Origin of the sequence: Mesorhizobium sp. B2-1-1, from assembly GCF_006442975.2 — a bacterium.
GTDB lineage: Bacteria > Pseudomonadota > Alphaproteobacteria > Rhizobiales > Rhizobiaceae > Mesorhizobium.
The window spans coordinates 1-56,747 of sequence record NZ_CP083955.1; the positions used below are offsets into that span (position 1 = coordinate 1).

51 protein-coding genes and 3 pseudogenes are annotated in these 56,747 nt (G+C 59.9%); 28 read left to right on the plus strand and 26 right to left on the minus strand.

The window, feature by feature from the left end:
• The 3 genes and pseudogenes from FJ972_RS27715 to FJ972_RS30390 form a co-directional block, all read left to right on the plus strand.
• Complete coding sequence (locus FJ972_RS27715) at positions 1–936, plus strand: choline/ethanolamine kinase family protein (protein ID WP_140523188.1); 936 nt, start codon at positions 1–3, stop codon at positions 934–936.
• A gap of 221 nt (positions 937–1,157) precedes the next feature.
• Positions 1,158–1,416 (plus strand): annotated as a pseudogene (locus tag FJ972_RS27720) (IS110 family transposase); the annotation flags it as partial.
• A gap of 23 nt (positions 1,417–1,439) precedes the next feature.
• A pseudogene (locus tag FJ972_RS30390) lies at positions 1,440–1,729 on the plus strand (transposase); the annotation flags it as partial.
• Positions 1,730–1,889: 160 nt separating this feature from the next.
• Here FJ972_RS30390 and FJ972_RS27730 read toward each other — a convergent pair.
• Positions 1,890–2,486, minus strand: a complete 597-nt coding sequence (locus FJ972_RS27730; RefSeq protein WP_140499631.1) for a TetR/AcrR family transcriptional regulator — start codon at positions 2,484–2,486, stop codon at positions 1,890–1,892.
• 123 nt (positions 2,487–2,609) lie between these two features.
• Between FJ972_RS27730 and FJ972_RS27735 the strand changes: the two genes are divergently transcribed.
• Together FJ972_RS27735 and FJ972_RS27740 are read left to right on the plus strand one after the other, a co-directional pair.
• Positions 2,610–3,809: a RidA family protein gene (locus FJ972_RS27735; RefSeq protein WP_140523185.1), complete on the plus strand. Its 1,200-nt coding sequence runs from the start codon at positions 2,610–2,612 to the stop codon at positions 3,807–3,809.
• Positions 3,809–4,966, plus strand: a complete 1,158-nt coding sequence (locus FJ972_RS27740) for a M24 family metallopeptidase (protein WP_140523182.1) — start codon at positions 3,809–3,811, stop codon at positions 4,964–4,966. Before FJ972_RS27735 ends, FJ972_RS27740 begins: the two co-directional genes overlap by 1 nt.
• 6 nt (positions 4,967–4,972) lie before the next feature.
• Here FJ972_RS27740 and FJ972_RS27745 read toward each other — a convergent pair whose 3' ends face one another.
• Positions 4,973–5,734: an IclR family transcriptional regulator gene (locus FJ972_RS27745; protein WP_181165404.1), complete on the minus strand. Its 762-nt coding sequence runs from the start codon at positions 5,732–5,734 to the stop codon at positions 4,973–4,975.
• Positions 5,735–5,856: 122 nt separating this feature from the next.
• Between FJ972_RS27745 and FJ972_RS27750 the strand changes: the two genes are divergently transcribed.
• The 6 genes from FJ972_RS27750 (at position 5,857) to FJ972_RS27775 (ending at position 10,754) form a co-directional block, all read left to right on the plus strand.
• A complete protein-coding gene (locus FJ972_RS27750) occupies positions 5,857–6,528 on the plus strand; it encodes an amino acid ABC transporter permease (protein ID WP_140499639.1) in 672 nt (223 codons plus the stop codon).
• Entirely contained in the window at positions 6,525–7,175 is a 651-nt protein-coding gene (locus FJ972_RS27755; protein ID WP_140499641.1) for an amino acid ABC transporter permease, read from the plus strand. The genes FJ972_RS27750 and FJ972_RS27755 overlap by 4 nt, the downstream gene beginning before the upstream one ends.
• Entirely contained in the window at positions 7,162–7,893 is a 732-nt protein-coding gene (locus tag FJ972_RS27760) for an amino acid ABC transporter ATP-binding protein (protein ID WP_140499643.1), read from the plus strand. The genes FJ972_RS27755 and FJ972_RS27760 overlap by 14 nt, the downstream gene beginning before the upstream one ends.
• 35 nt (positions 7,894–7,928) lie before the next feature.
• Entirely contained in the window at positions 7,929–8,717 is a 789-nt protein-coding gene (locus FJ972_RS27765) for a transporter substrate-binding domain-containing protein (RefSeq protein ID WP_056570895.1), read from the plus strand.
• A gap of 79 nt (positions 8,718–8,796) precedes the next feature.
• Positions 8,797–9,813 (plus strand): succinylglutamate desuccinylase/aspartoacylase family protein, encoded by a 1,017-nt coding sequence (locus FJ972_RS27770; protein ID WP_140499644.1) that lies wholly within the window; start codon positions 8,797–8,799, stop codon positions 9,811–9,813.
• A complete protein-coding gene (locus tag FJ972_RS27775) occupies positions 9,810–10,754 on the plus strand; it encodes a threonine/serine dehydratase (RefSeq protein WP_140499646.1) in 945 nt (314 codons plus the stop codon). Before FJ972_RS27770 ends, FJ972_RS27775 begins: the two co-directional genes overlap by 4 nt.
• A gap of 199 nt (positions 10,755–10,953) precedes the next feature.
• On the opposite strand, the gene FJ972_RS27780 is transcribed toward FJ972_RS27775, so the two are convergent.
• The 3 genes from FJ972_RS27780 to FJ972_RS27790 form a co-directional block, all read right to left on the minus strand.
• Positions 10,954–11,934 carry a Dyp-type peroxidase gene (locus FJ972_RS27780; RefSeq protein WP_210239471.1) on the minus strand — a complete coding sequence of 327 codons (981 nt, stop codon included), beginning with the start codon at positions 11,932–11,934 and terminating at the stop codon, positions 10,954–10,956.
• A gap of 123 nt (positions 11,935–12,057) precedes the next feature.
• The gene (locus FJ972_RS27785; protein WP_140523455.1) at positions 12,058–13,119 is read right to left on the minus strand and encodes an alpha/beta fold hydrolase; all 1,062 of its coding nucleotides are present in this window, start codon (positions 13,117–13,119) and stop codon (positions 12,058–12,060) included.
• Positions 13,120–13,479: 360 nt separating this feature from the next.
• Positions 13,480–14,064, minus strand: a complete 585-nt coding sequence (locus FJ972_RS27790; RefSeq protein ID WP_140523180.1) for a glutathione binding-like protein — start codon at positions 14,062–14,064, stop codon at positions 13,480–13,482.
• Positions 14,065–14,534: 470 nt separating this feature from the next.
• Between FJ972_RS27790 and petA the strand changes: the two genes are divergently transcribed.
• The 4 genes from petA (at position 14,535) to FJ972_RS27810 (ending at position 18,952) form a co-directional block, all read left to right on the plus strand.
• Positions 14,535–15,011 carry a ubiquinol-cytochrome c reductase iron-sulfur subunit gene (gene petA, locus FJ972_RS27795; protein WP_023767325.1) on the plus strand — a complete coding sequence of 159 codons (477 nt, stop codon included), beginning with the start codon at positions 14,535–14,537 and terminating at the stop codon, positions 15,009–15,011.
• Between the two features lie 15 nt (positions 15,012–15,026).
• Positions 15,027–16,322, plus strand: a complete 1,296-nt coding sequence (locus FJ972_RS27800; protein WP_140523177.1) for a cytochrome b — start codon at positions 15,027–15,029, stop codon at positions 16,320–16,322.
• Between the two features lie 157 nt (positions 16,323–16,479).
• Positions 16,480–18,039, plus strand: a complete 1,560-nt coding sequence (locus FJ972_RS27805; RefSeq protein WP_140523174.1) for a mechanosensitive ion channel family protein — start codon at positions 16,480–16,482, stop codon at positions 18,037–18,039.
• Positions 18,040–18,043: 4 nt separating this feature from the next.
• Entirely contained in the window at positions 18,044–18,952 is a 909-nt protein-coding gene (locus tag FJ972_RS27810; RefSeq protein ID WP_140523171.1) for a pirin family protein, read from the plus strand.
• Between the two features lie 48 nt (positions 18,953–19,000).
• On the opposite strand, the gene FJ972_RS27815 is transcribed toward FJ972_RS27810, so the two are convergent.
• From FJ972_RS27815 to FJ972_RS27850, 8 genes are all read right to left on the minus strand, one after another.
• Complete coding sequence (locus FJ972_RS27815) at positions 19,001–19,432, minus strand: DUF1810 domain-containing protein (RefSeq protein WP_140523168.1); 432 nt, start codon at positions 19,430–19,432, stop codon at positions 19,001–19,003.
• A gap of 45 nt (positions 19,433–19,477) precedes the next feature.
• On the minus strand, positions 19,478–19,759 hold the full coding sequence (locus FJ972_RS27820; protein ID WP_140523165.1) for a GNAT family N-acetyltransferase: 282 nt from the start codon (positions 19,757–19,759) through the stop codon (positions 19,478–19,480).
• Between the two features lie 51 nt (positions 19,760–19,810).
• Entirely contained in the window at positions 19,811–20,545 is a 735-nt protein-coding gene (locus tag FJ972_RS27825; protein ID WP_140523162.1) for a sensor histidine kinase, read from the minus strand.
• A gap of 209 nt (positions 20,546–20,754) precedes the next feature.
• The gene (locus FJ972_RS27830; RefSeq protein WP_140523159.1) at positions 20,755–21,192 is read right to left on the minus strand and encodes a CBS domain-containing protein; all 438 of its coding nucleotides are present in this window, start codon (positions 21,190–21,192) and stop codon (positions 20,755–20,757) included.
• Positions 21,193–21,250: 58 nt separating this feature from the next.
• Positions 21,251–21,898: a hypothetical protein gene (locus FJ972_RS27835; protein WP_140523156.1), complete on the minus strand. Its 648-nt coding sequence runs from the start codon at positions 21,896–21,898 to the stop codon at positions 21,251–21,253.
• 68 nt (positions 21,899–21,966) lie between these two features.
• On the minus strand, positions 21,967–22,368 hold the full coding sequence (locus FJ972_RS27840; protein ID WP_140523153.1) for a cupin domain-containing protein: 402 nt from the start codon (positions 22,366–22,368) through the stop codon (positions 21,967–21,969).
• Positions 22,369–22,439: 71 nt separating this feature from the next.
• Positions 22,440–23,198, minus strand: a complete 759-nt coding sequence (locus FJ972_RS27845; protein ID WP_140523151.1) for an SDR family oxidoreductase — start codon at positions 23,196–23,198, stop codon at positions 22,440–22,442.
• 66 nt (positions 23,199–23,264) lie between these two features.
• Entirely contained in the window at positions 23,265–24,053 is a 789-nt protein-coding gene (locus FJ972_RS27850) for an alpha/beta fold hydrolase (protein WP_013896613.1), read from the minus strand.
• Positions 24,054–24,453: 400 nt separating this feature from the next.
• Between FJ972_RS27850 and FJ972_RS27855 the strand changes: the two genes are divergently transcribed.
• Positions 24,454–24,681, plus strand: coding sequence for a DUF680 domain-containing protein (locus FJ972_RS27855; RefSeq protein WP_013896614.1), 228 nt, complete (start codon positions 24,454–24,456; stop codon positions 24,679–24,681).
• A gap of 204 nt (positions 24,682–24,885) precedes the next feature.
• Here the strand turns inward: FJ972_RS27855 and FJ972_RS27860 are convergent, their stop codons facing one another.
• Entirely contained in the window at positions 24,886–25,635 is a 750-nt protein-coding gene (locus FJ972_RS27860; RefSeq protein WP_140523148.1) for a glucose 1-dehydrogenase, read from the minus strand.
• A 177-nt stretch (positions 25,636–25,812) separates the two neighbouring features.
• Positions 25,813–26,634 (minus strand): alpha/beta fold hydrolase, encoded by an 822-nt coding sequence (locus tag FJ972_RS27865; RefSeq protein WP_181165403.1) that lies wholly within the window; start codon positions 26,632–26,634, stop codon positions 25,813–25,815.
• Positions 26,635–27,356: 722 nt separating this feature from the next.
• Between FJ972_RS27865 and FJ972_RS27870 the strand changes: the two genes are divergently transcribed.
• The gene (locus tag FJ972_RS27870) at positions 27,357–28,322 is read left to right on the plus strand and encodes an alpha/beta fold hydrolase (protein ID WP_140523142.1); all 966 of its coding nucleotides are present in this window, start codon (positions 27,357–27,359) and stop codon (positions 28,320–28,322) included.
• A 239-nt stretch (positions 28,323–28,561) separates the two neighbouring features.
• Here the strand turns inward: FJ972_RS27870 and FJ972_RS27875 are convergent, their stop codons facing one another.
• From FJ972_RS27875 to FJ972_RS27890, 4 genes are read right to left on the minus strand one after another with little or no spacing between them, the layout of a single operon-like run.
• Positions 28,562–29,290, minus strand: coding sequence for a response regulator transcription factor (locus FJ972_RS27875; protein ID WP_140523140.1), 729 nt, complete (start codon positions 29,288–29,290; stop codon positions 28,562–28,564).
• On the minus strand, positions 29,280–29,669 hold the full coding sequence (locus FJ972_RS27880; protein WP_013896619.1) for a response regulator: 390 nt from the start codon (positions 29,667–29,669) through the stop codon (positions 29,280–29,282). The genes FJ972_RS27875 and FJ972_RS27880 overlap by 11 nt, the downstream gene beginning before the upstream one ends.
• A complete protein-coding gene (locus FJ972_RS27885) occupies positions 29,666–30,313 on the minus strand; it encodes a response regulator transcription factor (protein ID WP_023767341.1) in 648 nt (215 codons plus the stop codon). The genes FJ972_RS27880 and FJ972_RS27885 overlap by 4 nt, the downstream gene beginning before the upstream one ends.
• A complete protein-coding gene (locus tag FJ972_RS27890) occupies positions 30,310–34,104 on the minus strand; it encodes a PAS domain-containing protein (protein WP_140523137.1) in 3,795 nt (1,264 codons plus the stop codon). The genes FJ972_RS27885 and FJ972_RS27890 overlap by 4 nt, the downstream gene beginning before the upstream one ends.
• 483 nt (positions 34,105–34,587) lie before the next feature.
• Here FJ972_RS27890 and FJ972_RS27895 point away from each other — a divergent pair.
• From FJ972_RS27895 to FJ972_RS27915, 5 genes and pseudogenes are all read left to right on the plus strand, one after another.
• Positions 34,588–35,012: pseudogene (locus FJ972_RS27895) on the plus strand (alpha/beta fold hydrolase); the annotation flags it as partial.
• 352 nt (positions 35,013–35,364) lie between these two features.
• The gene (locus tag FJ972_RS27900; protein ID WP_140523132.1) at positions 35,365–36,603 is read left to right on the plus strand and encodes an HlyD family secretion protein; all 1,239 of its coding nucleotides are present in this window, start codon (positions 35,365–35,367) and stop codon (positions 36,601–36,603) included.
• 44 nt (positions 36,604–36,647) lie between these two features.
• Positions 36,648–38,261, plus strand: a complete 1,614-nt coding sequence (locus tag FJ972_RS27905) for an MDR family MFS transporter (RefSeq protein WP_140523129.1) — start codon at positions 36,648–36,650, stop codon at positions 38,259–38,261.
• A gap of 758 nt (positions 38,262–39,019) precedes the next feature.
• Positions 39,020–39,250, plus strand: coding sequence for a hypothetical protein (locus FJ972_RS27910; protein ID WP_140523124.1), 231 nt, complete (start codon positions 39,020–39,022; stop codon positions 39,248–39,250).
• Positions 39,247–39,519: an SDR family oxidoreductase gene (locus FJ972_RS27915; RefSeq protein ID WP_140523121.1), complete on the plus strand. Its 273-nt coding sequence runs from the start codon at positions 39,247–39,249 to the stop codon at positions 39,517–39,519. Before FJ972_RS27910 ends, FJ972_RS27915 begins: the two co-directional genes overlap by 4 nt.
• Positions 39,520–39,621: 102 nt before the next feature.
• Here the strand turns inward: FJ972_RS27915 and FJ972_RS30395 are convergent, their stop codons facing one another.
• The gene (locus FJ972_RS30395) at positions 39,622–39,861 is read right to left on the minus strand and encodes a type IV toxin-antitoxin system AbiEi family antitoxin domain-containing protein (RefSeq protein ID WP_347439601.1); all 240 of its coding nucleotides are present in this window, start codon (positions 39,859–39,861) and stop codon (positions 39,622–39,624) included.
• Between the two features lie 854 nt (positions 39,862–40,715).
• Here FJ972_RS30395 and FJ972_RS27920 point away from each other — a divergent pair.
• Both FJ972_RS27920 and FJ972_RS27925 read left to right on the plus strand, forming a co-directional pair.
• On the plus strand, positions 40,716–41,621 hold the full coding sequence (locus tag FJ972_RS27920) for a restriction endonuclease (protein ID WP_140523118.1): 906 nt from the start codon (positions 40,716–40,718) through the stop codon (positions 41,619–41,621).
• 170 nt (positions 41,622–41,791) lie between these two features.
• The gene (locus FJ972_RS27925) at positions 41,792–42,709 is read left to right on the plus strand and encodes a TIR domain-containing protein (protein WP_140523116.1); all 918 of its coding nucleotides are present in this window, start codon (positions 41,792–41,794) and stop codon (positions 42,707–42,709) included.
• On the opposite strand, the gene FJ972_RS27930 is transcribed toward FJ972_RS27925, so the two are convergent.
• The 3 genes from FJ972_RS27930 to FJ972_RS27940 are packed head-to-tail and all read right to left on the minus strand — an operon-like array spanning position 42,690 to position 46,460.
• Positions 42,690–43,223 (minus strand): Mov34/MPN/PAD-1 family protein, encoded by a 534-nt coding sequence (locus tag FJ972_RS27930; RefSeq protein ID WP_181165402.1) that lies wholly within the window; start codon positions 43,221–43,223, stop codon positions 42,690–42,692. The two genes, FJ972_RS27925 and FJ972_RS27930, sit on opposite strands and share 20 nt — an antisense overlap.
• Positions 43,198–44,910: a ThiF family adenylyltransferase gene (locus FJ972_RS27935; protein WP_140523110.1), complete on the minus strand. Its 1,713-nt coding sequence runs from the start codon at positions 44,908–44,910 to the stop codon at positions 43,198–43,200. The genes FJ972_RS27930 and FJ972_RS27935 overlap by 26 nt, the downstream gene beginning before the upstream one ends.
• On the minus strand, positions 44,907–46,460 hold the full coding sequence (locus FJ972_RS27940; RefSeq protein WP_224656322.1) for an adenylate/guanylate cyclase domain-containing protein: 1,554 nt from the start codon (positions 46,458–46,460) through the stop codon (positions 44,907–44,909). Before FJ972_RS27940 ends, FJ972_RS27935 begins: the two co-directional genes overlap by 4 nt.
• A 625-nt stretch (positions 46,461–47,085) precedes the next feature.
• Between FJ972_RS27940 and FJ972_RS27945 the strand changes: the two genes are divergently transcribed.
• The 4 genes from FJ972_RS27945 (at position 47,086) to FJ972_RS27960 (ending at position 53,545) form a co-directional block, all read left to right on the plus strand.
• The gene (locus tag FJ972_RS27945) at positions 47,086–47,865 is read left to right on the plus strand and encodes a hypothetical protein (RefSeq protein WP_224656323.1); all 780 of its coding nucleotides are present in this window, start codon (positions 47,086–47,088) and stop codon (positions 47,863–47,865) included.
• Positions 47,858–48,544 (plus strand): RES family NAD+ phosphorylase, encoded by a 687-nt coding sequence (locus FJ972_RS27950; protein ID WP_140523108.1) that lies wholly within the window; start codon positions 47,858–47,860, stop codon positions 48,542–48,544. Before FJ972_RS27945 ends, FJ972_RS27950 begins: the two co-directional genes overlap by 8 nt.
• Entirely contained in the window at positions 48,544–52,536 is a 3,993-nt protein-coding gene (locus tag FJ972_RS27955) for a PIN domain-containing protein (protein ID WP_140523105.1), read from the plus strand. The genes FJ972_RS27950 and FJ972_RS27955 overlap by 1 nt, the downstream gene beginning before the upstream one ends.
• Positions 52,537–52,705: 169 nt before the next feature.
• The gene (locus FJ972_RS27960; protein ID WP_140523103.1) at positions 52,706–53,545 is read left to right on the plus strand and encodes a hypothetical protein; all 840 of its coding nucleotides are present in this window, start codon (positions 52,706–52,708) and stop codon (positions 53,543–53,545) included.
• A 371-nt stretch (positions 53,546–53,916) separates the two neighbouring features.
• Here the strand turns inward: FJ972_RS27960 and FJ972_RS27965 are convergent, their stop codons facing one another.
• The 3 genes from FJ972_RS27965 to FJ972_RS27975 form a co-directional block, all read right to left on the minus strand.
• Positions 53,917–54,693 carry a hypothetical protein gene (locus tag FJ972_RS27965; protein WP_140523100.1) on the minus strand — a complete coding sequence of 259 codons (777 nt, stop codon included), beginning with the start codon at positions 54,691–54,693 and terminating at the stop codon, positions 53,917–53,919.
• 116 nt (positions 54,694–54,809) lie between these two features.
• Entirely contained in the window at positions 54,810–55,514 is a 705-nt protein-coding gene (gene scpB / locus FJ972_RS27970) for an SMC-Scp complex subunit ScpB (protein WP_181165401.1), read from the minus strand.
• A gap of 5 nt (positions 55,515–55,519) precedes the next feature.
• A complete protein-coding gene (locus FJ972_RS27975; protein WP_140523097.1) occupies positions 55,520–56,539 on the minus strand; it encodes a DUF1403 family protein in 1,020 nt (339 codons plus the stop codon).
• Positions 56,540–56,747: the final 208 nt, after the last annotated feature.

The following is a 56,747-nucleotide window of genomic DNA, read 5'->3' on the forward strand; positions in this document are numbered from 1 at the left end:
ATGGAACGGAAGTGCGGAGAAGGCCAATCGGCCTCCGAACTGGCATTGGAAACAATGCTTTCCTTGGTACCCCCATGGCAGGGCAAAGACATCTTTTACCGGCCAATCTTCGGGGGCTTTAGCAATTCTAACTGGCACGTCAGGATCGGAGGTGAGCGTCAGACGTTTTTCCTTAAGATGCCAGGCCCCGGGACCGAGAAGTTTATCGATCGGAGCGCTTCGCTCGAGGCCGGCAGGCGCGCGCACGAACTTGGCATCGGGCCTCGGATCTATAGTGATCTCAGCGACCGCGGCGTGGAAATCAGCGACTTTGTAGAGCGGTCTCGTCCCTGCACCACCCGCGACTTCCACTCCGCCGAGATTAGGGCGCCCACTATTAACTTGTTCCGCACCTTCAACAATTCTGCCCCGCTTCGCTTAACCAAGACCCTGTTTGACATGATCGATGAACATATCGTTCAATTGCGTGAGCTCGGGGCGGCATTCCCGCACGATTTTCCTACCATTCACATGAAGTACCGCACCGCTCGCGCCGCGCTGGAAGCGTCAGGACTGGACATCGTTCCTTGCTGCAACGATCCGGCACCAGCTAACTTCCTGCTGACTGAAGACAGGATCCTGATCGTCGACCTCGAATACGCGTCGAACAACGACCGCTGCTGCGATCTCGCCACCTGGTGTGGGGAAATGGTCCTGAGCGACGTGATGCAGGATGAGGCGATCGAATGTTATTTCGGTCGCGTCGAAGCCAGCACCAAGGCGCGCATGTTTGTCTACCAGATGCTGGGCGACTTGAAATGGTCGCTGTGGTGCATGGTCCAGAACATTACCTCGAGCATCGACTTCGACTTCTACAAATACGGCGTGTGGAAGCAGATGCGCCTGCGCTCGACCCTTCAGAATCCATATTGGGACCGCGCCCTCACGTCCCTGTAGGAGCCCGCCAGCTTCTGGCTCGAGGCTTCCCTTGCCATTCGAGGATTGTTGCTACATCTGGGCAGTGGAGGCCACCGGTGGAATGACTGCTTTCTGCGCTGAAAGCAGACCGTCAGCTTCGTTGTTGGCCACAACCGCGGGAGCCTCGGGTTTGCGCAATGTTGCGAGTGCCAACGCCGGAGGAGGAAGACCGTGGCCGGTTGAGCAGAGTGGGCAGATTAATTAATTGCGAGCAGGGAGTCTCGAAGTCCGGCAATCCTAGGCTCCGGCCGACGCTTGTCTAGGTTGCGTGGGTCTGGGTGCCCCATCAACCCAATTCGCACTGAGCCAGTGGTTCAGGGCGCGAGTCATCCCGAATGGTGGCCGGTGCAAGAAGGCGGCATGGTCGCCCTCGCTCGGAAACTGTTTGTTGCGCTGTGGAAATACGTGAATTCCGGAGTCGTTATAGAAGGAGCTCTCCTGACGAAACCATCAGCATAGAGTAACCGCCCGATTGTCACCGCCTATTCCTAGAGCGCCTCCGAGACGCCTTCGACGCCGGCCAGCTTCGCTTCTTCAGCGATCTCGCTAGCCTGGCCGACCCTGCTACTTTCTGCGCCCAACTGGCTGGACTGAAGCGGATCGAGTGGTCGTTTACGCCAAGCCCCCGTTCGGCGGTCCAAAACAGGTCCTCGCCTACCTTGGTCGCTACACCTACCGCGTCGCCATCGCCAACAGCCGCCTCGTGAGCCTGGATCATGGAGTTCTGGTCAGCTTCCGCTGGAAGGACTATCGCCACCACGACAAGTCCAAGCACAAGCTCATGACCAAGATCACACTTGCGGGGCTGATTAAGCCAGCAACCGAGAATGTCTCAAGGTAAGCCGAGCAGACGACCAATTCTTCAGACAGAATGTCAGAGGAAGCGAGGCTCACTGCTATAACATGGGGTTTCACATTGTCGTTTCGGTGAGTCAGATTTGGATCATCCGTATCAGGCTGCGATAGGTCTTCTCCAACGCGTCAAAGCCACCTTCGCCCAGTGTAATTGGCGCGGCGTTGTCGGCGATCGCCGCGAACAGCAGCGCGGCGTCGCCGGGCACGACATTCGGCGACAACTCGCCGCGCCGGCCCGCCGCCGACAGCGCGCCGGCAAACAACGCCGAGAGCTCCGCGCTGAAATGGCCGAGCATCTTCTGGCCGTCGGCATCAAGGAGGTCGGCATCCTGCCGCAGCCTCGAAATCAGGCTCCAGTTTTGCCCTTCTGTGCCGGCTGGGTTGAAATGCCGGAAGCGGGCGCGGCTGTAGGCGATCATCGCCTCGACCTGCTCCTCGAGGCTTGACCCCTCATGCGACCAGACAGCCCGCAAGCCGCTCAGCGTCGCCTGCATGTAGTCGTCAAGCACCTCGTCGACGAGCGCCTGTTTGTTGCCGAAATGATAGTGGATGTTGGCGCGCGTCGTGCCGAGCGCCGCCGAAATATCCCCGAAGCTGGTGCCGCGATAGCCGTGGCGCACCAGAAGCTCCAGCGCCGTATCCTTGATCGCCTGTCTGGTGTCGGTCTCGTCCATGCTTCCATCATAGCCAAATGCGTTGGCCGTGGACGCCGAAGCTTTGCTGCATCCCCAGCATTTGACGGAACACTGACTTGCAGGTAAGTAAGTAGAAAATCAGCGGGAGGATACGTGGTGCGGATGCGGACATTCAGCGATATCGAAGGATCGGCGCCGCAGGCCGTCCGCGCCGGTGACCTGGTCTTCATCGGCGGGCTGATGGCGACGGACGTCAGCGGCAATATCGTCGCAACCGGCATAACGGGTCAGGCGCGCGTCATTTTCGATCGGCTGGCGGCCCTTCTCGCCCAGGCCGGCGCCGGCATGACCGATGTGGTCAAGCACAACATCTATTTCAGTTGCAAGGCCGATGCCGTGGGCGCCTTGCTCGACGAACTCGATGCCGTGCGCGCCGGCTGTTTCACCGCTCCCGGCCCGACCACCACCGAAATCCGCTGCGGCCTCGACCGCGAGGGCGCGCTGCTGATGGTCGACGCCTGGGTGGTGATCGGCGGCAAGCGCGAACTGCTCGACCCCCCGGGTCACTGGCGCTGGCGCAGGGAGCTGCCCTTCGTCCATGGCTGGAAGGTCGGCGACATGCTGTTTGTCGGCGGCCAGCGCTCGCTCGATGCCGAAGGCAATGTGCTCGGGCTCGGCGACATCGAGGTGCAGACCGACGAGGCCTTCCGCAACCTCGACACCATGCTGCGGTCGGGCGGCGGCGACCGCCACAGCCTGATGCGCCAGAACACCTATTTCCGCTTTTTCGGCGAAGGCCGCGAGGTCACCGACTACTGGGAGAAGATGACCAATGTGCGCCGCCGCTACATGTCGGTGCCTTCGGCGGCCGGTGCCGGACTGCGCATCCAGGGCATGGGCAATGCCGGCGAACTGATCCAGGTCGAGGGCATCGGCATGCTCGGCGACGACAAGCAGCGCCTGCAGCCGGCCAACCATTGGGACTGGAGCATTCCCAACACCCAGTTCACGCAAGGTTGGAAGATTGGCGGGCTCGCCTTGATCGGCGGCCAGATCTCGGCCGACAACAAGGCGCAGGCCGTCGGCGACGACATGGAGACGCAGACCCGCAACGTCTTCGAGTTCATCCGCCGCACGCTGGCCGAAGGCGGGCTCGACGAAAGCGACGTCGCCAAGCTCTATATCTACTATCACGCCGAAGGCAGCTGGGCCGGGATCGAGGCGACGCGCGCGGTGATTGCCCGCGTGCAGCGCGAATTCTTCCCCGAGCCCGGTCCGGCGGTGACTGCGATCCGCGTCGCCGGCTTTGCCTTCGAGAACCTGCTGATCGAGATCGAGGCGATGGCGGTGACGCGAGGCTAATGTCGAAACACGATTTCACCGCCGCCGAATTCGCCGATCGTCTGGCGCGTGTCCGCGCCGCCATGGCCGCACGCGACCTCGACTGGCTGATTGCCGTTCACCCCGCCTCCATCCATTGGCTGACCGGCAGCGACGCCAAGAGCTACCAGGAATTCCAATGCCTGCTGGTCGGCGCGCGCAACGAGCCGCTCGTCGTGCTGACACGCCAGGGCGAAGTGCACGAATTCGAAACGGATTCAGCTGCCGACGAGGTGCATGGCTTCGGCGGCGGCGAGAACGAGGATCCGGTCGCGGCCTTCGCCGACGTGGCGCGGCGCCACGACGTGCTAGGCAGGCGCGTCGGCCTCGAAGTGCCGGCCTACTATCTTCACCCACATCATTGTCTCGGCCTTCGCGCCGTCATCGGCGATACCTTGCTTGCCGAGGCGACGGAACTGATCGCCGGCCTGAAGCTGGTGAAGTCGCCGGCCGAGATCGCTTATATCAGGCGCGCGGCGGCCCTTGCCGACCTTGGCATGGAGCGTTTTGCCGGCGAGTTCGCGGCGGGCCTGTCGGAACTGGCGCTGGCCGGCACCATCCACGAGACCTTGCTGCGCAACGGCAGCGGCATCGCCGCCAGCCCGATCAACCTCGTCTCCGGCCCGCGCTCCGCCTACAGCCACGGCGCGCCGACCGCGCGCCGGCTTGAACATGGCGATTTCGGCAATCTCGAATTCGGCGCCACCTTCAACCGCTACACAGCCACCATCGGCCGCAATTTCGCGCTGGGCAAGCCGACGCCGCGCATGGCCGAACTGCACGACATCGTGCTGCGCGCCGGCGACGCCATGATCGCGGCGATTCGCGACGGCGTGCCGGCAACCGTGCCGCACCAGGCGGCCCGCGCCGTCATCGGCGAGGCCGGGCTCGAAGCCTGCCGTGTCCACACGTCCGGCTATGCGCTGGGGCCAGGCTTTCCGCCGAGCTGGGCCGAGCCGCTGCACATGATCGGCGACAGCCCGCACATGCTGAAGGCCGGCATGGTGGTCACCATCGAGCCGCCGGTCTATATCGGCGCCGAAGGCCTTGGCGCCCGCATCATCGACAATGTGCTTGTCACCACGGCCGGTGCGGAGGTGCTGTCCCGCACGCCGCGCGACATCATCGTCGCGGGCTGAGCCTCCCTACCCTCCAAGCTCATGCGCGATCTCGGCACAAGCGAGCTTCAGCCGCGCCAGCATGGCCTCGAAATTGGGCGCGGCGCTGCGTCGGCTGACCGCCGCCACCGTCACGCAGGCCACGGCGCGCCCGTCGCCGGCGATGATCGGACAGACGACGTCGGTCACGCCGATGATGTCGCGGCTCTCGTGGATGATGGCGCCGCGCTCGCGCACCGCGTCGAGTTCGGCGGCGAGCGTCGTCGGGTCCGGCGGCTCACGCATCAGCATCAGGCATTCGGCGATCATCCGGTCACGCACGGGCTTGGGCTGGAACGCCATCAGCACCAGGCCGGAATGGGCATCCGCCAGCGGCCGGCGATAGCCGAGCTTGAGCGAGAAGTTCATGTCCGCCCCGCCCGATGCCGCCGCGATGATGACGGTTTCACCGCGATGCGCGACGACCAGATGCGCCGCCTGGTGCACCTCCTCGGCGAAGCGCTCGACGATGGGGGCCGCCGTGCTGACCAGGTCGCGGGCGCGCGCCGTCTGCATGCCAAGCCCGAACAGCTTGTTCGACAGCATCAGCCCCTCGCCGCCCTCATCGCGCTGGAGGTAGCCGCGCGCAAGCAGCACATGGACCATGCGGAAGATCTCGTTCTTCGATCGCCCCAGTTCCTCGGCGATCTGGCGCGTGCCCATGCGCTGGCCGGCATTGGCCAGCAATTCGAGGATATCCAACCCCTTTTCCAGGGCCGGCGCGCTGTAATTCAGCTTGTCGTCCGTCATTTGCATCCGCTTCATAGATGACGCTTGACGTCACATATGAAGCGACGATAGCGTGGTGTCCAGCAAATCCGAGCGGAAAATAGCGATCTGCCTGGAGTTGCATAGGGGGACGCTCTACTTCCATGAGCTATAATTTCAAATTTGATGTCCTGCTGCGCTATATCCCCGAGATTGTGCAAGGCGTGCTGCTGACCTTGCAGTTCTCGGTCGTCACCATGCTCTGCGGCCTTGCCATCGGCTTGATCGTCGCCATGGCCTCGATCAGCCCGCTGATGCCGCTGCGCGCCTGCGCTCGCGTCTATGTCGAGGCGCTGCGCAACACGCCGCTGCTGGTGCAGCTGTTCATCGTCTTCTTCGGCCTGCCTTCGATCGGCATCAAGCTTGGCGCCAACACCGCTGCGCTGATCGCGCTGTCGATCAACATGGGCGCCTATGGCGCGGAGATCCTGCGCGCCGGTTTCCAGTCGGTGCGCCAGAGCCAGGTCGAGGCTGGCCGCTCGCTCGGCCTCACCGCCGGCCAGACCTTCCGCCATGTCGTGCTGTTCCAGGCGGTCAAGACCATCTACCCGGCGCTGGCCAGCCAGTTCGTGCTGATCATGCTGACCACCAGCGTCGTCTCCTCCATCGGCGCCACCGAGCTGTTCCACCAGGCCGCCTTCATCGACTCGCGCACCTACCGCTCCTTCGAGACCTACACGCTGATCACCATTTCCTATCTCGTGCTGACCCTGGGCTTCCGGGCCTTCTTCGCCGGCGTCTACTGGATGGTCTTCGTCAGGAGGCCGCGCCGATGATCCGCGAATTTGGCGGCACCGATATCGTCTACCTGATCGAGGCCGCGCGCTGGACGATGCTGCTGGCGCTCACCGCCACGGTGGGCGGCGGGCTGCTCGGCATCGTCGTCGCCGTCCTGCGCGTCATCCCATTCAAGCCGCTCAACTGGCTGGCCATCGCCTGGATCAACCTGATCCAGGGCACGCCGCTACTCGGCCAGCTCTTCGTCTTCTTCTTCGGCCTGCCGCTGATCGGCCTCTCGGTCGACGCCTGGACGGCGGCGGCACTTTCCCTGTCGATCTACGCTTCGGCCTTCTTCGGCGAGATCTGGCGCGGCAGCCTGCAATCGGTGTCGCAGCGGCAATGGGAGGCGGGTGCCGCGCTCGGCCTCACCTACGCGCAGCGCCTCGGCCATGTCGTGCTGCCGCAGGCGATCCGCATCTCCGTCGCGCCGACCGTCGGCTTCCTCGTCCAGTTGGTGAAGAACACCTCGCTCACCGCGCTGATCGGCTTCGTCGAACTGACCCGCGCCAGCCAGATCATCAGCGGCGCGACCTTTGCCCCGCTGCCGGTCTACCTCACCGCCGCCGCCATCTATTTCGTCATCTGCTTTTCCCTCTCCCAGCTCGCCCGCATGCTGGAAAGGAGACTTCATGTCGCTCGTTGAAATCGCCGATATCCGCAAGCGCTTCGGCGCCATCGAGGTGCTGAAGGGCATCTCGCTCAACGTGGAAAAAGGCGAGATCGTCGCCGTCATCGGCCGCTCCGGCTCGGGCAAGTCGACCATGCTTCGCTGCATCAACGGGCTGGAGAAGGTGCAGGCCGGCCGCATCGTCGTCGACGGCATCGACGTCACCGCGCCCAGGGCCGACCTCAACCTTCTGCGCCAGCGCGCCGGCATGGTATTCCAGAGCTACAATCTGTTCCCGCATCTCAATGTCGAGCGCAACGTCACGCTGGCGCTGAAGCTGGTGCGCAAGCTCGACACGCCGGCCGCCCGCGAAGTCGCCCGCGCCGTGGTCGCCAAGGTCGGCCTCGCCGACAAGCTGCTTGCCTATCCCGACGAATTGTCCGGCGGCCAGCAGCAGCGCGTCGCCATCGCGCGCTCGCTGGCCATGCAGCCGACCCTGATGCTGTTCGACGAGATCACCTCGGCGCTCGACCCCGAACTGGTCGGCGAAGTGCTGCGCGTGCTCGAAAGCGTCGCCAGCGAAGGCATGACCATGATGCTCGTCACCCATGAGATGAACTTTGCCAAGAACGTCGCCGACCGCGTGATCTTCATGCATGAGGGCCGCATCCACGAGGATGGGCCAGCGCGTGAGACCTTGCTCGAGCCTCGTACGGCCGAACTCAGGAGCTTCCTGAGCGCCGTCCTTCACTAGGAAAAGAAAGTCCAACCAGAAAAAGGGGAAGTTCCATGTTCAAGCATCTCACCAGGATCGTCACAGCCGTGCTCCTGGCCGGCGCCGTCTCGGCAATGCCGGCGCGAGCGGCCGACCTGCAGAAAATCCTGTCCGCTGGCACGGTGCGCATCGGCGTGCCGATCGACGTGCCGCCCTTCGGTTCGGTCGACGCCAAGAACGAGCCGGTCGGCCTCGATGTCGACATGGCCAGGAAGATCGCCGAGGCGCTGGGCGTCAAGCTCGAACTGCAGCAGATCACCGGCGCCAACCGCGTGCCCTATCTGGTCACCGACCGCCTCGACATCGTCATCGCCGCCATGGGCGCGACGCCGGAACGCGCGCTGCAGATCGCCTTCACCTCGCCCTATGCGGCGCTTTCGATCGGCGTCTTCGGCCCCGACAGCATCACGGTGAAGAGCCCGGCCGAGCTCAAGGACGAGACCATCGCGGTGGCGCGCGGCACGACGCAGGATCTCGAACTGACCAAGGCCGCGCCCAACGCCAAGATCGTGCGCTTCGACGACGACGCCACCGCCGCAGCCGCTTTCACCTCCGGCCAGGCGCAACTGCTGGCCACCGCCGATGTCGTGGCCAAGGATTTGATGGACAAGGACGCCAAGGTGCAGCTGAAACCCAAATTCATCCTGCAATTCTCGCCCTGCTACATCGGCATCCAGCAGGGCAGCCCGGAGCTGCTTCGCTGGCTCGACACCTACATCCATCTCGGCATGCTCGACGGCTCGCTCTCGGCGCTGTCGCAGAAGTGGATCGGCACCACGCTGCCGACCCTGCCGCCGATCTGACTTCTTCGGCGGCGGGGGCCTTTCCGCCCTCGCCGCCTCTCCCTCGCCACCTCCATCCCCTAGAGTTTCAAAGAGAAACATGGCCCGCATGTCCACCGCCCGCACCACCATCGATTTCGACCGTTCCGGCAAGCAGATCGGCTTCGTCGACATTCCGCATTCGCCGCATGACGACGCCTGGGGCGCGACCCGCATTCCGCTCGCGGTGATCCGGAACGGCAGCGGGCCGACCGTCATCCTGCAGGCCGGTAACCATGGCGACGAGTATGAGGGGCCGATCACGCTCGGCGAACTCATCCGCGATCTCGACCCGGGCATGGTCAGCGGCCGCATCATCTTCCTGCCGGCGATCAACCTGCCGGCCGTGCTGGCCGGCCGCCGCACCTCGCCCGTCGACGGGCTGAACCTCAACCGCACGTTCCCAGGCGATCCAACCGGCACCATCACCCAGCAGATCTCGGCCTATGTCAGCGACGTCGTCATGCCGCTTGGGCATGCCTATATGGATCTTCACTCCGGCGGTTCCTCGCTCAACATCCTGCCCAGCGCCATCATCGAGCCGGCGCCCGACGCCGCCCACCGCAAGCGCAACACGGAGGCGGTGCTCGCCTTCGATGCTCCGCTCACCGTCGTCATCGACAATCTCGGCGAGCCGCGCACCTCCACGGCCACATCGGTGAGGGCCGGGCTGACCACGGTCGGCACCGAGATGGCCGGCGCCGGCACGGTCTCGCTCGACGCGCTCGGCATCTGCCGCAAGGGCGTGCGCAATGTGCTGAGCCACCTCGGCGTGCTGCCGCCGACAGGCAGGCCGCCTGCCGCGAGGCCCGAAAACATCCTGCGCATTCCCGGCCATGACGGCTATGTGCTGGCCACCACCAATGGCGTGTTCGAACCGTTCCACGCGCTGGGCGCCGAGGTCCATGCTGGCCAGGACGCCGGCCGCATCCACGACCTGGCCGACCCCGGCCGCGCGCCCGAGACCGTGCGCTACCTCTCGGACGGCATCGTCTATGGCCGCCGCCAGCCCGGCCGTGTCGTTGTCGGCAATTGCTGCGTCACCGTCGCTACGCGCTATGAAGGAGAGCTGGCGTGATCGCGCTGGAAGACATCCGTACTGCCGCCGCGCGCATCGAAGGCAATGTCAGGCGTACGCCGATGATTGCCGCCGGCAACCTCAAGACGCCGCTGGCCGGCGGCGTCGACCTGCTGCTGAAGCTGGAACTGCTGCAGGTCACCGGATCGTTCAAGGCACGCGGCGCCACCAACAGGCTGCTCTCGCTCGACCCCGCCGCGCTGGAGCATGGCATCGTCACCGCGTCGGGTGGCAACCATGGCATAGCCACCGCCCGCGCGGGCCTCATGGCCGGTGTGCCGGCCACCATCTTCCTGCCGACCAACGCCTCGCCGGCCAAGATCGAGAAGCTGCGCGCCTGGGGAGCGGCCACCCACATTGTCGGCTCGGCCTGGCACGAATCCAACGAGGCCGCGCAAGCCTTCGTCCGCGAAACCGGCGCCGTCTATTTCCATCCCTTCGCCGACCCGGCTGTGGTCGCCGGGCAAGGCACGGTCGGCCTCGAAATCCTCGACCAGATGCCGGATGTGACGACAGTGTTGGTCGCCATGGGCGGCGGTGGGCTGGTCAGCGGCGTGGCGACAGCGATCAAGGCGCTGGCGCCGCATGTGCGCGTTATTGGAATTGAGGCCACAGGCTCGCCGGTGCTGCTGCGCGCCCTCGAAGCCGGACACAATGTGGCCCTGGACAAGATCACGACATCTGTCGCGACGATGGCCTGCGCCAAAACCGACGATCGCATCTTCGACATTGTGCGCGATAGCGTCGATGAGATCGTGCTTGTCGACGATTCCGAGATGCTGTGCGCCGCCAAAAGCTTGTGGTTCGAGATGGGCCTTGCGGCTGATCTAAGCGGTGCTGCCGCGGTTGCCGCAATTGCGGAGGGTCGGGTGCGGTTCAGCTCAGGCGAGTGCGTCTGTGCCATCATCTGCGGCGCCGGACCAGATGGAATTCAAGGATAGAGCTGACCGAATGTCAGCAGCGAAAAATACCAGACCAAGTTCCAGACTGCGTTTTATGCGACTTTCGAGCACAGACCGGAAACATCGACCGTTTCCGTTCATCGCCCAAGGCCAGTGTAGCGTTGGAAAGCCAAAGTGGGGGTGTCGTTCGTGCGTTTCATATTCGGTGGGGAACCTGTTGACGGTTACTCCAAACAGGTCAACCCGACAGGCCCGGACCAGTGGTCGAGATGACTTCCCCCGTTGCAAGGTTCTCCAGGAATGTCGTCGACGGGACGAAGAACAATGTGCCAGTGACTGCGCGGCTGAAGTCCAGTAACCGATCGTAGTTGCCTGGCGGCCGGCCGATGAACATGTTTTCCAGCATCTGCTCGATTCTGCGCGGAGAACGGGCGTAGCCGATGAAATAGGTACCGAACTCACCCTTGCCGACGTCGCCGAACGGCATGTTGTCGCGTACGATTTCCAACTGCTCTCCGTCCTCGACGATCGTGGTCAGCGCATTGTGCGCCGAGGTCGGTTTCACGTCATCGTCCAGTTCGATATCTGAGAGCTTTTTTCTGCCAACAATTCCCTCTTGATCCTCGATTGGAAGCGCGTTCCATGCTTTCAGATCATGCAGGTACTTCTGCACGATCACATAGCTGCCTCCGGCAAATGAGGGGTCCTCCTCGCTGATGATCGCGGCCTTGACGGCGCGCTCATCCACCGGGTTCTCTGTGCCATCGACGAAGCCGATCAGGTCGCGGTCATCGAAATAGTTGAAGCCGTGCACCTCATCCGCCGTGGAGACTGCGCCGTCGAGCTGCGACATGATCTGTGTCGCCAGTTCGAAGCAAAGGTCCATACGCGATGCACGAATGTGAAAGAGGATGTCGCCCGGCGTCGAGACGGCATGATGCTGACCTTGGATTTCGCGAAATGCATGCAGGTCCTTCGGTCTGGGGGCTCCAAACAAGCGGTCCCAGACATCGGAACCAAACGCCATGACACACGAGAGCCGGCCCTCGAGGTCACGGGAGCCGACCGCGCGCAGAAGTGTGGAAAGATCGCAACATAAGGCGCGCACGGTCGCTTCGTGTTCTGGTCCGGAAATGACCGTCACAACAAGAAATATCGCGGCCCGCGTCAGTTGCGCGACGACCGGTTGAGCAACAGCGGATGGCAATGTCGAATCCACAACAGATCCCTTTCAATCTTGATCGAAACGCCACTGGTCGACCGGCATAGGGCCGGAGGGGCGGAGTTGGATTTACCCAATTCGCGGATCATCTCCGCATCAGTTGGTCACGAGTTCGCCCGATCAGTATTCGCCGACGTCTATGACTGCCTGGGCGAAAGCCTGTGGGGCTTCCTGCGGCAAGTTGTGGCCAATTCCGCCCGTGATGGTCCGATGCGCGTATCTGCCCGAAAATTTCTTGGCATAGGAACTGCTGTCGGGGTGGGGTGCGCCATTGGCATCCCCCTCAAGGGTGATGGTCGGCACCGTGATCAACGGGCTCTCGGCCAGCCGTTTTTCCAGGCCGTCATATTCCGGTTCGCCTTCGGCAAGCCCGAGCCGCCAGCGGTAATTGTGAATGACGATGCTGACGTGATCCGGGTTGCCGAGGCTCGCCGCGCTGCGCTCAAAGGTGGCGTCATCAAAATCCCATTTCGGCGAGGCGATCCGCCAGATAAGGTTTGCAAAATCGCGCCGGTATTGTTCGTAGCCGGCCCGGCCGCGTTCCGTCGCAAAATAGTACTGATACCACCATTGGAGCTCGGCCTTCGGCGGCAGCGGCATTCTGTTTGCCGCGAGACTGCCGATCAGATAGCCACTGACCGAAACGAGAGCTTTGCAACGCTCCGGCCAGAGCGCCGCTATGATGCAGGCTGTGCGCGCGCCCCAATCATAGCCGGCGACGATTGCCTCGCCGATGTTCAGCGCGTCCATCAATTCGATGACATCGACAGCCAGCACAGACTGCTGGCCGTTGCGGACAGTCTGACTTGAAAGAAAGCGCGTGGTGCCACAGCCACGCGAATAGGGAACGATCACGCGATATCCCGCCATCGCCAACAGGGGAGCGACATCGACAAAGCTGTGGATGTCGTAGGGCCAGCCATGAAGGAGGATAATAACGGGACCATTGGACGGACCAGCTTCAGCGTAGCCGACGTTCAGCAGGCCGGCGTCGATTTGCCTGAGCGCTGCGAACGAGGCAGCCGGCAATGGTCCTGCCGTTGCTCCGTCCAGCCCTGAAACGCGTTGCGCCTCGGCTGAGCGAACTGTCGCGAACTGAGCAGCAGCCAGACCCATTGCAGCAACGCCGACGAACGCCCTGCGATAGGGATCAATTTGTCCCGGCCGTCTTGTATTTTCCATTCTTGCAACCTCTTTCACGGCACCGTCCGGATGCCACCTGTTATGGCGCGGCACCGGCATCAGCTTCATTCATCGGCTTGGCGTTCCCGGCCGGCATGCCTTGGCAACCCCCTTGGACAGCCGAGGCGTCGGTGGCTCCGCCGAGCGCTGTTCAGACATACATTGAGCTGGAATGACGCGATCACATGGGAAGGTCATGCCGAGTCCCGCCTCGCCTTCCATGCTTAGAAATTCGGGGCGTAGCCCGTCGCCGCGCTTGGTAGCGATCAGGTGGAGGTTCTGCAGGAACAGAAGCATGGACAAACTCCTTCGTAATGTGTCGTGGCTGAAGGTTGACACGACACGCGGCCGGTCTCGCACTTAGACAAGGCCCTCGCGCTTCATTGCGATGCGAACGGCCGGACGGGCCGCTATTCGGGCGCGCAACGCTTCCAAAGGAGCTGGAACAGGGACTTGGAAGCGGACTGCCCAAAGAAGCATCACGAAAAGGTAGAAGTCCGCTACGCTGGGTTTCTCGCCGAACAGAAAATCCGTCTTGAGACCGTCCGCGAAGAGATCAAGTTGCGATGTAATCGTGGTCCGCGCCTTGGCCTTTTCAGCATCGCTGCCTTGGTGCCACATGGGTTTGAAGCTTCGGTGTATTTCGGTCGAGACGTAGGTCAGCGCTTCGAGAACGCGGGTACGGCCCATTGGCCCTTCCACTCCCAGTGCCGGGTACTGCGACGCAATCCAATCGAGGACGGCGATATTTTCTGTCAGCGTTTCCCCGCTATCCAGCACGAGGGCAGGAACATACCCCTTGCGCGTGACCGTGGTGAAATCATCACCGGAGCCCGTTCGTTTGGTTTTGAGATTGACCGTTTCGCGCTCGAAGGCGGCACCCGCCTCCTCCAGTGCTATGTGGTCGGCCAGGCTGCAGGCGAGAGGGCTATAGTAAAGTTTCACGGGTTTTCCCTTTTTGAATCCTGACGAAGCTTCGCAATTGTCCGGCGGCGGCGCCCGCCTAGCTGGGCACTTGCCAGCGGCGTCCATCAGGTTCCAGAAGATCTCACTTGCCGGGGAGGAAGGCTACGACACCGACAGGTAGGCGTGCCTATGCCGAGGTATGATCAAGCCAAGCAATCGTTCTGCGATTGCCCGTGCAATGCCGGAATCCCGCTCAAGTGGGGAACGGCAACAACCAAGGATTCGCATCCACTACGCCTGGCGTCCTCGAAAGTCCCGCAGTCCTTCGCTCAGGGCTCATAAACGAAAGTATTGGACACATGGGCCCTTGGCACGATGGCCCACATCCCGCTGCGGCCGGCATAGTTCAACTCGAAATGAGCAAACGCGAACGGCGAAAGGCCGCGGCCGGGTTTTCCGACTGCACGCCGACGCACTGAAGCAGCTTTCCAATCAGAGGAGTCGTCGTCATGGCCGAGCTATCCCAGACCGAAACCGGCACTGCCGCATTGCCCGCCGAGGCTGTGGCCGCGGTGGAAGTCGACGTCTCCTCGCTGATGCCGGGAATGTCGCTGGTCGTGCAATGGCGCGGCAAGCCCGTCGTCGTGCGCAACCGCACGGAGAAGGAAATCAAGGACGGCAGAGCTGTCAGCTTGGCCGAGCTCAAGGATTCGGTCGCCCGTAACGCCAATCTGCCGGCCGATGCGCCTGCAATCGACGCCAACCGCACAGCGCCGGGCAAGGAAGCCTGGATCGTGATGGTCCAGGTCTGCACGCATAGCGGCTGCATCCCGGTTGGTCAGCAAGGCGAGTTCGGAGGCTGGCTCTGCCCGTGCCACGGCTCGCAATACGATACTGCCGGCCGCATCCGCAAAGGCCCAGCGCCCGAGAACATGGCGGTGCCGGTGTTCCAATTCATTTCCGACACCAGAATCCGTATCGGCTGAGATGGGGCAATTTCGATGAGCGACAAAAATTCGACCTATACGCCCAAGACCGGTATCGAACGCTGGTTCGACGCCCGCCTGCCGCTGCCGAGGTTGGTGCACGATAGCTTCATCGTCTATCCCGTCCCGCGCAACTTGAACTACGCCTATACGTTCGGCGGCATTCTCACGGTCATGCTGGTTTCGCAGATCCTGACCGGGATCGTGCTTGCCATGCATTACGATCCAGATACCGGGTTGGCCTTCAATTCAGTCGAGAAGATCATGCGCGACGTGAATTCGGGATGGCTGCTGCGCTCTCTCCACGCGAACGGCGCCTCCTTCTTCTTCATTGCCGCCTACATCCATATCTGCCGCGGGCTCTACTACGGCTCTTACAAGGCGCCGCGTGAGCTGCTGTGGGTGCTCGGATGCACCAACCTCTTGCTTATGATGGCGATCGCCTTCATGGGCTATGTGCTGCCCTGGGGACAGATGTCGTTCTGGGGAGCCACCGTCATTACCAACTTTTTCACGGCCATCCCACTGGCCGGCGACTGGTTCCAGCGGCTCCTGCTCGGCGGTTTCGCGGTCGGCAATCCGACGCTGAATCGCTTCTTTGCGTTGCATTACCTGTTGCCGTTTGTGCTTGCAGGTGTGGTGACCTTGCATGTCTGGGCGCTTCACGTCGTCGGGCAGAACAATCCAGCCGGCATTGATGTGAAATCAAAAACCGATGTCGTGGACTTCACACCCTATGCGACCGTCAAGGACGCGTTCGGCATCATCGTGTTCCTGTTCTTCTTCGCCTATTTCGTCTTCTACCTGCCGAACTATCTCGGCCATCCTGACAACAACACCGTCGCAAATCCGCTCAAGACGCCTGCGCACATGGTGCCGGAATGGTACTTCCTGCCCTTCTATGCGATCCTGCGCGCCATCACCTTCAATGTCGGGCCGATCGATTCCAAACTTGGTGGCGTGCTCGCCATGTTCGGCTCGATCGTGGTGCTTTTCGTCGTGCCGTGGCTCGACCGGTCCAAGGTTCGCTCGGCCGTTTACAGGCCATGGTACAGGGTGTTCTTTTGGCTCTTCGTCGCCAACGGACTGTTTCTCGGCTGGCTTGGTTCGCGGCCGGCCGAAGGGAATTACGTCGTCATGTCTCAGTTGGCGACGCTTTACTACTTCGCCTTCTTCCTGATCGCACTGCCGGTGCTAGGCTTAATCGAGAAGCCACGGCGGCTGCCCAACTCGATCACTGAAGCGGTGCTCGAGAAGAACAAGGGGGCCGGCGGCAAAGGCGCGATCGCCGTGGCCGGCGACCAAACGTAGATGGGAAGAGGCGATGATCGTGTCTCGCCAGCCCGTCTCAAAGGCGCCGATAGCAACACGCTTTGGACCGAACCGTTGCGTCGAGGCGACGAGACAACTTTATGTCGAGCGCCAGCAACCGCTCTGCTCCGAATGATGAAAAACAGGGATTGCGATCATGGTCGATCTGGGTCCGGTGATGAACTGGTGGAACTCACCTCTGATCTACATCGTGTCGCTCGGCCTCGCCGGAATCGTCGTTTGGAACCTCGTTCCGGGACGCTTCGCCAATGCGAGGTTGATCGTCCAGCTCGTCTTTTTCCTCGCAATGTCGATCATGGTTCTCGAACTGCGGGTCGTCCCATACGAGCCCGCACGAAGCGATGGGACGACCAGTGGAGCGATCCTCATCGGATCGGTCAAGCTGCTGTGGTGGGTCCATCTTGCCTGGGCGCTAATTGGGTTTGTCCGTATCTATATCGTGTTCGAGCGGCAGCCGCGCGAGGCACGCCTCCTGCAGGATGTCGTGGTCGGCATCATCTATACGGGAATGCTCCTTTCAATCCTGGCGTTCGTCTTTGCCGTGCCGGTCGGAACGCTCATCGCCACGTCGGGCGTCTTTGCCGTCATGCTAGGTTTGGCGCTCCAGAATACGCTTGGCGACGTATTTTCGGGAATCGCGCTTAACCTCGGCCGCCCTTATGTGCTTGGAAACTGGATCATTCTGAACGACGGAACCGAGGGCCGCGTCGTAGAGACCAATTGGCGCTCGACCCAACTCCTCACCCCGGCCCACAACGTCATCGCACTTCCGAACAGCCTTGTCGCCAAAATCGGGGTAACAAACCTTAGCGGCCCAGACGAGAGCCATGGACTTACCGTGACGGTAAAGATGACTCTGACCAAGACGCCGGCTATCATCGTAGACACGATGCGCATGGTCCTCCTGAGCTGCAACTCGATCCTCCAAGACCCTTCGCCCGTGGTAGCCATCACAAGCCTGGATGCGGCGGCAATCGGGATCGAGCTGTCATTTCGCGTCGCCAGCCTTGACCAGCGGATTACAGCTCGGAACGAAATTTTCGATCTGGTCTATCGCCATTCAAGGTCGGTCGGGGTGCTGCTGGCAGCGCCACTTTCGGCTTCGATTGCCATGACCTCCCAGCCAATCGACGGGACGGCGACCTCCCAAGGCTTCGCCGCGATCGACCTGATCAAGGCCATACCGATCTTCTCGACGCTAACGGATGCCGAGCAGGAGGCGCTTGCCGCGACGATCCTGGTTCGCAGCTACCGCAAGGGCGACGTCATTGCAGAACAAGGAGAGATGCTGCCATCCCTCATGATTGTCCGGAAGGGCGTCATCGTCCGGCAACATGTCCAAAGCAATGCTAACGTGCAGGAGGTTGGCCGGCTTGCACCTGGCGACTTCTTCGGCGAGACCGGCCTGCTCGCAGGTATTGGCGAGACGTCGACATTGCGGGCGATGACCCACGTCTTGGTCTACGAGATAGACCAGCAGAGGTTCGCGCCGCTCCTGCACGACAGGCCCGAGATGGCCGAAGATCTTGCGGCAACCCTGTCGAGGGGGACGTTGGCCTATGGCGAAACCGGCATCCCCGGCCAGCAGCACAAGAGCTCCAAATTTGCGCTCCTGAAAGCCATTCAGGCTGTCTTCCACACCGCCCCATTGGAGCACGCTCGAGCACGTGGTCGACCAGGCATTCGAAAGGACTAGATTCATGACCATCCGCCAAAGCGACATCGTCGGCATCGACCCACTTAGGCAGCCGAGTATGCGTGATTTTGCCGACGGTTTGAAGGTACGGCGCGTACTGCCCTCCTCGAACCGCCTGATGATCGGTCCCTACATATTGTTCGACCATTTCGGCCCCGCGGTATTCGACGCAGGTCGCGGTTTCGACATGGGGCCGCATCCGCATATCGGGATTGCGGCCGTGACCTATCTGTTCGACGGGGAGATTATCCATCACGACAATCTCGGTGAAGTGCAGACCATCCGCCCCGGCGAGGTCAACTGGATGACGGCCGGGTCCGGCATCGTCCATTCCGAACGCACGTCGCCAGAAGCCCGAGCACCAGGAAGCAATCTCTTCGGCGTTCAGGCCTGGGTGGCCCTCCCCACCAAGCACGAAGAAGTTGCCGCCCACTTTTCACATTATGGCGCTCCCGAAATCCCACGGATCTGTGGCGACGGGGTCGAGTTCACTTTAATCGCCGGGGTTTCCGACGGGTTGGTGTCTCCGGCAAGGACGTACTCCGACCTGGTCTGCGCCGAAATCGTGCTCACCAGCAGTGCGCGATATCAGGTGAAACCCGGATATCTCGAGCGTGCGATCTATGTTGTCGCCGGCGAGATCGAAGTCATGGGCCAACTTGGCACGTTCGGTGAAGGCGAATTGATCATGCTGGAGCCGGACGCTGAGATCGTGCTCCAGGCGCCTGCCTTCCATGCCGCGCGGCTGATGCTGATCGGCGGCGAGCCTCTTTCCGAACCACGTTATGTTCATTGGAACTTCGTCTCCTCCTCAGCCGAACGGATTGAGCAGGCAAAGGCGGACTGGCGCGAAGGCCGCTTCCCCGACGTACCAGGCGAACACGGGTTGATGCCTCTGCCACAGGAAGAATAGGGCGGTGACGGTTTCGGCGGTGGCCACATCCGCCGGTCGCCGGCGGCGTTATGACATCGAGTAGAGTTTGCGCATCGTGCCCTCGTCGATTTGACCGTCGAACCAGACGTCGAAGATGGTCTTGAGCAGGAACTCGTCGTTACTTGCTTCGGAAAACAGCGTTAGGGACGCGTGCAATTTCTTTGTATCTTCATCACCGAAGACCGCGCGAGCACTTAGATTGGAAAGTCGTTGCAGTGTGCCGACGCATTCCCGATAACGACCGCCCAGTATCGGCGATTGGAGGTAAGCGCCTGCCTCGTCGAGTGATGTGATCGCGTACGGATCGGCGTCAGTGTCGCTTAGCCCGGCAGCCAACCTCGGGAAGATCAACTCCATGTATGGAGTACACATCACGCCTCGACGCAGTATAGCCAGGGCGTCGCCGTAGACCGGATCCTGAGCGTTGACGAACCTCTGCAAATTATATTGGTCGTCCATCTCGACTCAGACCTTTTTTTGCAAACAGCTGTATTCGGGGCCTGATCACCCTGCAACGACATCGGTGTATTCCGGATACCTGGCGACGAAGCCGCTCATGAAGGGACACTTCAAGACCGCTTTGCGGCCCGTTTTGCGGAGCAATTCGAAGGTGCCTTGCGCCAACCGCGACGCGATCCCCTGTCCGGAAAATTCCAAAGGCACTTCGGTATGTATCAACACTACCTTGCCGTCTTGGAGCGAATAGTAGGCCACTGCGAAGGCTTGACCGGTGATCGGGAGCTCGAACCGATGCTGCTGAATGTTTTCTGTGACCTTTGCGTGCATCTCTATCTCTCGATGTGCGTTGCGTGAGGCTGGATGTAGCTTGCCCGGTCGCTATCGCATCGCGGGCAGACGTAGCGTGACAGTTGTGCCTGCCCCGGGCGCGCTCTGAATATCGATGCTTCCGCCTGACTCTTCGGCAAAGCGCTTGACCATTGGCAGGCCGACGCCGCCGAGGCCCTCCGTTTTTGTGGTGAAGAAGGGATCGAATGCGAAGGCAATCGTCTCGGCGGTCATTCCCACACCGTGGTCGGCGGTGGTGATATCCACCTGAGCGGCTGAGGAGCCATCAAAGACCACTGCGGTATTTATCGAGATCAGGCCTCCGTTGGGAGATGCATCGCGCGCGTTGAATACCAGGTTCAGAATCGCGTTCTGCAAATCCAGGCGATTGCACCTCACTGAAGGCAAGTCCGGCGTCACTCGAACCTCGAGGCGGATCTTGGGATCCGACGCACTTCGAATGAGGGTCTCGATTTCAGCCAGACAGGCGCCGACATTTGCATATTCGCTTTCTCTGCGGCTCTCTCGGGCGGAACTGATAGTCTGGCGGACAAGCGCGCCGGCTCGTTCCAGGGCAGTTCTGGCGCCCGAAATTACATGCCCAAGCGCTGGAGCCGCCGAGACGCTCGGGTCACGGGCCAGGTGATTCAATGCCGACGAGGCGACCTGGATGAGATTGCCAAGGTCATGAACGATGCCGGCGGTCGCTAGCTGAATGGGCAGGCCATCTCGTGGAATCTCGGGCGGGCTGTCGAAGACATCCACTTTCACTTCCGGACGAGACATTGTAACCCTCATGTTTGCTCACGCAGAATTCAGTTGCTTGAAGACGGTACAATAGAGGACGGGAGTGGTCGATTAGATCGAGTAAGAAGCCAAACCATATTGCAGTATATGTCCCGCGATCTGCGGACCATCGCCAGTGGGGGACCAAACATCTCGCGAGACAGATCTCCCGCTCTTTCGTGCTCATCGCACCGTCGCGAGATTCTCCTCTATTGGTAGCCAACGCCCCCGATATAGTTGGCGAGCAGCCGCTCCTGGAGCTCTTCCTGTTGGAAGAGCGCCTTCATCGCGTCGCGGATATCGAGGACGCCTATCGGCTTGGCGCCGCCGCCGAGCACCGGTAGGTTCTGGAGCCGCTGTGTTGTCATGGTCTGCCAGACCGAATGCAGGTCGTCATCGGGCCCACAGGATACGAAAGACCGGCTCATCAGTGTCGATACCGGCGCTTCCGCCGGCCCCGAATTCGCCAGATGACGGACAAGGTCGGACTTGCTCAGCACGCCTGCCGCCTCGCCACTGCCATGGCATACGACAACCAGGCCTATGGCCGGCTTGGACAGCCATAGCGCGGCTGCCCGCAGCGACGTGTCGAGGTCGACCGCCGCAAGGCGCGCCGATGTTTCTGGATGTAGACTGTCAATTCGCATGATGCCCTCTTGAGGCGTCTCGCGGCCGCAGCCGGAGAGATCAGGTTCGAGGTTTCGCTTACTCTTCGAAGGGAGTGTTCATCACAAAATCGACGGAAGACGGCGCCTTGTAGCCGGCCACAAAGCGCTCACCGAAATCCCGGGCAAAGTTGTCGTAGGTCGTTTCCGGGTTCACCTTGGCGATGTGACAAAAGCATCGCGTCATCCGCCGCTTCATTTGAAGACGCGGAAATTCGCCGACGATCCTGGCTATCTCGGCGGAAGAGATGAAACTGTATTGCAGGCCCACGACATCAAGGCAGATGCCGGCTGTGCACAGCGCCACCTCGGCCTCCTTGTAGAGGCCGATCGACGGCGTCGAGTTGAGTGCGACGCTGTCCCATATCAACTGAGCACGACGCTCGTCGAAGCCGCCTTGCCGGACGAAGGCGCGAGCCAGATCGGCGCCTTCCACCTCGAAACGGCGCGGCCCGGCGAAGGTCTCGTTGAGCGTGACGTCGTGCAACAGGGTTCCGACGGCAACAACTTCACCGTCGTGCTCGATGTTCTGGACCTGTGCGATGCGGACGGCGAAAAGCCATGATCGAACCACGTGGTTGAACAAATACGGTTCACATAGCTGGCGGGCATGTTCGATCGCCCGGCCGACAAGCGGCGTATCGGGGACCGAAACCCCTGCAAGCGTGCGCCTGGCGATCGCATCCATGTCAGTGCCTTTCCTTCGCCGATTGTGTGTCGGTTTGACGCCCTTACCTTGGCAAGGGCGTCACCAGTTCATTTCGCGTAGGTCGTCAGGTTGGTCTCGTTGGTATCGACGACGAAGATCGCAAGCAGGCGAGCGCGTTCCGTCTTGCTGGCGTTTTCACTGACGGCGTGATGGTCGCCCGGAAATTCCGAGAAGCTTTCGCCTGCACGGTACGTCTTCACGGGCCCACCGTTGACCTGGCTTCGGATCGCCCCCTCCAGCACCGTGGCATAGATGAACGCGGAACTGGGATGGGTATGCGCCGGCGATGTCCCGCCCGGCCCGTACTCGACGAGCACGGCTTTCAAGCTCTTGCCGGGCACATTTGGAAGGGCGTGGTCGTAGACGAGCTTCACGCTGTCCGCGTCTTTGGCCATTGCTGCGGTGACGGATGCGGCGGCGAGCGCTGCACAGAGGAGTTTCCTGATCATGTCCGATATCCTTGTTGGAATGAGAGCTAGGGAATGCTGGTCTGATGGGTCGCGAAACCGGCGTTCAGTACTTACGCCGGTGGCGTGTATCGGCTGAGCCAGTCGTCGAAGTGGACGGCGCCGATACGCGCGTTCTCGCCGGGGACAAGCGTTTGATCGTCGATTGCCACTTGACCGTAGTAGAGAGCGCCAGGATCCGAGACGATTTTGCGCGGATCGTTGGTGGCCTTTAGAAAGCGACCGACGAGCTCGCTCATACGAACGCGATCGGGGCCGGCAATTTCGATCGTGCCGTTCACTGGCGCTGCTAGGGCGACGTCCGCCATCGCATCGGCAACGTCGTCGGCTGCCATTGGTTGGAAGTACGCCGGTGACATGTGGACGGTATCCCCTACGGCGCCGGTGTTTGCGATGGCGGCGGTGAACTCGAAGAACTGTGTGGCGTGCACGATCGTGTAGGGGATAGCGGACTCCTTGATCAGCTTTTCCTGAAGCAGTTTGCCGCGGAAATACCCCATGTCCTGCAGCCGGTCGGTGCCGACCACAGACAGCGCGACGTGATGGCGGACGCCGGCGGCCGCTTCGGCTGCAAGAAGATTACGCCCGGATGCCGCGAAAAATTCGAGCGCGGCCTTTTCCTCGAATGACGGTGAGTTCGCGAGATCGACGACGACCTGTGCCCCGGCAAGAGCGACGGCCAGCCCTTCTCCGGTGACGGTGTTCACTCCCGAATTCGGTGAGGCCGCAAGCACGTCGTGTCCCTTCCTGCGCAGTCTTTCCACAGTCTTGGAACCGATCAGCCCGGTTCCGCCGATGACGACGATCTTCATTTCCAATCTCCTTTGTTGAGGGTGTTGATTTGCGGGGTGTTGGTCGAATGTCGGCTTTCCGGCGAGCTACTCGCTGGCCGATGCGGCGTCCTCGATAAGTGAGGTGACCTCGTCGGGGTGCGAGACCATGAGCGCGTGGGACGCACCCTCGATGACGACCGTCTTCACGGCGTGCGCGCGCTTGGCCATGAAGCTCATGACGGCTGCCGGGATATTTCGGTCATCGGTGCCGTAGATCATGTAGGACGGCAGCGTTTTCCATGAAGCTACGCCCGAGGGCTCGGCCAGGGCTGCCTGCGCGATCGGGCGTTGGGTGGCGGCCATCAGCGACGACTGCTCTTCGGGAACGTCAGCCGCGAACTGGGCTCGGAATTTGTCCGGCTGGATGAAGAGATCCTGGCCGCCGTTCGGCGACGCGACTGGAGCAAGCGCGCTTGCCAAAGTGCTGCCGGGAAACATGCTGGACAAGGTGGCGCTCGATTCGCCGTTATCCGGCGCGAATCCGGCCACGTATACCAAGGCCTTCACATTGGGATTGCCGTTGGCGGCTTCGGTGATCACGGGTCCGCCGTAGGAATGCCCCACCAGCACGATCGGTCCGGGAACCGACCGGATGATGGCCGAGACCGCCGCGGCATCGCTGGCGACGCTGCGGAGGGGATTGGCTGCCGCCTTCGCCACATAGCCGTCCCTGCCGAGTTTGGTTATGACCGCGTCCCAACTCGACGATTCGGCGAAGGCCCCGTGCACCAGCACGATCGTCGGCTTGGGCTTCGCTCCGGCCGCCTGCGCCGTTGCGCCACCCGCGACGGCAAGCGCGGCGGCCAGCGCCAGGATTCCAGTGACATTTCGCATTTGCTTTCTCCTTTGTCGGCCTTCCGTTTGACCAATGTGGAGAAGGATGCGCCGATCCGGGGCGCCGACCTATTGTGCGGAATGGTCGGTCATACGATGCCAAGGTGCAGGGTGGGTCATCGCTGCGATCAGGTGACCTGGGTATTCCGCACGCGGATCGCCGGCAGCGCAGGGGTTCGTGACCAATACAAATCCATGGAGCTGCTGCCTCCAAACACCACTGCCGCCCCGGCGTAACGGCAAGACTCCCACCGCGAACGACATTGCCCCTGACCTTAGGCCTTCACAGCCCATGCTTTCGTATGGATCAAACAGCCACATCGTCTGATCGTTCCGCAATGACGCAGCATTTATATTGTTATTGTGAATACGATCCAAAATTAACCATGGAGTTACCAAAATGAAGAACACATCTCTTGCTGCCGCAATCCTTCTTGTTGCAGCAGGAAACGCCGTCGCCGGAAGCGATCACTACGGATCAAACTCGGTCCAGCAACCCGCAACTTCTTCCGAGAGCATGCACACCTCCTCGATCAGGAAGACGGGCAACGATGCCGGCGTGCAGGAGACCGTGCGCAAGCCGATTGCTCCCAGCAAGGACCCGGGCCAGGGCATCTGGGGTCACTAGCACCCGAAAATTGTAGAACCTGGAAGGACCGGGGCGTCGCCCCGGTCCTCTTCACGCTTTCCAAAGGACCTTGAAAGTGCGTGGGGGCCCTGACACAGGTTCTGAGACCGGGGAGCTATAAAACCACCTTTCACCTTGGATCTGGCCGAGTGGGATGGCGATCGACGCTCGACCGTCAAACGGCAGCGACTTGGCTACCCCAGCTCAAAGCAATGCCATTCCGCCGTCGACCCGCAGATTGACACCGGTGACAAAACTGCTTGCGTCCGATGCCAGGAACAGAGCGGCTTTTGCCAGTTCTTCCGGCTGGCCCATTCGACCAAGGGGAATTGCTTCGGCCATGGACTTCTCGAAGGATGCTCGCATTTCGGCCGGGACACCCAGTTTGTCGAGAATAGCCGTATCCACGGGGCCGGGGCTGAGCACGTTGACGCGTATGCGACGCGATTTCAGTTCTATCGCCCAACTGCGCGCGAAGGCGCCGATGGCTGCCTTGGAGCCTGCATAAACGGCATGGCCTTCCAAGACCTTCTCGCTGGCGATTGATCCCGTCAGTATGACTGCGCCGCCATCGCGCATCAGCGGGATCAGTTTCTGCACACCAAAGAAGACGCCGCGCGCATTGATAGAGAACTGCGCATCGTACTCGGCTTCGGAAACTGCCGACGAATGCGTGATGGTGTTCACGCCGGCGTTCGCCATATAGATATCGAACGCCCCAAACCTCTGATGGATCTGTCGCGCGACATCCTCGTGGTGCGCCACGTCGGCTACATCACCCTGAATGCCCAGTGCGCCGGCTCCGATCTCGGAGACTGCCTCCTCGACCGCACGCTGTCTCCGGCCGGTGATTACGACCTGCGCCCCCTCCGACGCGAAAGCTTTCGCGGCGAATAGCCCAATCCCACTGTTTCCCCCGGTGATCAACGCGGTCTTTCCTGAAAGTATACCCATTTGCATTGCCTCTGATGATTTTCACGAGAGCCGCCGCAGTTGCCAACCGCAGTTCTCAGCGTGAACTCGGACGGCTGAGACCAGAAAGCATCTCCAGGAGCCATCGATGCTGAGTTTTCATAGTCAGGCTGGCCGCACCGGTGTTGTGCGGCCAGCCATGACCGCCGCTTGAGAGCACTAGCCCTTGATGAAGGCGAGCAGATCGGCGTTCACCTGGTCCTGGTGTGTGGCCGTGATCCCGTGGGGCGCGCCGGGGTAATATATGGCCTTTGCGCCCTTGATCAGCCGCTCCGACTTGACTGACGAATCCTTGACCGGGACGATCTGGTCGTCCTCGCCATGCAGGATCAAGGTCGGTATATCGAATTTCTTGAGGTCCTCGGTGAAGTCGGTTTCGGAGAACGCTTTGACGCATTCATATGCATTCACGAGACCGACCTGCATGCTCCAGAGCCAGAACTGATTCAGAACCCCCTGGGAGACCGTGGCGCCTGGCCTGTTTGCACCATAAAACGGCTGTGCGAGGTCCAGATAGTGCTGCGAGCGATCCTTGAGGAGGCCGGCCCTTATGCCGTCGAACACTTCGATCGGCAGACCTTCCGGATTGGCCGGCGTTTTCACCATGATCGGCGGAACAGCGGCGATAAGAACAGCCTTGGCCACGCGTTCCGTCCCGTGCCGCCCGATATAGCGAGCGACCTCGCCTCCCCCGGTTGAATGCCCGACCAGCGTGGCGTCCCGGAGATCCAGCGCCTCGATCACGGCTGCAAGATCGTCCGCGTAGCCATCCATGTCGTTGCCGGAGGTGGCCTGGCTGGAGCGGCCATGGCCCCGCCGGTCATGAGCAACCACGCGGAAGCCATTATGGGCCAGAAAGAGCATCTGTGCATCCCAGGCGTCGGAATTCAGCGGCCAGCCGTGTGAGAAGGTTATTGGCGGACCCCTACCCCAGTCCTTGTAATAGATTTCCGTACCGTCCTTGGTTGTGATGGTGCTCATTGTTTTGCGTCCTGATTGAGGGGTGGGAACATGTGGGTTTTGCTGGGCGCCGGATGACGAAGCGACTGGCAGTCCGGCTATGACCGCTGCTGAAAAACTGGCCAACAAGACGTCGCGGCGGGTTGCACCGAGGGTGAAAAGTCCATCCATACTCATCGTGTCCATCCTTGGTGAGCGGCTTCTCGGGTCGGCTCACCATCACGATCACCGGGTCGACCTGCACCGTCGCTTTCGGGGGGAGGAGCGGGCGAAGGAGCGGCGACGCCCGATGATCGTGATGGCTTGCGAGGGAGAAGATGCGCCGATCCGCCCCGCGAACCTATTCTACGCAAGCATCTGTCGTACGATGCCAAGGTGCAGGGTAGGTACGCCGAGGTGCTGGAACTGTCGCTGAGATGGGGCAAATGATGCGATGACGTTGGTTCGTGCGCGACGTGCCGCGTGCGGCTGTCACAAACACGACCTATCAAGCCGTATGAGGATTCTTCTCAAAACGAGGAGCGGCTGATCGCGAGCAAGTCACCGCCCGAACGGACCGCGATAGGTTTCGCCTACGTGGTCCTCATGTTGAGTAATCAACTCACCGCCGGCCAGAGCGCAATATGCTTAGGTGTACAACGCGTTATTATAACGACAAAGGCTTTAAAGCTTTCGCCTTATAGAAATTGCACGGCATTTGCCGCTCTTGGAGCACTTTGTACCTCACAACCCCGGAGTGCTTTATGCGCCTTAGCTTTCTTTCTGGTTTCCTCATTGCGGTTCTTGCTGCCGGGCCATCGACTTCTGCCAGCGCACCGCACTCCGGCGTGCCGCTCGGGCAATCGACCGACCTGTCGGCACGTATCGTCGACGGCAAGGCCGACGTTAACGGTGTGGCCTATCACTATTTGCTGGCAGCAGGCGGCCCGAAAACCGTGGTGTTGTTGCATGGTTGGGGCACGACCTCATACATGTGGCGCTTTGTAATGCCGCAACTGGTGGCGCGCGGTTACACGGTACTTGCGCCCGATTTGCGCGGTTTGGGGGACACCGCCAAGCCTGCGGCCGGCTACGAAAAGGCGGCGATTGCCGAGGATATTCGAGCACTTGTCAATCAGCTGAACCTTGGTCCGGTCCTCAATCTCGTCGGTCACGATATGGGTGGCATGGTCGCTTATTCCTATGCGGCGCAGCACCCGGGGGAAGTCACCACACTGGCAATCGTTGACGTCCCGCTGCCAGGCATCGAACCGTGGAACGAATTGATCCAAGGCCCTCGCACTTGGCATTTTCGCTTCCACTCCGTACGCGACGTGCCGGAAATGCTCATTGCCGGTCGCGAGCTTGAGTATTTAAAGTGGTTTCACAATGCAGAGGGGGTAAATACTCGCGCGTTCGACACCGAAGCCGACGAAGTCTACGGCCGTTCTTATGCCCAGCCTGGCGCATTGCGCGCAGGCTTCGAGTACTACCGGGCTTTCCCGCGTGACGAAGAACAGAACAAAGCCTTTGCAAAACACAAGCTGACGATGCCGGTACTCGGTATAAGCGGTTCGGGTGGCCTGGCATCGATGTACGAAGGCCATCTCCGCCACGTCGCCGAAAACGTACGGGCCGTAGTAGTCGAAGGCTCAGGCCATTGGGTTCCGGAGGAGCAGCCGGCCGCCGTCACAAGGGCCCTGATCGAATTCCTGCCACCAGCATACTAAGCTTCGCGGCTGGCTGAAGCACAACATTAGCGATAGTCGCCGTGATGGAGATACTCCGCTCCAAAGCTTTCCCAATGCGCCGCCGTTAGCTGGCGATGCGCGGCAAGAGCTTGGTAGTGTAGCCTCAACACCAGGTTACACGCGGCGATCATCGCTCTAAACTTCATGAAAATTTGTCTGAGTCCGGATCGTCCTGGGCAGGCTACTCTTAACGGAGAAGCGCCAGCCGCTGGGCGATCCTATCGGACGGAGGCGAGGTTCACCCTTTCGAAAGTCCTGGCCGCGCCGGCCTCGCGCATCGGCGGGGGCAGCGTTTCCCAGGCCCGGATCAGCTCTCCGATGGAAGCTGCTTCCATCTTGCGCATGACATTGCCGCGGTGAAGCTTGACGGTCACTTCACTGATGCCGAGGTCGAAAGCGATCTGTTTGTTGAGGCGCCCACGCGCCACTTCATGCAGCACCTCGCGCTCGCGCGGGGTCAGCGTCTCGACACGCTCGATGTTGCGCTTGACGACCACCGCATCTGCCCGCCGCTTGGCATCCACCGCAATGCCCGCGATCACGGCGTCAAGGAGTGTTTGGTCGCGCACCGGTTTGGTGAGAAAATCCACCGCGCCCGCCTTCATCGCCTGGACAGTCATCGGTATGTCGCCATGCCCAGTCAGGAAGATGATGGGCTTGGGATTGCCGTTTGACGCAAGATGGTGCTGTAGATCCAGGCCGCTTGCCCCTGGCATGCGGACGTCGAGGATCAAGCAACCGGGGCTGTCCAAGACGTCAGCGTCGAGCAATTCTCGGGTCGAAGCGAAGCAGACCGGTTCAAAGCCCATCGACAGTATCAACTCCGACAGTGCCTCCCGAACAGACGCATCGTCATCGACAATGATGACGAGCGGCTGCTGCGGCTCGGCGTTCCGCTGCCGTGACACCGGCGTCGATCTCTGCAAGAGCGGTTGGTCAACTCTCATGTTCATCCCTCGGTTCTTGGTTGCGTAAAGCGTCGCTCACAGCCGCAAGCAGGGCCTGGCCATCGAAGGGCTTTCGGAAAAACCCGCTGATGCCTTTGGCGCGGTGCTGATCGGCTATCTCGTGACGACCGGTGATCAGGAACACCGGCAGGTCCGCACGCGTCTTCTTGACCAAGTCACGAAGTTCAAAGCCGTCCGTACCAGGCATCCCGATATCGGTAATGAGCAAGTCCACGTCAGACAGCCCGCTGACGAGCAGTGATCCCGCCGACGAGAAGATGCGGGCAGCATAGCCCGCAGACTCCAAAAGGTTCTCGAGCGACTCGAGCAATCTTGGGTCGTCATCGACAATCGCCACGACAGGTCGCACCTTGCTCACACTCCGTTCCCTCCCGTTCGTCGAGAGTGGCTGATCGGTATCTCCAACCGCTCCGCCATGCGCACGAGATCAGCGAGTGATGCCGCAACCATTTTCTGCATCACGTTCCGTCTATGGATTTGCAGCGTGACCTCGCTGATCCCCAACTCAGCCGCGGCCTGTTTGTTGAGCAGGCCACTCACAACGAGCGGCAGCACCTCGCGTTCTCGCTGCGTGAGCTCTTGATAGCGTTGCCTCAACACGGTGAGTTCGGCGCGCTCTGATCGCCTTTCCCGGTCCTGGGCGATCGCTGCCCGGATCGCGACCATGAGGTCCGTATCGCTGAAAGGCTTTGTCAGGAAGTCCACAGCGCCGTGCTTGATCGCACGCACAGAGGACGGGATGTCGCCATGCCCCGTTATGAAGACGATCGGCGGATGATCGCCCTCGGCGATCTGCTTCTGCAGATCTAGACCGTTGATGTCAGGCAATTCCACATCGAGGATCAGGCAGGCGGGGACGTCCGGCTTGTCGGCAAGGACATAGTCGCCGGCCGATCCGAACGCTACGGCGCGCATGCCATGGGACTCCAGAAGCTCACCAAGCGCTTCCCGAATACGCACGTCGTCATCGACGATGAAGACCATTTGATCGTGGGGCGTCATGCTGCCGCTTTCATTTCAACTGGCATCGTGAAGACGAACGCCGTTCCGTGCGGGTCGTTCTTCTCCACCCACAACCGTCCGCCATGGGACTCGACGATCGAACGGCAGATCGCGAGTCCCATGCCCATGCCATGCTCTTTCGTCGTAAAGAACGGCTCGAATATTCGGTCAGGAAACTCAATGCCCGGGCCACAATCGCTGATCTCGATCTGGATCGCGTCCCCTATACGGCCCACGCGAAGTCCAAGAACCTTGTCACCGGTAACAGAGTCCATCGCCTCGATCCCATTGCGGATGAGGTTCACCAGAACCTGCTGGATCTGCACCCGATCGAGCGCGACAATAGGAAGGTCGCTTTCGACATCGATATCCAGACGAACACGGCGCCGCACCGCCTCCTCGGCGATGAGGTCGCGCGCCTCCGCGATGACGCTGTCGAGTGCTGTGTAAGCCATCGCGTCTGCCGATTGCTTGAATAAGGCGCGGATACGGCTGACGACATCCGCAGCTGAGTTGGCATCACGGATAATACGCTCCACAGTCTTCTGCGCCCGCTCGATATTTGGCGGATCGGCCGTGAGCCAACGCTGGCAGGCATATGAATTGGCGACAACAGCCGCCAGAGGCTGGTTCACCTCATGCGCTATAGAGGCTGAAAGCTCGGCGAGACTCGCCGCCTGGCTCGCGCGTGCAAGTCTCTCTTGCGCCAGGCGCAGCTCTTCTTGCGTGCGAACTTCACCGTCGATGTCCAGACAGACGACGTTCCACTGAACAATCGCCCCTTCTGCATTGCGCATCGGTGCCGCGCGCGTATCGACCCAGCAATATTCGCCATCGAAGCGACGCAGACGGTGCCTCCGCGCATACGGTTCGCCAGTGGCCAACGAATGAGCATAGTTCGCTTTGACGCCCGCCAGGTCGTCAGGATGAACGCCTTCGTCGAGTGTCCCGGAAAGGCGGGATTTTCCCTTACCGTCCAATACCTCCAACTCATATCCGAGGAACTCGCGGAGCTGACGGCTTCGATATATCGGCTCACCATTCGGTGCGGCGCAATCGATCATCACCGGCAGCGTTTCAACCAGCTGCCACAGCGAACGTTCTCTCTCGCGCAGCGCCACCTGTGCGCGCATCTCCTCGTCGATGTCGATGGAGACCTGGTACCAGTGAACGATGGCTCCGTCCCGATCGCGCAGAGGCTCGCAACGCCCTTCTATCCAGCGATAGCTGCCGTCTTTCCAACGCCGGCGATACCGCATGATGAAGGAGTCGCCAGTTTTGAGGCAGCTGGCTGACCTATTGAGCACCTCGAGAGCGTCTTCGGGATGAATCAGATCTCGAGCCACCCTCGTGAAGTCTTCGAAGTTTGCCCCGGAGATGCCGAGTTCCTCCAAAGACCGCCTATTGACGTACGCAAGCTTGCCATCGGGCGTCCAGCTCCAGATGTGGACCGGCAAGGCATCGACAAGCTGCTGAAGCTCGCGCTCTCTTTCGCGCAATGCCTCCTGCGCCCGCATCTCATCTTCGATGTCGATTGAAGCCATATACCATTGAACGATCGCGCCATCGGTATCCCTTAACGGTTGCGCTCGTGCTTCTATCCAGCGGTACACGCCATCCTTCTCGCGTCGACGAAAGCGGTTCACGAAAGGCTGGCCGGACGCAAAGCCATTCGAAGCCCTCCGAAACATTGTCGGAAAGTCTTCAGGATGGGCCAGGTCCCGGGCCAGGGCATCGAAATTATTGATGTGCGTCGGTGGCGAACCGACCTTCTCCAGGTATCGCTTGCTGGTGTAGGTGATCCTGCCTGAAGGGGCAAAGCTCAGGAGATTCACGGGCACAGCGTCAATCATTTGCTCCAGTTGCCGGTTGGCTTTCCGCAGCGCTTCTTCTGCCCTCACCTGGTCGTCGATGTCGTGCGAAAGACCGTACCATTGGACGACAGTCCCACACTCGTCCCGCATCGGTTCCGCTCGGCCCGACATCCATCGGAAGACGCCGTCAGCACGACGCAGGCGATAGTTCAGGGAGAAGCTTTCCCCGGTGGTGACCGAGTGGTTGATCGCTGTTTCCAGCGTGGCGGCGTCATCGGGATGTACGACAGCCGCAATGGCCGCCTTCAGGCCATTTCCTCCGACATTCTCGTATCCTCCTACGTCAAGGCCGAGATACTCAACCATTCGCTTGCTGAAGAAGACCGGCTCGCCCGACGCAGACAGGCGCCAGAGGAAGCTCGGCACCATGTCGACCAGTTGCGAGAGTTCCCGCTCCCGGTCGCGCAACGCTTCCTGTGCGCGCATCTCGTCGTCGACGTCGATAGAGATCACATACCACTGAACAATCGCGCCGCTGTGATCACGCAGCGGCTCGCCGCGTCCATCCACCCAGCGGTACGCTCCGTCCGCACGGCGCATTCGATACTTCATGGAGTATGGTTCGCCGGTAGCCAGAGAGTGGCGGACGGTCTCCAGGAGGCGTGCCGCATCTTCGGGATAGACGAGGGACTGTATGGCCGCCGCCTGCCGGCTCATCCCCGGCTTGTCCAGATCCGCCACACCGTCGAGACCGAAGAAGTCAAGCAAACGTCTGTTGAAGAAGGTCGGCTCGCCTTCAGGCGTCAGCCGTCTGATCTGGACTGGGACCATGTCGACGAGCTGAGAAAGTTCCCGCTCCCGACCGCGCAGCTCCGCCACGGTTTTCTTGTAGACATCGTTGTCGAGCGCGATTCCATACCATCCCGTGATACGACCCTGGCTGTCGCGCGCGGGCCGCGCGGCGGTTCGGGCCCATACATAGGTGCCGTTTGCGCGCCGAAAGCGAAACTCGACATTGAAATGATCGCCGGTCCTCAGACAATGGCGCCAGGTAACCGCGATCTGCTCATAGTCGTCTGGATGAAGCAAACGCTTCCAGGCGGTGTACCCCTCGTTCAATGGAGCGTTCAGATCCTCCAGCGTCACCCCGAGGGAGCTCAGCGCGAACGGATGCAGGTAGATCCATCTACCCGCCGCATCGAACGCCCATCCGTTCCCGAATATGCTTTCAACGATTTTCGCCGATCGAATTGGCCCGGCATTGTTCTCAACCAAGTGATCCAGGTTCGCCCCGGAAAGCGGCTCCCCATCTGTCACCAGATCATCAATGTCCACACTGACACTGTAGCCGGGCTCCGATCGGGTCTCGTTCCAGCGATAACTTCCGTCGGCCTGCAGTTGCCTGTGCCTCGTTACCTGGGGGACACCTGTCCAGAACGCGCGGGCGACTGCGTGCGCCGCCGCTGTCCGGTCGTCCGGATGGACCAGTCTCAGGGAATGGTGAGCGTCGGAGGCTGCTTCCTTCTCGGCCGCAATGATCACGTCAGCGGATCGCTCTGTGGCTGCGGACGGCGAATCGCCTTCAATCAATGTGCCATACCATGCAACGGCGTTACCTTCGCTATCGCACAGCGGCTGTCCGGAGATTCGGCTCCAACCGTAAGCACCGCTCGCGCGCAAAATGCGGTGCTCCACATTGTAGTGCTCACCTGTCTGCAGGCAGCGACGCCACTCGGCCACGGCTCGGTCATAGTCGTCTGGATGGATTAGCCGCTTCCAACCCGCGGGGCCACCTTCTGACGAAGTGTTGAACTCCTCCAGCGTCGTGCCGAGAAGCGATAGCGTGCTGGGAGTAACATAGCTGAATCTGCCGGCCGCGTCTGTCGCCCACCCATTGCCGACCACGCTTTCAATGATCCGAGCCGCCCGCAACGCTTCCGCGTCGGGTTCGCCAAGCGAGTTGAACGCTGTCGTCATTGTCTTCTCCTGCCGGACAATGAAAGGCGGAGACTGTCAGCGCCTTCTTTAACTCTCATCATTGACCATCTGGGCTCGTGAATTCGTTTTTCCGATCTTAACCGGACCACGCCGCAGCCGCACCTCATGGAAATCCATGAGATGTGAGTGACCAAACCTCCGGGTGAGGCACCTACACGTCCCGATTGAAGCTATAGCCTTTCACGCGGAGAAATCGAAAACCTAGCCGTTAAAAACGCATGCCTTCACCGACATACAGAAAGCCTCGGGCCTCGCCTCAACTACGCTGAGCAGTCCCCGGAACTCCCCGTGAAATTCATCTTCGCCATGCCGGTATTTTCGTAATGTTTGCCGCAACACTCGTTCGGGGCAAAGGCCAAATGCCCGCTCGCCTCCAAGCTGCCAAGATCGGCCGTCCACAGCGTGTATCGCAATGCCGGCTTCAGGGTGATCGCGATGCCGGCCTCCGGCAGTGCCACCGATCTTGAGACGCCTGCCAATCCAAGTGGTTTGCCTATCGAAGTTTTTGACGGGCTGAGCCAAGCGCTGCAAGTCGGGCGCAGTTCTATCTCGATTTTGCGAGCGGCCCGTTCTAAGTGTTCAACCGATCCGACGCGAAGCCATTGCGAGCGTCGTTCACACATGATGGGCGCCGCCAATGCCCAGATTCAATTCATCAAGGCCTTTTCGGAGACCCACTTCACCGAACACCTCCAAGTCAATCGACTTGTCTCCGTTCGTGATGCATGGCGACGACGACTAGATCGTTCCGATCCATGACTCGGCGCTACTCTCGCGAACACTGAAGCGAGCAACACTCAAGGTCTATGAGAAATTTCCGCACGGCATGTGCACGACGCAGGCCGACACTATCAAATCCTGACCTGCTCACCCTAGTCAGGTCGTAGGCTCGCGCCGCCTCCCCCCGACAAGAGCCCAGTCTGGCTGCCGCTCCGATCGGCAGGCAATCCCCCTTCACAAACAGGAGCAAGAGAACGATCAGAACGACCATCTTCATCGCTGCTATCGCAGCCACCTCCCTATACGCTGGTGCAGATGATTTTCGGCTCGGATATCGCAATATGTACTTCGAGCCGTGTCAACCGGACGAGGTACGGACGACGAAAGCAGGGGTTTTTCCGGTTTCTCTCTGCAGCCAACGAAGAGGCAGGCGAGCTTCTTACCTGTCCGGCTTCCGATTTTTGAGCACAGGGGCATTCCGCTCTTGCGCAAAGCACGATGAACGTCAGGACGAATGAGATGTCCGAGATGCCCGCGACCACCAACTTCTCCAACGCACCCGGCGCGGCCGTGCCTCAGCCGCGGCCGGCTGCCTTCGTCGAGCAGCCAGCTCGGCCCTCGGCGGAAGAGCCGAGTGCCTTGCCGGTTGGTACGGAAGCTACTCCCGGCGACGTCACTGCGGCGGTATCTAGGAGCCGCCGCCTCAAGCGGATCGCATTCGCGGCGACGTTTCTGATTTGCGCAGCCGCGGGAGGTGATTGGGGCTATGGCTACTGGACCGCAGGCCGGTATCTGGAGTCTACCGACGACGCCTATTTGAAAGCCGACTACACGACGGTGGCGCCGAAGATATCGGGCTACATTGCCGATGTGCCGGTGCATGACAACCAGACTGTCGAGACCGGGCAGGTTCTCGCCCGCATCGATGACCGCGACTTCCGTGCCGCGCTCGCCCAGGCTGATGCCGAGGTCGAGGCCGCCGAGGCGGCCGTCCGTAATCTCGACGCACAGATCGCGCTCCAGCAGTCGCTGATCCTGCAGGCAAAGGCGACAGTCGCCGCAACGCAAGCTTCGCTGGCGTTCGCCAGCACCGACGCCGACCGCTATGCGACGTTGGCAAGGAGCGGCACCGGTACTGCGCAGAAAGCCGAAGCAAGCCGCGCCCAGGCCGATCAACTCATCGCCGGGTTGCAGCGCGACCAGGCTTCCCTAGCCGCCGCAAAGGCTAAGATCGACGTACTCGCCACCGAGCGCGACAGTGCCGTTGCCCAAACGGATCGCGCCGAGGCAGCTTCCGATCAGGCCCGACTGAACCTTTCCTATGCCACAATCACGGCACCGGTCGACGGCACGGTCGGCGCGCGCACGCTCAGGGTTGGACAGTATGTGGCATCAGGCACGCAGTTGATGGCTGTGGTGCCGCTGCATGCCGTCTATGTCGTCGCCAACTTCAAGGAGACGCAGCTCGCTCATGTGCGTCCCGGGCAGCCGGTGCGCGTCGCCGTCGACGGCTTCCCTGGCGTCGAATTGACTGGTCAGGTCGACAGCCTGTCGCCGGCGAGCGGCCTGGAATTCGCATTGCTGCCGCCCGACAACGCGACCGGCAACTTCACCAAGATCGTGCAGCGTATCCCGGTGAGGATCTCCATCGACAATCACAAGCTCGACGGGCTGCTCAGGTCCGGCATGTCCGTCGAGCCGACCATTAACACCAAAGCGGCCGTGCTGGCCGACGGTCGTTCCTCAGTTTCGCGATGATTGACACTGGCGCCGTTCTTACTGGCGCTTGAGGAGTTGCAGCAATGAAAACCGCCGTCTCCTCGCTTCCGACGTCGGCCGGCGACGTCCAGAACGCGGCCGGATCTGCTGGTGCCGCCAATTCGCTGCGGGTCTGGGTGGCGGTGGTCGGCTCTGCTCTCGGAGCATTCATGGCCGTGCTCAATATTCAGATCGTCAATGCCTCGCTTGCCGACATCCAGGGGGCGATTGGGGCTGGCATCGATGACGGTGGCTGGATCTCGACGTCCTACCTCATAGCGGAGATTGTGGTGATCCCGCTGACCGGCTGGCTGTCTCAGGTCTTCTCGCTGCGGATCTATCTGATCACCAACGCGGTGCTGTTCCTCGTCTTTTCGGTCGCCTGCGCCTTCGCCGCCAATCTAGGTCAGATGATTGTCCTACGAGCGATCCAGGGTTTTACCGGCGGCGTGCTCATCCCGCTCGCCTTCACCATTGTCATCACGATGTTGCCGAAAGCCAAGCAGCCGATCGGCCTGGCCCTGTTCGCGCTGTCGGCCACCTTCGCGCCAGCGATAGGCCCGACCATCGGCGGCTATCTCACCGAGAACTGGGGCTGGCAATACATCTTCTACGTCAACCTGGTGCCGGGCGCGCTGATGGTCGGCATGCTGTGGTTTTCGCTCGACGGCCAACCGATGCGGCTTGGCCTGCTCGCCAAAGGCGACTGGCCGGGCATTGTCACCATGGCCATCGGACTGGCGGCCCTGCAGACCATACTTGAGGAAGGCAACAAAGACGACTGGTTCGGCTCGCCCTTTATCGCGCGGCTGGCAATCGTCGCCGCGGTGTCGCTGACCCTGTTCGTCTGGATCGAGCTGACTTCGAGCCATCCGCTGCTGAACCTCAGACTGCTGGTACGCCGCAACTTCGGCTTCGGCGTCCTCGCCAACTTCCTGCTTGGTGTCGCGCTCTACGGATCGGTCTTCATCGTACCCGTCTATCTCGCCCGCATTCAGGGCTACAATGCCGAGCAGATCGGCATGGTGCTCGCCTGGACCGGCCTGCCGCAGCTTGTCCTGATCCCGCTTGTACCTGGCCTTATGCAGCGCTTCGACATCCGTCTCGTCATCGCGATCGGCTTCGCCCTGTTTGCCGCATCCAACTTCATGAACGTCCACATGAGCGGAGCATATGCCGGCGACCAGCTGTTCTGGCCGAACATCGTGCGCGCCATCGGCCAAGCCCTTATATTGGCGCCGCTTTCGGCAATAGCCACGTCAGGCATCGAGACGGAAAATGCCGGCTCTGCCTCGGCCCTGTTCAATATGACCCGCAACCTCGGCGGCGCCGTCGGCATCGCGCTGCTGCAAACCTTCCTCACCAAGCGCGAGCAGTACCATTCGAACGTGCTGGTACAATCGGTATCCCTGTTTCAAGAGGCAACGCGCGTCCGCATTGTGCGGCTCACCGCCTATTTCCATTCGCATGGTATCAACGACCAGGCGCTCGCTGCACAAAAAGCGATTGCTGCGATCGCGCTGAGGGTACGCCAGCAGGCCTTCGTCATGGCCTTCAACGACACCTTCTTCCTGCTTGGCGTTAGCTTAATAATCGCGTTGTCGGCCGTCCTGTTGCTAAAGAAGCCGGGTCATATAGCAGCCGGCGGCGCCCACTAACCTACTGGGGGAAGCCGGGAACGCCACCGGACATCAATTCGCTGGTTCGAGCTCCAGGGCCAGTAGGCTTCATAGGACGCGGCTTTGGCATGGCCGCACTAGGATGCAGTGTGAATTCGCGAGCCGTGATAGGTGCTGCGCCAAGCGCTGACGATGCTCACGCCGGTTGCCGCGCCATTGCGCGACCACAGATGTGCCGGGCACCAGCGAAGAGAAATCGACCTCGACCGTAGCAAGGTCTTCAACAGGTAACACCAGCTCGGCGGGCCGTCTTTCGGGTTCGCCAGGATTGCTCATGATGAAGGTCTCTGTTGCTGGAAAGTGCTTCATCGCGCCGGCGGCAATCGAGCAGGCATGTCTGCGGCCGTGGTCATCTCTTTGCTCAAGTGGCACCATGGGGGCCGAGGCGGGATATCAGTCATTGTGCCAACAGTGTGTGCGCCCGATACTTTCGCTTATTATTTCCTCAGCGAAGGATTGGCCTGATAACCGAGAACGCCATGCGGCGACAGGCGGTCTTGGCTCTTCCGGCGACCATTTCTCACGCCAGGCTTGGCGCGCGCGGCAATCAAAGAACAATTGTCTCGGCGCGCTCACACCTCGGCATAGGCATACCTACCTGTCTGCACCGTAGCCGTCTTTCCTGCCAAGTGCGAGCCTTCCAACGCGCTATCCGGAACGACCGGCGCCAAGTGGCCGAACGGGCTCGTGCCCCTCCATTTGCGGAACGTCATCTGCATTCAGACAAGAGAAAGATCGTGAAACTCTACTACAGTTCCTTCGCCTGCAGTTCGGCTGACCACATCGCGCTTGAGGAGGCCGGCGCTTCCTTCCAGCGCGAGGCGATAGACCTCCAGACGAAACGAATGGCTTCCGGGCACGACTTCCTCACGATCTCGGCAAAGGATAGTGGCGAAACGCTGACCGGGAACGGCACGCACGACGGCGAGCATGTTTGGTTTCAATGCTGGCAAGGAGACGCAACATGAAAATTGTGGTCATTGGCGGCTCACGTTATATAAGAGCACGCACCGTCAAGAAACTGCAGCGTAAGGGCCACGAGGTGGAGGCTGCGGCCTCACTCCCTCACGTCGACAACTACATTGCGGACTATCGCGATGCTGGCTACGCTGGCCAAACTCTGAGGCGTCTGCTCCTGCATTTGGCGTCGCTCGTTCATGAGCTGTGGCGTCAAGGACGAATATGGCGCGGCAAGCTTTGCATTCGGGTCGAAGGACATGACCCCAAAGCGATGTAGATCGCAAGCGCATGACGCGCTTAGAAGCACTCTCGGCCTAGTCAAGGCGGCCGGAGTGAAGGGACTACGGTAATCGTTTTGAGGCCGGCCAGGATGCTCGGGTCAGCAGTGTCGACAAGATGCGTGAGGCCCTTGAAACAGCAGGCGCATCGACCACTGCGGCGCGATACCGCCCTTACCGACCTTCACGAGCAGGCCTTCCTTGCACATCGGGGACAAGTAATAGCGAGGGATTCCTGCATTTGACAAATCACAGGTCCGCACCTCACAGCCCTTGTAGCCAGAGCAACAGCTTGGTTGAGAAGTGATGGTTTGGGACCGCAAAGCGAAGTGCCTCCGCATGGTGTGCCGTCCAGAATTATCTGTCGCTGTCCGGAATTAATCAGGCCGTCGCCGTCGTGCGCAAGCGCCAACGCTGAGATACTGACGCCATCTGGCTCAAGTCTCAAGCGATTGGGGAGGAAGTATAGAGCTGAACCTCGGTGCTCAGGTTTTACCAATCCTGTCGTCTTGGGTCGACCAATCCGTTGTCGACCGTGAGCGGGTTTACCAATAAGGGCGGCTATATTCTACGCAAATCCAATCGCTTAATGCCAATCCAGAATTAACTGTCATTGAGGCCATTAGTAAACTCGATCTTTGATCGGAAACCCCTACCCTCAGCCAGAAAACTCTCCTGTTTTCAATCGCCCGCCCGCCAGCAACCCATAATTCCGGACTGGTTACCCCGTGAAATGCTCAATAATTCCGGACGTCGCACCAGACTGCCATTTATGCGGCTTTTTGAGCACAAACCAGGAACAACCCCCGTTTCCATTCATCGAAATGTTGCGATGCTCCCTGACGTGGGATCAGGGCCGTCGCTTGACTCAGACATGTTCCTCTGGGGTCTCGACCTCTTCAATCATAGTTATTACTGAGAAGCCCATGAGGCGCCCGCAACGCTCGCCGAACAAGCCAAAGTCGCAGCAAGGATCCCCGCAACCCTGAAGGCGACGGCGCTCGGTCAGCCTCAACCCGTGTTGACTTCATTCTCGGCCAAGCTTCGGTGCGTCGCACCGTCGCCGACAGACACTCGTTCCTCCGACTGACCCCATGGGCCAGAAACACGTTCTTCGCCAATCGTCGCGGATAAACTCCAGCCCAAAGTCTTAGACGGGATGCAACGCTGACACCATGGTGGTACTATTTGCGCCGTGAAAGAAACCGCCTCTCATGAACGACCTGGTCAGCGATTCCATAATTTCGTTGCCACCCTGGAGCGTATGTTCGCGCACCATGACGGCGTGACGGTGGATTCCTCCTTACGGTTACCCGACAAGGACACCGGGCGGCTTCGCGAACATGACGTGGTGATTATCCGTCGTACTCATCACGGGCCCAACCTGACGGCCATTGAATGCAGGGACCAAGGGCGAAAGGTGGGAGTTCCTCAGATTGAGGCCTTCGCTAAGAAGTGTGAAAAGACTGGAATCCATCGCGGAATCGTTGTTGCTGCGAACGGCTTTACACGCACCGCCCGCACCAAGGCAAAGGCACTGAACCTGACATGCATGGACTTGGCCGAGGCGGAATCCTTTGAATGGATTGGCACCGTCACCATCGTCGGCCAATTCTACAACTTCACCGCGATCGGGGCCTGCGTTGGCGTGGTGGAAAACGGGCGAAAGGTCACGAATCCATCCGCAGTCTATACGTCTGACGGCTTGCCCTACCCCGGCGAGGGTATTCAATCCCTCATCATGGACAAATTGCCCCCGGAGGCCCGCAATCCGACCCGCCAGACCCTCAACAGTCAAATCGTTGCTCCGATGGACGGACTGTACGTCATCGACGCTCTGGGCCAGCGCTTCCAAGTGAAGGATATCACATGCACTTACGCACTGGAGATTGAGGTTACGGAGCGCCCAATTACGTTCCATTACTACGCCGGAGAAAGCGCAGCGCTGGAGATCGCGTCCGGACAAATTACGTTCCCGAGTGGGCAGTCTACGTTGGCATTCATCAAATCAAAGGACGGCATTATGGGCTACCTCGTCTCAACGGGAGCGTTGGACCATCGAGTGAAGATCGGCAATCTACCGGAACGGCGCTTCGTCTAGATTCTCGTAGAATCTTCAGCAGTCGGCACTAGTTTTGGCAACCTAGGACCACGCGGCTCATAATTTGGCCGTCTCCGGCCACTCCATAGCCTCGTACCCTCGCGAACATTTCCTGTAGGCCCAGCAAATACATACATAGGATTCAGACAAATGCATTGCCGGGAGGGAATATGAAAGAGCGGTTTGAAGGCGGCAACAGTTCGGCGCTTATCGCTAGTCTGAAGCGGCAGTTTGACAGTGGTGACGCAGCGGTCGCTGAGGCAATCGCGACGGCTGGCGAGCTCGTAGAATACAAGGCCGCGGATACGCTCATTGCCGAAGGCGGTGAGGACAACGACGTGTTCTTTCTTGTCGCCGGCGGCGTCTCTGTAGTGGTCAAAGGTCAAGAGGTGCGAACTCTAAAGGCCGGTGCGCACGTCGGCGAGATGGCCGCGATAGAGCCTTCCCAGCGGCGGTCCGCCTCAGTGTTCGCTGAAGATACGGTCGTAGCGATAAAGATGTCGGGGGCAGAATTCTCGGCTTTGGCTGACAAGTTTCCGGGTTTGATCTGGAAATCCGTAGCCCAAGAGTTGTCGCGGCGGCTATTCGATCGCAATCGACTCATGACGACCCCCAACGAGAAGCCGAGGATGTTTATAATGTCGTCTGTGGAGGGGCTCGACGTTGCGAATGAAATCCAGACCGGTCTCCAGCATGACGTACTTGCAACCGTGTGGCCGAACGGCGTCTTCTGGGCGGGCGGCTATCCGCTTGAATCTCTGGAACTAGCCGTGGCCGAAAGCGATTTCGGTGTAGCGGTCGCACTATTCGAGGACATCGTCGAAACCAGCCGAGGCGCTCGCAATTCTGCCATCCGAGACAACGTGCTCTTTGAGCTTGGCATGTTCATGGGACGCCTTGGTCGGCGTCGCAGTATCCTAGTATATCCGCGCCAAACGGGGATAAACCTTCCGTCGGACCTCCATGGTCTGACGCCAGCGTCTTTCGCAACGGGCGATCCCAGCACGCTGGCGTCACGCCTTGGACCGGTTTGCACGCAAATCCGAAAAATCGTGCGGCAACTCGGCGTTAAGACACCAAATTCCTGAGCCAATCCAGACTGGCTTCCATGAGGCTCCTCTTCCTTGCTGCGGTGCCAACATCACCGACGACGGTCACCGACTCAGGAGGAAGTAATTGGGAAAATGCGGTCGCCGATAGGGCGAGCCTCGTGGAGCCGGTACGACGGACAATCAACAGGACAGCGAAATTCACGCCTACTTTCGGGTCGCTTACAATCGATCGCATCGTCCTGACATCGTCGGCACTTGGGATCGGGTCGAAGCTCGGATGCGAGTGCCATTCACCCAGATAATTGTACCGCTCAAAATCTCTGCCTGTTCGCTCGAAAAATTCTCGCAGGAATTCCGCGTGCAATACAGGATCGCGTTCGAAATGTGTGGGAGTGCCATGGCTCGTCTGGATTGAAATATCGACAATCCGAAACGTTTCGTCCGTCACGTGCTCGCCGACGATAAGACCACCGATCTCCTGGCGTCTAGCTTTCGCCAGCGCGATATTGAGCCGCGACGCTATATCATCCGGCAGGAGGAGTTTGACCAAATGATCTCCCAAGTATTTGGATAATACGTGCCCGTTCGGCAGCTACGTCGGCTTCGTCGAGAATGTTCTGCTCCGCAATAACCTGAGAGGCCAGTCCGACGTCAACAGGTTCCGTATGGAACGGCTCACTGTACAGCCATCCTTCCGCAAGCCCGATGAAATATACTGAGTGTGGAAAAATGGATGGCGAGCGAGGGATCAACAGGTCGATCGCGAATCGCGAGGCGTGAGCTGCGATAACAGACACATCTGCATCATCTGCGACCCAAGGAATGCCTACATTTCGATCCTCATATGACCTTTCGGGGCGCTCAACCACGAGTCCCTTCTCGGCGCACCAATTTTCGATCACTCGCCGCATCAGTGCTGGGCCGGGCTCAATGCCTGGCCGATGACGAGCGATCAGGCCGCCGATACCCCCGCCGTGAATTTCCGCCCATATCATTGGCTTCGCACCACTTTCGGCGGCGGCGCACAGATAGTTGAACGCCTCTGCGCTAGATGTCGCGTCAACAATAAGGTCGCACTGCGAGATGACTTCGATGAGCCCTTCGAGACTACCGCTCGACTCCTGTCCGCCAAGCCGCTGTCGACGAATGTCAGTTTGGGCCATCGGATTCACTAACTGGACGCGACGTGCAACGCCGTCTGCTTTGTGTGTCACGATATCCCGCCAATCGAGATCATGCCGCACGAAGTTACCGGGCATAAGAACGTCATCATCGACTAGAAGAAAATTCCCAACGCCAGATCTGGCAAGGCTCGCTGCAACCTTGCTACCGAGTGATCCGCAGCCTACGATAGCCACCTTCCTTTCCAAGAGAGAGCGATGGTCCTCGCCCAGTCGATCCACGACTAGCTCGGGACCGACGATGGTCACCTTGGAAACGGAGTCTCCATACATCCGAAAGGCGTGAAGCGCTTTGCCCTGCATAAGCAGGACAACCCTTCTATTATCATCCAGCGGGAACCATTGGGCAGCCAAGTCAGCGCGAAAGTCTTTAACTGTCGCAATGGTTGGAAGGCTCGTTGCCGACGGCCATGGAATTAGAACCCCGTCGATGTTGAAGGATTCCGCTCGGAGGGGCTTTGGGATTGACGCGTCACGCCAGACTTCGGCACCATTCCGAGCAAAAAGTGAAGCGTAATATATGACGGCTTCGTCGTGTACTATGCAGTCGACCTTCCCTTCCAGGGGCACGTCTTGAGTGGCGGCAAATTCCAGCAAAGATGTCGTCGCTGCAAGCCGGCTCACCGTCCAACGAAGGTCCTGGCCGAGGGTCGTCTGATGCCGAGATGGAATTTCGGAGCTTGGTATTCGCTCCACCTCCATTTCAAGCAGACTATAGGCACTTCGAACCATATCTGCGCCTGTAAAATCCGAGTTCCAGTTGTCGGCGCCAATTTCAAGACATAACTCACCGCCAGCTCCCCACTGGTGGCTGGACCATCTAGACGTATCGCCTCGTTGCATCACGAGCGGCGGTGAATGAGGAAAATGGTTGGGATATCGAAGATAAATCGGAAATATGCGTTCTCCGATCAAGATGTCGGCGTCCCAAACCAAACGAAGATGTTCATCGATTCGCCAATCGAGCGGGCGTAACCATTGGACTTCCCCAACGAGCGCTTCGATGGCGAGCCGCTCGTGCCGCGATCGATCCGCGTTCTGAAAATACCAGATCAAGAAAAGCCGTCTTTCTTGGCTGGTCCGGTCGGGCGATTCTGAAAACTGTAGGGACTTGCGGGAGCCGACGCTGGTTTCAGTAAGCCGGCGGTTGCAAAGGCCGCCGCTGCTTTGGCGACCTTGTCGCCCTTGGACGACAACTCGGTAACGGCTACATCGTAGTCCAAATTGGCGCGCTTCCGCCTCGAACCAAAAATACCGCGAACTGCATCATTGCCTTTGTCATAAGCATTCTGCCCGATAGCGGTTTCATGTTCTCCGCAACGATGCTGCTCCCGTTCCGCCTGTATGACTCCCCGGCTTACAGAACACCGGACAAGCGCGCCTTTTACCCCGAGTCTCGTGACTGTCATCGGTCCGAATTCGAACCCAACAGCAAGCCCAAGGTCTGTCGCATCAGTGCCGTCATCTTGCAGTTTCTCGATTGCCAGGTCGAAACTGCTTCGCATCCCACCGGCGCAGAGCACCATATTGCTGATCGTCGTCTCGCTATCGGTAGTCTGAGCAGTGCCCTCGACTAGAAGGCCATGCACACAATCGCCGATGAAACGAACCTTCCGGCCTGAAAAGTCTTTGTGAAGAACGGCATCGAGCTCGCTGCGAATGACATGAAGAGCGCGCACGACGTGCTTTGCACCACTGTCGTCGCCAATGTTTGCGCTGACGTAGTTGGTGAAGTTGTCGATGTCGCCGTAAACTGTCGCGGCATCTTGCCGGCGCGAATTCCGGACCGACAGCGTTTCAATATCGAGAGTGCTGTACGGCGGCGTGTGACCGCTGAAGCTGAAAGAACCAATTGGGTTGTTGGTCAAGTCAGTCTTCCACTCAGAGACGATCTGATCTGCTGTCACGCTCAGATTGGCTGATTTTTGCGATGTTTCGATTTCCGACGCCGAAAGCGGATTGACGTCTGGATTGTCGACGTCCTTCAATCCAATCACTTTGCGCGCGAGGTTCGTCAGATAAATCCCGGTAGCTTTCCCTCCCCCAGCCCGCTTGGCTGCATGGTTGGCGGGTTCACCCAAAAAAAGTGGTTCGCGGTGGCCGCGACGGCCATTGCTGACGGCAACGGCCTTCCCACTGTCGATACCCACTCGAACCTTCGCCGCAGGGTGGTCGGCGTCCTCACCTGTTCGCTTCAGGACATCAATGATCAACTGACCAATTGCCACGGCGCGATGGATACGCCCGTCTTCAGTGTCGTACGGCTTGGTGACCACTGAATGTAAGCGCTGATTGTGAAAATCAACGAAAAGCGCGTCGACTTCCTGCAGAATTCGATGCACCGCGCGATAATGGAGGTTAAGAAAACGCAAGGTCCGTTTGTGGCAGGTTTCACCCTCCACGGTCGTTACGTTCAACATATCATCGAGATTGACGATATCGGCATACAAATGCACGCCATCCACGCGATAAGCTACCGTGCGCGGAAGGTTGTCGAGGTTTATGTCGCGAACGTATTTACGGATCTCAATGTCCTCGAGGCGGACTTCACTCAGCCTAGTTTGAATGCGTTTCGCAGCACGATCACGATTCCAAGTCCGAGCCATGATTTCCCTCAAAAAAATTCCGACGACTTAAGCAGTGTTAGTGTATGTTCACGATAAGTTCCATCTAAATTTGCTGGAATTTACCTAGGAACAGCGCGCTTGTGGCTTGTGCCGTGCAGTGGGAGGCGACCGTGTGGTGTTGTGGCAGTACAATCAGTTTATGACGACGAAACACTGCGGGACGTCGTTCAGCGGCAGCCTGTCGGATTTTCCGGGGGCGAAATTCCGATATTTTGCGGCCGCCTCCCCGACGAAGCTTCACGACGGCCTTCATCCTTGGCAGCGTTGAAGTACTGCTCGCCGGGTTCTTCGATGGTGTGATCGGCCGCGTCCGCGTCGACCGCAGCTCTTTGGCTTGGTAGGTGTCGTCGGCAAAACCCTCCAGCCAGGTGTCGGCTTCGGCGTCCGAACACGCAAACCGCGCAATCGCTCGGTCGTAATCGGGCTTTTTCCGTGCGCACCATTCTAGCTTGATACCGTAGGTCGCTGCCCGACACTCTACCTGATGCGTGCCGAACATACCACGAACATATCACGTGCGGCCATAACGAGACGAATCGGAAGGCAGTGAGCCCAGGATAAATTTTGGCGGCGCACCCGATCACCCGAAAGGCCGACCGCCCGGATGAAGCGGCAGCCCAGAGTTCAAGTCGACACTCTTGATGAGATCGGTTATCATGCTATATATGTAATCACCCTCACCAAACCAACGGAGTTGGATATCATGGCACTTTCTAATGACACCATCGAACTATCGGGATTTGGCGCACTCACCGGAACGCCTAAGCAGGTTGGCGACCAACTTGATCGGCTGACAGCGGAGCAGGTCATCGCACTAACGTTCGAGCATGGGAGCGAACCCGCAGTTCGGGCGCTAGCCGACACGGTCGTCAGCATTGCGCCGTTGGTTCGAACCATCCTGATGCGTCGCCAGCGTGAGGCAATCAACTCGATAATTGAGGCCCTGGTCCCTCAGGTTCCGCCCCCACAGCATATGCTTGTCGAGGCGCGGATGGCGGCCGAGGCAAGAAAGGCCGTGCTGGAAAGCGGCGATTGGCTAACCGCTCCCCAAATCGCTAAGATGGCTGGGTTCAGCACAAGCAACCCAAGTGCACAGCCAAACAAGTGGAAGAAAGAGGGTCAGATCTTTGCCGTTCGGCATCGGGGTATAGACTATTTCCCTGGCTACGCTCTGGATTCCGCCACCGGATATCGGCCGATGAAAACGCTCGCTAAAATTCTGAGCGTCTTACACGGGAAGAAGGATGACTGGGGGCTCGCCTATTGGTTTGCATCCGTTAATAGCTTCCTCGGAGGCAAGCGTCCGCAAGATGTGCTCGCTGCGCAACCCGAGCGCGTTCTTGCGGCGGCCGAGGATGAGTTGGTAGGCGCACTCCATGGCTAAATCAAAGATTGGACGGGGACCCCTGACAACACCAGTTCCCGTCCCATCGAACGATTTGCACGACAACATAACGCGAGCGATATGGCCAGCGGACCAAACTATCCATCGCATACATTTGAATCTCTATGCCGGCGCGGAATTCAATCCAGGCTTTAAAGGCAACGCCCGATTCAGCCCGATAAAGCGTGCAAATGGGGCAAGTGTCCCAACTCTCTATGGCGGTACGACCTTCGACTGTGCGGCCATGGAAACCGTCTTCCACGATGTGCCATTCACCGCAGGCCTGAAGACTTACGACAAGGTGAAACTAGCCGATCAAGTCTATTCGCAGGTGGTGCCACGGAGGGATTTGGTCCTAGCTGATTTGAGCGTCACCGCGTTGCGGAAACTCGGCATCAAGCGCAGCCAGATTATTGACACTGAGAAGGACCGATATCCTGCAACACGCCCCTGGGCTGAAGCCATTCACGCACAATGCCCAGATATCCAGGGACTTTGCTGGATTTCTCGGCAGGACGACCGGGCTCTCGCGGTGATGCTGTTTGGCGACCGAATTCCGGCAAACATGTTGGTGCAGTCCGGCGCGTCGCTCGATTTGACCGGCAACTCTGACATCTATTCCGAGTTGCTCGAACTCGCCGACCGGATCGGCGTAAAGATCGTAGGCGTCAGCTTCTGATGGCTGAAACGGGCGACCAGGGCAAATCGGGAAACAGCAACGAGGTACTTGTTGACCTCCCCAGCCGCGTCTTCCGGCAACCATCTGACCAGAGTGTGCCGCTATCAACGCGACTTGCCCACGAAATCCCAAAACCTAAGGATTGGCAGGCGCTGCAGCGCGGGTGTGTGATCTTGTTTCGCGATGAGCTGAACGACCCGAACACCGTTGAGTACGGCCGCGGCGGGCAGGATCAGCGCGGAATCGATGTAATCGGACGTCGCAATGGCGATCCCAACCACTATGTCGGCGTCCAATGCCGAAGGGTCACAAAGCCGCTCAAGCAGGCGAAAATCCTCTCCGATTGCCGGGCGGCGCTGCAACTCGAGGCAGCACTGAAGGAGATCATTTTTGCCACAACCGCGGAAGACGATACCCATGCGACCGATGCAGCGGTTGCCGTTGAGAAAGCCCTGCGGGAAGAGGGCCACGACCTGACGGTTTCACTCTATGGTTGGGGAGCGCTCCAGGTCCTGATCGCCCTCCATGAGCGGGCGTACGCCTTTTTCTTCCCGGCTTCGGTATCCACGTCTGCCCCACAGCAGCCATTACCGGGAGACCGCGCTCCAGGCGACTTGGCGGGACAGATTGCCTTGCAAGTCGGCGAACAGCTTCGGCAAATGGGATTTGTTTCCTTACCGACAGATAGCTCATCGAATAGCAGTCTCTCCAGCGAGGATCCGGCGTTGCATGCCCGCATCGATACATTTCGCGATCTATTGGGAGAGGATCAGCCGCTTATTGCGGAGAAGGCACTTCTTGGGCTGCTAGAGAAGGAGGTCCTGGACAAGAAGCCGTGGGCCCGCTTTCGGATTGAAACCAACCTGGGCGCGGCGGCTCTCGATCTGGGCCGGGAGCCGGACGCGGCACGGCGGTTCGAAACGGCGCATTCGATCCGCCCTGATGATCCGAATGCCAATGCCAATCTCGCCTTGGCCCGGACGATTCAGGGACGATATTCCGAGGCCATGGATCTTGCGCAAAAGGCTTTGGCCGGTACGCCGCGTGCCGATCATGCGATAGGTTATCTACTCCAAGCAGCGGCGCGATCAGATTTCGCCGGCGACCCACATTCGCTCATCCCGCCGGATCTCGTCGATAGCACTCATGCGGATCTCGGTCTGGCAGAATTTTACAGCCGTCGAAACGTCTCCGATTGGGCAGAGCGAAATCGTCAGCTTGCACGAAAGCATCCCGAGGTCGCGGAATTCAAGCGAATTGGGGCCGTTGCAACGCTCTCTATAGTCGTGACATCCGGCGCCACCGTTCCGGGAGCCCGTAGCCCGATCAGTCCCGATGAACTCAACACCGCGGCCAACGATATGAAGGCAGTTGCGGAACATATGCTGGAAATCGGCTTTGCCGATCGACATGATCTTGTTGCCTATCTGAACAACGCTGGCGTCCTCCTGCGGCTGGGGGATCGGCCCGCGGAATGCGAGACACTGCTTAAGCGCGCAGCCGCCGTCGTTCACGGCGAGCCTCAGCTGCGACGTCTTCTCGCGTTATCTCTGATTGGCCAGAGCAGACCGAAGGATGCCTTGGCGACGCTGGAAGGCGATCGTGATCCCGAGAACCAGTTTCTCGCCGCTGACCTAGTCGCACTCGATGACCCCTCGGGAGCATTGGGTCGGGTGTTGGCTATTGATCCGGACGAGCTGAGCCCTGCCTTGGCAAGCTCACGATGGCATCTCATCGGCGAACTCGCGCTTGTTCTCGATGACGAAAGAAGGGTGCGGGAGGCGGTGGAAGCCCTTCGACAGCTGGGCACGGATAAAGTCGAGGCTGAGTTGCTCCTTATCCGCTGTGACAAGAAAACCGGCGTTGGTAATGATGAGATCACGACTCGCCTGCGAAAAATTGTGGAGGGCTTGCCCGACACGGTTGATGTCGTCACGCGATATCAAGTCGCCGACCAGCTTCGCCACAACGACTTGCCGGAGGAAGCTGCCGCACTCTTGGACAGCGCTGTCGACCTGAACCGTCCCGGTCCCCTGACTACGATGTATCTGCAGTGCCTCGCCGCGGCCCGTCGGGATGAGGCTTTTCGGAATGCGCTCCAGCGTGCAGCACCAATCGTGCGCGACACACCCGACGTACTTTGGGCAACCGCAACTCACGCGTGGAACGTTGGCGACCTCTCTACGGCGCGTGCGTCCGTCGAAAGGATTTTGAGTCTCGATGCTTCGGATGCGGACGCGCGCCTTCTGAGAATTGAAATCCTGCTCCGTCAGAATCAATCGACGGAGATCGTCGCCGAACTCGATCACCCCCTGGAATTTCTTCGATACCGACGCCTTAAGGATCGCTTTCGAATTGCAAGCTTGCTTGGCCACTTTGGCTACCTCGATAGGGCGGCGGCTCTTGCGTATCGCCTCTTTCTCGAGAACCGCGATCGATCGCAGGCATGGATGACGCTTTCGGCGCTCGTCATCGAGGAAGGCCGTACCGACAACGAAGATCGATCGTGGAATGCTAGAGTCGTTGCATCTGACGTTGCGGTGGACCTCAGCTACGACGACGGCGAGCGGCTCTTTCTGGTGGTCGAGCCGGATCCCGATCTCCGTCGACTCGACAATGAATCCTGGGAGCCTGACCATCCGCTCGTCCGAGCACTCATAGGACTTTCAAGCGGTGATCGGTTCCTGGATCCATCTGGCAGGCCGGGCCAGATTATAGCGCTTCGCCACAAGTACGTCGCCCGACTTCACTACGTGATGGAGCATCATGAGGGCCGCTTTCCCGAAATATTTGGGTTTCGGAAGGTGTCAATCGATATTGAGCGACCCGACGGACTCAATGACCTGATCGCCGAGTTGAAGCAAAGATTTGACTGGGTCAAGCAGGAGCAGGAAACCTACACGAACGGACCGTGGCCACTTGCTATGCTCGCGCATCGCATCGGCGTCGACACGATCGAGGTCGCAGCTGGGCTGGCGTCCCAGGGAGTGCCGCTGAAAGTCGCGATCGGCAACGAGGCTGAACGAGATACCGCCGCAATCGCCGTCCGTGAGAACGCGATCCAGGGATGCACGCTGGATCTCTTGGCATTCTGGACAGGCTGGCGGTTGAGGGCTCTCGAGACTATCGAGGCAACGTGTGGTCGAATTCATCTGCCTCAGAGCGTATCTGACCGGTTGCTTGCCCGTCGTGAACAAATTCAATTTTCTCTCAAAGACGGCCTCAAGACGGCTCAATACGACAACGGACGGATCGCTGCGACGGAAGTCGCTCCGGAGATCGTCAAGACCTGGCTCGAAGATATCGACAAGGCGATAGCGTGGGTCGAAACCAATGCCCACGTTTGTCCGTTGCTTCTGACCGACGAACTGCCCAAGGAATTGATTGAATTCTTGCAGGGTGGGAAGAGCGACTTCTTCGACAGCGTAGCCTTGGCCATCCAGAACAAGCATCTATTGATCAGCGACGATCGGCCTATCAGGGAGTTTGCGCACATTATGGGATGGAGCCGTAGTGCATGGCTTCATCAAGTGTTCGGGGTCGCGGCCGAACACGGCCATATTGACTTCGACACGTTCATTCGCTGGTCAGCTGACTTGGTAGATAGCGGCCATACATACATTGGAGTTTCGGGCATTGCTCTGGCTCGCGCATTTCGACTCGACGCCGCCGAAGGCCAGGCACCGGGATATTTGTACCGGACTTTGTGCGAGGTCATAGGTGGGCGAGGCGCGGAGCCAAAATCCCACGTGCTGGCGGCGCTACAGTGTCTTCGTGACCTCTGGTCGGATGGTTCTACTTACCCATTCCGGCAGGCTGCGACCGGATTGTTGCTCGAGCACTTGATCAAAGGGCGATCGGACTACGTTGCGTTGCTGCGTACGATTCAACGGCATGTGCAAGATCTACCGTTTCTCGTCGACTATTTGGTGCGTTGGGTCCGCGGGCATTTTCTTCCCACCGATACCTTGCGACCCACACGGCCCTATTAGCTGCAACGAGAACATCCACCATATCGATTCCCTGAGGCGGACGACCGCGCCGCTGGGCTTGCTTGGCGCGCGGCACTGTCGCTGCAGGCAAGATGCGCGTGTGCCGCAAAGGTTGCCTAGCCAGGTCCAATCGTGCAGGTTGCTACGCTTGAAGGATTCAAGCCGGCAGATGGATCAGACCAGCGATACCCGGGAGTGGGGCGAAAGCGACGGCCTGCAGTTTTTCGGCCGTCATCTCGTGGCGATCTGCGTGACCTATCGTTTAGTAAGCGCTTCCAAACAGGAAGCGCTCTCTTTTGCGGCATACAATGGCACGCTGATCGACATCGCAGGCTCCACCTGCTTCGTCACCGCAGGACACGTTCTGGCCGATCTCAAGGATAAACTCGCCGATGACAGGATCGAAGTCATCGATGTCGTTCTGGCTGACACGTTCGCTCAAGGCCGTGTCACAGACAATCCAATTCCGTTCGATGTGAGAAACGAGCCATTCTACATCGTCGATGACGATGAACAGGGGCTCGATTTTGGTGCCATTCCTCTGCGTCCCTACTATACCAACCTTCTGGCGAAGAACGGAACAGTAGCACTCGATGAGGAGCGGTGGATTCACCAGCACCGAGTTTGCTTTGATGGCTACGCGATGCTGGGTCTGCCTCAGGAATTCACATCGCCCGCGATTGACGCTTCGGGAAACGGCGCAGTCTCGCCTACCATGTTTCGCGTGTTGCGACATGAGACGCTCCCGCCTGGCACGCGCCAGACCACCTACCCGCGATTTGTTGGAGAGATCGATGACGGCTTGCAGATCTCCAGTGTCGTTGGCATGAGCGGCGGGCCGATATTTGGGTTTCGCATCGAGGGCGAAAAGAGGGTTCGCTACTGGGTTGTCGCTCTGCAAAGCGCCTGGCTTCCTAGCCGCCGTATTATCTTTGGTTGTCCCCTCCCAACCCTTGCTCCCCTTTTGAGAGATCTGATGGCGGGTGTCCCCCCGTCCGACGTGGCCTAGCCGCGGCGTTAGTCACATCGGGGAAGCTGAGAGCTAAAGCGAACTCCCCGAAGGCGATTGGCGGCTTTGCAGCTCGCTTACGATCAGGTTGTGCAAGCAAAATCTATTCAGCACTGGATCGCGAAATTATCACCTTGGCCGCGGCATGGGACCTGATTGGCTCGACGGTGCACTAGGCTCACTTCGAAAAGGAGCACCCGGCATCGAGGATGCGATCCTCATGTCGGGACCAAGCAAGCTCTTCCGATCATGCTTGCTGACTGCGTCTCCCTTCTCTCACGATGGGGCGCTTGGGTTGGTCCAGCCAGCAGCGCAAGGCACCTTGGCAAAACCTATGACGCGATGCGACCCTAAGGCACTACGGCAACACTTCAGCCGTCTAGATACGTTTTGATTTCCTCATCGTCTGCCGTTCGAATTCCGGCAAGCAAATTGTTGCGAAAATAGTAATCTTCCTTCTTGTTCTTTTTCCAAGCGTCGGCGATCTCTTGCGCGGTGCAGTATGCTCCCTTCAGCATAATTTTCGGTTTGGTCGCTGTCAGCAGAACCACGTCCAGCGAGAGCGGCCAGTTGTTTCTGAAGTTCGGCCAAGGGATGTTGAGGCGGCCATTTTCAATCACAGGCCTATCCCCGGCGGCGGCGCGGTCGGCGGCGGAAAATGCGAAATCAGCGTAACGGCTTTGCTTTTCCGTAAAGGCAGCCCAATCTTCCAGCAGCTTCGTTCGATCCGCAGCGTCCTCGTGGTCGAGAAAGCCGGGCGACGTCAGGATCGCGACACATCCCCAGCCTGCGGAGATTACGTCGTTGCCATTTGGCTGCTCCGCTCTCCAGAGTTCTTTGGCCTCCTGCACCAAATCGTCGATGCCGTTGGCAGGATTGCGACAGCGGAAGATTTTGCCAATACCAAGTCGTGGACCAAGCTCAGGCGAGAAAACCATCGTATAGGTGTTGCCACGACTAGAGGACCGCCGGCCATACCGGATCGGGACACGAACGTATTGGATCGACCGCTTGTCTGCTTTTAGGCGTGTCTCCCGCCACTTCATGCGAACTTGATCCGGCTTTCCGACAAAATGCCCGCCGTAGCTTTTGCTCTCCCAATCGAGCGATCCGACGACAAGTATCCCGATACGTAGATTGAGCGGCATGGCTCTTCCCCCTGCGCAGCTATCCAACTCCTAACCGCTTTCGCCCGTCAACGATTTCTCACGCTTGGAGCGAGCACCATCCACCATCTGCGTGGATGCTAATAGCTAGCGGGCATTTAATCTTCGATCTCGCCGTTGGAGTTTTGCTGGATTGAAAATTCCGGCATGATGTCGCCCGCCAGCAGCTTCTCCTTCGACAACAGCCCCGCGTCTTCGAGGGCTTCGAAATCCGGCAGGTCGCGCAGCGTGTCGAGCCCGAACTCCAGCAGGAATTCTTTTGTCGTCACGTAGGTGTAGGGCGCGCCCGGCGTTGGGCTGCGCGGACCGGAAGCGATCAGGCCGGCACCGCGCAGATGACCAATAAAATCGCGACTGATCTCCTTGCCGAAGAACGACGACAGTTCGGCGCGGGTAATCGGCTGGAAGTAGCCGATGCACATCAGCACCAAAACCTCCGACTGCGTAAGGTCGGCCGTCTTCCCACTTCCACCTACAGCAGCGCGGATGGCGTCTGCATAGGCAGGCCGGGTCAAATGTTTCCAGCCGCCGGCGACCGAAACCAGATCGTAAGGGCGGCCGCGCAGCTCCTCGCGGATGTCGTCGATGAGAAGATCAATGCTGCAGCTTTTCCCGACGATGCGGGCGAGCATTTCGCGGTCGACTGGCTCGCTGGCCGCAAAGATCGTGGCCTCGACGCGGTTCATCCATTCGCGCCAGCGCGCTTCCGGCGGCAGGTGATCCAGCTCCCGGTCAAACAGCTGGTCAGCTGATCGACGGTCATCTAGCCGGCTCCCTCCTCGCCTACGTGCACTCTCCGCCATTGTCTTCACAGCCCGTAGATGCGGAAGGTGGCGCGGCCGGACAATTCACGCACGGCACCGAGCTCGACCAGCCGGTCAAACAGGCGGCGCAGGCCGCGATCGCTCATGCCGGCGATTTGTTCCGAGGCGACGATCGAGTCGTCAGAGAGCAGCTTTTCCACGACGACGTCCGCCGCCTTGGCCCTGAGTTTCGGCGCAACCGCAAGCAGCCGTTCCGCGCGGCGCTCGAGTTCGGCGAAAAGATCAATGGCGCGCAGCGCAGCGCGCGCCTGCGCGGCCAGCAGGCTTTTGGCCCAATCGGCTTCCGTTTCGGCGCCGGCAGCCAGAGCGGCAGTCACTGGTCGACGCGCCCGGCCCGTACCCACAACTAAGGTCACTTCGGCGCCCAACAAAGGGATTGCATGTGTCCAGCCTAGCCGCTGCGCGAGCAAGACATCGGCAAGCCAGGCTCCGAGAACGCGCCGGAAGCCGTAACGCTCCGCGACCGCGAAGACTCCGACCAGCGTTTCGACCGTGCCGGTGTTGGCGGCAAGCTGTCGCAGATCGTCCGTCAGGTCGCTGACCGCCTCATCGTTGAGCGTGAGACCTAGATCTTCCAGCACCGCCTCGACATTTTTCTCCGTCAGCAGATCGTGCGCTGGCCGAGATGCCAGCCGCCGCCAAGCAAGAAGGAAAAGGCCGGCGGGACCGACGTTGTCGCCCGGTCTTGTGAGCAATACGGCATCGCGCAAGGCCGCTTCGTCCTCGACGCGGCCGGCCTGCTTTGCCGTTGCCGCGGCCGCCGAAATTGCCAGCCGCTGCCGCCAGGCGCCGGCCCACCGCTCCTGCCGCCGAACCACCGCATCGAGTGCGCCGATGGCGGCGCCGGCAACGAGCGCCACGTCCTCAATATCTTTTCCTGCACCGCTTTGCGCATCGGGGATGGCCCGGCGCAACCAAGCCGGCACCGTTGCCATCGGTGCGATCGAAGGGGCGCCGCCGAGCACGCCATGGCGAGACAGAGAGGGTTTGGGTCGCAGAATCATCGCAAGCACGATGAATCACGGCGGCGCTTTTAGCAATCTATTTGCACATAACCGCCGCACTTGTCGCACATATCAAACGAATGATAATGTTGCATTATCGTTCGTTAGTGGGCTACAAGGACGAATGGCCGTTTTCGTCGAGCAGAAGCCCAAAATTCACGCCCAGCGACCCTCCGGACCATCCCACAGCGCGACGGTCTTTCCTGGA

Excerpts from the sequence above, each read along its gene's own strand:
- FJ972_RS27730 (WP_140499631.1), bottom strand. The coding sequence starts at position 2,486 with ATGGACGAGACCGACACCAGACAGGCGATCAAGGATACGGCGCTGGAG.
- FJ972_RS27785 (WP_140523455.1), bottom strand. The coding sequence starts at position 13,119 with ATGGAAAATACAAGACGGCCGGGACAAATTGATCCCTATCGCAGGGCG.
- FJ972_RS27865 (WP_181165403.1), bottom strand. The coding sequence starts at position 26,634 with ATGAGCACCATCACAACCAAGGACGGTACGGAAATCTATTACAAGGAC.
- FJ972_RS27840 (WP_140523153.1), bottom strand. The coding sequence starts at position 22,368 with ATGATCAGGAAACTCCTCTGTGCAGCGCTCGCCGCCGCATCCGTCACC.
- FJ972_RS27900 (WP_140523132.1), top strand. The coding sequence starts at position 35,365 with ATGTCCGAGATGCCCGCGACCACCAACTTCTCCAACGCACCCGGCGCG.
- FJ972_RS27925 (WP_140523116.1), top strand. The coding sequence starts at position 41,792 with ATGAAAGAGCGGTTTGAAGGCGGCAACAGTTCGGCGCTTATCGCTAGT.
- FJ972_RS27975 (WP_140523097.1), bottom strand. The coding sequence starts at position 56,539 with ATGATTCTGCGACCCAAACCCTCTCTGTCTCGCCATGGCGTGCTCGGC.
- FJ972_RS27870 (WP_140523142.1), top strand. The coding sequence starts at position 27,357 with ATGCGCCTTAGCTTTCTTTCTGGTTTCCTCATTGCGGTTCTTGCTGCC.
- FJ972_RS27815 (WP_140523168.1), bottom strand. The coding sequence starts at position 19,432 with ATGGACGACCAATATAATTTGCAGAGGTTCGTCAACGCTCAGGATCCG.
- FJ972_RS27770 (WP_140499644.1), top strand. The coding sequence starts at position 8,797 with ATGGCCCGCATGTCCACCGCCCGCACCACCATCGATTTCGACCGTTCC.
- FJ972_RS27950 (WP_140523108.1), top strand. The coding sequence starts at position 47,858 with ATGGCTAAATCAAAGATTGGACGGGGACCCCTGACAACACCAGTTCCC.
- FJ972_RS27830 (WP_140523159.1), bottom strand. The coding sequence starts at position 21,192 with ATGCGAATTGACAGTCTACATCCAGAAACATCGGCGCGCCTTGCGGCG.
- FJ972_RS27765 (WP_056570895.1), top strand. The coding sequence starts at position 7,929 with ATGTTCAAGCATCTCACCAGGATCGTCACAGCCGTGCTCCTGGCCGGC.
- FJ972_RS27735 (WP_140523185.1), top strand. The coding sequence starts at position 2,610 with ATGCGGACATTCAGCGATATCGAAGGATCGGCGCCGCAGGCCGTCCGC.
- FJ972_RS27805 (WP_140523174.1), top strand. The coding sequence starts at position 16,480 with ATGGTCGATCTGGGTCCGGTGATGAACTGGTGGAACTCACCTCTGATC.
- FJ972_RS27755 (WP_140499641.1), top strand. The coding sequence starts at position 6,525 with ATGATCCGCGAATTTGGCGGCACCGATATCGTCTACCTGATCGAGGCC.
- FJ972_RS27825 (WP_140523162.1), bottom strand. The coding sequence starts at position 20,545 with ATGTCTCGTCCGGAAGTGAAAGTGGATGTCTTCGACAGCCCGCCCGAG.
- FJ972_RS27845 (WP_140523151.1), bottom strand. The coding sequence starts at position 23,198 with ATGAAGATCGTCGTCATCGGCGGAACCGGGCTGATCGGTTCCAAGACT.
- FJ972_RS27745 (WP_181165404.1), bottom strand. The coding sequence starts at position 5,734 with ATGACGGACGACAAGCTGAATTACAGCGCGCCGGCCCTGGAAAAGGGG.
- petA (WP_023767325.1), top strand. The coding sequence starts at position 14,535 with ATGGCCGAGCTATCCCAGACCGAAACCGGCACTGCCGCATTGCCCGCC.
- FJ972_RS27940 (WP_224656322.1), bottom strand. The coding sequence starts at position 46,460 with ATGGCTCGGACTTGGAATCGTGATCGTGCTGCGAAACGCATTCAAACT.
- FJ972_RS27800 (WP_140523177.1), top strand. The coding sequence starts at position 15,027 with ATGAGCGACAAAAATTCGACCTATACGCCCAAGACCGGTATCGAACGC.
- FJ972_RS27890 (WP_140523137.1), bottom strand. The coding sequence starts at position 34,104 with ATGACGACAGCGTTCAACTCGCTTGGCGAACCCGACGCGGAAGCGTTG.
- FJ972_RS27715 (WP_140523188.1), top strand. The coding sequence starts at position 1 with ATGGAACGGAAGTGCGGAGAAGGCCAATCGGCCTCCGAACTGGCATTG.
- FJ972_RS27875 (WP_140523140.1), bottom strand. The coding sequence starts at position 29,290 with ATGAGAGTTGACCAACCGCTCTTGCAGAGATCGACGCCGGTGTCACGG.
- FJ972_RS27960 (WP_140523103.1), top strand. The coding sequence starts at position 52,706 with ATGGATCAGACCAGCGATACCCGGGAGTGGGGCGAAAGCGACGGCCTG.
- FJ972_RS30395 (WP_347439601.1), bottom strand. The coding sequence starts at position 39,861 with ATGCGGAGGCACTTCGCTTTGCGGTCCCAAACCATCACTTCTCAACCA.
- FJ972_RS27885 (WP_023767341.1), bottom strand. The coding sequence starts at position 30,313 with ATGACGCCCCACGATCAAATGGTCTTCATCGTCGATGACGACGTGCGT.
- FJ972_RS27760 (WP_140499643.1), top strand. The coding sequence starts at position 7,162 with ATGTCGCTCGTTGAAATCGCCGATATCCGCAAGCGCTTCGGCGCCATC.
- FJ972_RS27965 (WP_140523100.1), bottom strand. The coding sequence starts at position 54,693 with ATGCCGCTCAATCTACGTATCGGGATACTTGTCGTCGGATCGCTCGAT.
- FJ972_RS27835 (WP_140523156.1), bottom strand. The coding sequence starts at position 21,898 with ATGGATGCGATCGCCAGGCGCACGCTTGCAGGGGTTTCGGTCCCCGAT.
- FJ972_RS27955 (WP_140523105.1), top strand. The coding sequence starts at position 48,544 with ATGGCTGAAACGGGCGACCAGGGCAAATCGGGAAACAGCAACGAGGTA.
- FJ972_RS27905 (WP_140523129.1), top strand. The coding sequence starts at position 36,648 with ATGAAAACCGCCGTCTCCTCGCTTCCGACGTCGGCCGGCGACGTCCAG.
- FJ972_RS27915 (WP_140523121.1), top strand. The coding sequence starts at position 39,247 with ATGAAAATTGTGGTCATTGGCGGCTCACGTTATATAAGAGCACGCACC.
- FJ972_RS27740 (WP_140523182.1), top strand. The coding sequence starts at position 3,809 with ATGTCGAAACACGATTTCACCGCCGCCGAATTCGCCGATCGTCTGGCG.
- FJ972_RS27860 (WP_140523148.1), bottom strand. The coding sequence starts at position 25,635 with ATGGGTATACTTTCAGGAAAGACCGCGTTGATCACCGGGGGAAACAGT.
- FJ972_RS27945 (WP_224656323.1), top strand. The coding sequence starts at position 47,086 with ATGAAGCGGCAGCCCAGAGTTCAAGTCGACACTCTTGATGAGATCGGT.
- FJ972_RS27820 (WP_140523165.1), bottom strand. The coding sequence starts at position 19,759 with ATGCACGCAAAGGTCACAGAAAACATTCAGCAGCATCGGTTCGAGCTC.
- FJ972_RS27850 (WP_013896613.1), bottom strand. The coding sequence starts at position 24,053 with ATGCGAAATGTCACTGGAATCCTGGCGCTGGCCGCCGCGCTTGCCGTC.
- scpB (WP_181165401.1), bottom strand. The coding sequence starts at position 55,514 with ATGGCGGAGAGTGCACGTAGGCGAGGAGGGAGCCGGCTAGATGACCGT.
- FJ972_RS27855 (WP_013896614.1), top strand. The coding sequence starts at position 24,454 with ATGAAGAACACATCTCTTGCTGCCGCAATCCTTCTTGTTGCAGCAGGA.
- FJ972_RS27750 (WP_140499639.1), top strand. The coding sequence starts at position 5,857 with ATGAGCTATAATTTCAAATTTGATGTCCTGCTGCGCTATATCCCCGAG.
- FJ972_RS27810 (WP_140523171.1), top strand. The coding sequence starts at position 18,044 with ATGACCATCCGCCAAAGCGACATCGTCGGCATCGACCCACTTAGGCAG.